53 protein-coding genes (2 of these 53 running past the window's edge) are annotated in these 56462 nt (G+C 63.8%); 25 read left to right on the top strand and 28 right to left on the bottom strand.

Annotation, left to right across the window (positions count from 1 at the left end):
• Positions 1 to 1027: the 3' portion of a bifunctional aconitate hydratase 2/2-methylisocitrate dehydratase gene (acnB, locus tag PIN31009_RS17235; RefSeq protein ID WP_150791086.1), read on the top strand. It extends 1559 nt beyond the left edge of the window; only the last 1027 of its 2586 coding nucleotides appear in the window; its start codon lies beyond the left edge, outside the window; it ends in the stop codon at positions 1025 to 1027.
• A 124-nt stretch (positions 1028 to 1151) separates the two neighbouring features.
• Here the strand turns inward: acnB and PIN31009_RS17230 are convergent, their stop codons facing one another.
• From PIN31009_RS17230 to PIN31009_RS17205, 6 genes are all read right to left on the bottom strand, one after another.
• Positions 1152 to 2054 (bottom strand): glutamate/aspartate ABC transporter substrate-binding protein, encoded by a 903-nt coding sequence (locus PIN31009_RS17230; protein WP_217426810.1) that lies wholly within the window; start codon positions 2052 to 2054, stop codon positions 1152 to 1154.
• Positions 2055 to 2147: 93 nt separating this feature from the next.
• Entirely contained in the window at positions 2148 to 3350 is a 1203-nt protein-coding gene (locus PIN31009_RS17225) for an aminotransferase class I/II-fold pyridoxal phosphate-dependent enzyme (RefSeq protein ID WP_150791085.1), read from the bottom strand.
• 63 nt (positions 3351 to 3413) lie between these two features.
• Complete coding sequence (locus PIN31009_RS17220) at positions 3414 to 4094, bottom strand: RraA family protein (RefSeq protein WP_150684634.1); 681 nt, start codon at positions 4092 to 4094, stop codon at positions 3414 to 3416.
• A gap of 40 nt (positions 4095 to 4134) precedes the next feature.
• Positions 4135 to 4638, bottom strand: coding sequence for a LeuD/DmdB family oxidoreductase small subunit (locus tag PIN31009_RS17215; RefSeq protein ID WP_150791084.1), 504 nt, complete (start codon positions 4636 to 4638; stop codon positions 4135 to 4137).
• Positions 4635 to 5915: a 3-isopropylmalate dehydratase large subunit gene (locus PIN31009_RS17210; RefSeq protein ID WP_150791083.1), complete on the bottom strand. Its 1281-nt coding sequence runs from the start codon at positions 5913 to 5915 to the stop codon at positions 4635 to 4637. Before PIN31009_RS17210 ends, PIN31009_RS17215 begins: the two co-directional genes overlap by 4 nt.
• 150 nt (positions 5916 to 6065) lie before the next feature.
• On the bottom strand, positions 6066 to 6989 hold the full coding sequence (locus PIN31009_RS17205) for a LysR family transcriptional regulator (RefSeq protein WP_150791082.1): 924 nt from the start codon (positions 6987 to 6989) through the stop codon (positions 6066 to 6068).
• A gap of 316 nt (positions 6990 to 7305) precedes the next feature.
• Between PIN31009_RS17205 and PIN31009_RS17200 the strand changes: the two genes are divergently transcribed.
• A complete protein-coding gene (locus PIN31009_RS17200) occupies positions 7306 to 7638 on the top strand; it encodes a hypothetical protein (protein ID WP_087686959.1) in 333 nt (110 codons plus the stop codon).
• Between the two features lie 53 nt (positions 7639 to 7691).
• Here PIN31009_RS17200 and PIN31009_RS17195 read toward each other — a convergent pair whose 3' ends face one another.
• Positions 7692 to 9263 (bottom strand): MFS transporter, encoded by a 1572-nt coding sequence (locus PIN31009_RS17195; protein ID WP_150791081.1) that lies wholly within the window; start codon positions 9261 to 9263, stop codon positions 7692 to 7694.
• Positions 9264 to 9364: 101 nt separating this feature from the next.
• On the opposite strand from PIN31009_RS17195, the gene PIN31009_RS17190 reads away from it, so the two are divergent.
• On the top strand, positions 9365 to 10270 hold the full coding sequence (locus PIN31009_RS17190) for a LysR family transcriptional regulator (protein ID WP_150684639.1): 906 nt from the start codon (positions 9365 to 9367) through the stop codon (positions 10268 to 10270).
• 240 nt (positions 10271 to 10510) lie between these two features.
• Complete coding sequence (locus PIN31009_RS17185; RefSeq protein ID WP_150791080.1) at positions 10511 to 11152, top strand: HD domain-containing protein; 642 nt, start codon at positions 10511 to 10513, stop codon at positions 11150 to 11152.
• Positions 11153 to 11163: 11 nt separating this feature from the next.
• Here the strand turns inward: PIN31009_RS17185 and PIN31009_RS17180 are convergent, their stop codons facing one another.
• Positions 11164 to 12012 carry a LysR substrate-binding domain-containing protein gene (locus PIN31009_RS17180; RefSeq protein ID WP_087686955.1) on the bottom strand — a complete coding sequence of 283 codons (849 nt, stop codon included), beginning with the start codon at positions 12010 to 12012 and terminating at the stop codon, positions 11164 to 11166.
• 105 nt (positions 12013 to 12117) lie between these two features.
• On the opposite strand from PIN31009_RS17180, the gene PIN31009_RS17175 reads away from it, so the two are divergent.
• Complete coding sequence (locus tag PIN31009_RS17175; RefSeq protein ID WP_150791079.1) at positions 12118 to 12759, top strand: LysE family translocator; 642 nt, start codon at positions 12118 to 12120, stop codon at positions 12757 to 12759.
• Here the strand turns inward: PIN31009_RS17175 and PIN31009_RS17170 are convergent.
• Together PIN31009_RS17170 and PIN31009_RS17165 are read right to left on the bottom strand one after the other, a co-directional pair.
• A complete protein-coding gene (locus tag PIN31009_RS17170) occupies positions 12745 to 13422 on the bottom strand; it encodes a TetR/AcrR family transcriptional regulator C-terminal domain-containing protein (RefSeq protein WP_150791078.1) in 678 nt (225 codons plus the stop codon). The two genes, PIN31009_RS17175 and PIN31009_RS17170, sit on opposite strands and share 15 nt — an antisense overlap.
• Before the next feature lie 114 nt (positions 13423 to 13536).
• The gene (locus PIN31009_RS17165; RefSeq protein WP_150791077.1) at positions 13537 to 14361 is read right to left on the bottom strand and encodes an SDR family NAD(P)-dependent oxidoreductase; all 825 of its coding nucleotides are present in this window, start codon (positions 14359 to 14361) and stop codon (positions 13537 to 13539) included.
• Between the two features lie 307 nt (positions 14362 to 14668).
• On the opposite strand from PIN31009_RS17165, the gene PIN31009_RS17160 reads away from it, so the two are divergent.
• From PIN31009_RS17160 to PIN31009_RS17150, 3 genes are all read left to right on the top strand, one after another.
• Positions 14669 to 15502 carry an AraC family transcriptional regulator gene (locus PIN31009_RS17160; RefSeq protein ID WP_150791076.1) on the top strand — a complete coding sequence of 278 codons (834 nt, stop codon included), beginning with the start codon at positions 14669 to 14671 and terminating at the stop codon, positions 15500 to 15502.
• Between the two features lie 486 nt (positions 15503 to 15988).
• Positions 15989 to 16285, top strand: a complete 297-nt coding sequence (locus PIN31009_RS17155) for a hypothetical protein (RefSeq protein WP_246185725.1) — start codon at positions 15989 to 15991, stop codon at positions 16283 to 16285.
• A gap of 2 nt (positions 16286 to 16287) precedes the next feature.
• A complete protein-coding gene (locus PIN31009_RS17150; RefSeq protein WP_058380189.1) occupies positions 16288 to 16746 on the top strand; it encodes a DUF2846 domain-containing protein in 459 nt (152 codons plus the stop codon).
• A 15-nt stretch (positions 16747 to 16761) separates the two neighbouring features.
• On the opposite strand, the gene mnmH is transcribed toward PIN31009_RS17150, so the two are convergent.
• The 4 genes from mnmH to PIN31009_RS17130 form a co-directional block, all read right to left on the bottom strand.
• Positions 16762 to 17868, bottom strand: a complete 1107-nt coding sequence (gene mnmH, locus PIN31009_RS17145; protein WP_150791074.1) for a tRNA 2-selenouridine(34) synthase MnmH — start codon at positions 17866 to 17868, stop codon at positions 16762 to 16764.
• Positions 17869 to 17982: 114 nt separating this feature from the next.
• Complete coding sequence (locus PIN31009_RS17140; protein WP_150791073.1) at positions 17983 to 18642, bottom strand: hypothetical protein; 660 nt, start codon at positions 18640 to 18642, stop codon at positions 17983 to 17985.
• Positions 18643 to 18691: 49 nt separating this feature from the next.
• A complete protein-coding gene (locus PIN31009_RS17135) occupies positions 18692 to 20203 on the bottom strand; it encodes a glycosyltransferase family 2 protein (protein ID WP_150791072.1) in 1512 nt (503 codons plus the stop codon).
• Complete coding sequence (locus PIN31009_RS17130) at positions 20200 to 20742, bottom strand: cytochrome b (protein WP_237172168.1); 543 nt, start codon at positions 20740 to 20742, stop codon at positions 20200 to 20202. Before PIN31009_RS17130 ends, PIN31009_RS17135 begins: the two co-directional genes overlap by 4 nt.
• Positions 20743 to 21308: 566 nt before the next feature.
• On the opposite strand from PIN31009_RS17130, the gene PIN31009_RS17125 reads away from it, so the two are divergent.
• A complete protein-coding gene (locus PIN31009_RS17125) occupies positions 21309 to 22127 on the top strand; it encodes an isocitrate lyase/PEP mutase family protein (RefSeq protein WP_150791070.1) in 819 nt (272 codons plus the stop codon).
• A 143-nt stretch (positions 22128 to 22270) separates the two neighbouring features.
• Entirely contained in the window at positions 22271 to 23125 is an 855-nt protein-coding gene (locus PIN31009_RS17120) for a class II aldolase/adducin family protein (protein WP_150791069.1), read from the top strand.
• Here the strand turns inward: PIN31009_RS17120 and PIN31009_RS17115 are convergent.
• The 3 genes from PIN31009_RS17115 to PIN31009_RS17105 form a co-directional block, all read right to left on the bottom strand.
• Positions 23080 to 24012 (bottom strand): LysR substrate-binding domain-containing protein, encoded by a 933-nt coding sequence (locus PIN31009_RS17115; RefSeq protein WP_150684648.1) that lies wholly within the window; start codon positions 24010 to 24012, stop codon positions 23080 to 23082. The genes PIN31009_RS17120 and PIN31009_RS17115 overlap by 46 nt on opposite strands.
• Before the next feature lie 126 nt (positions 24013 to 24138).
• Positions 24139 to 25527: an MFS transporter gene (locus PIN31009_RS17110; RefSeq protein ID WP_150684649.1), complete on the bottom strand. Its 1389-nt coding sequence runs from the start codon at positions 25525 to 25527 to the stop codon at positions 24139 to 24141.
• 392 nt (positions 25528 to 25919) lie between these two features.
• Positions 25920 to 26861 carry a hypothetical protein gene (locus PIN31009_RS17105; RefSeq protein WP_150791068.1) on the bottom strand — a complete coding sequence of 314 codons (942 nt, stop codon included), beginning with the start codon at positions 26859 to 26861 and terminating at the stop codon, positions 25920 to 25922.
• 1 nt (position 26862) lies between these two features.
• On the opposite strand from PIN31009_RS17105, the gene PIN31009_RS17100 reads away from it, so the two are divergent.
• The 7 genes from PIN31009_RS17100 (at position 26863) to PIN31009_RS17070 (ending at position 33210) form a co-directional block, all read left to right on the top strand.
• On the top strand, positions 26863 to 27072 hold the full coding sequence (locus PIN31009_RS17100; RefSeq protein ID WP_150791067.1) for a hypothetical protein: 210 nt from the start codon (positions 26863 to 26865) through the stop codon (positions 27070 to 27072).
• 50 nt (positions 27073 to 27122) lie between these two features.
• Complete coding sequence (locus tag PIN31009_RS17095; RefSeq protein WP_150791066.1) at positions 27123 to 28946, top strand: CPBP family intramembrane glutamic endopeptidase; 1824 nt, start codon at positions 27123 to 27125, stop codon at positions 28944 to 28946.
• Between the two features lie 130 nt (positions 28947 to 29076).
• Positions 29077 to 29736 (top strand): DUF1345 domain-containing protein, encoded by a 660-nt coding sequence (locus PIN31009_RS17090; protein WP_150684652.1) that lies wholly within the window; start codon positions 29077 to 29079, stop codon positions 29734 to 29736.
• A 229-nt stretch (positions 29737 to 29965) separates the two neighbouring features.
• Positions 29966 to 31360 carry a cytochrome ubiquinol oxidase subunit I gene (locus PIN31009_RS17085; RefSeq protein WP_150791065.1) on the top strand — a complete coding sequence of 465 codons (1395 nt, stop codon included), beginning with the start codon at positions 29966 to 29968 and terminating at the stop codon, positions 31358 to 31360.
• 30 nt (positions 31361 to 31390) lie between these two features.
• A complete protein-coding gene (gene cydB, locus PIN31009_RS17080; protein ID WP_150791064.1) occupies positions 31391 to 32389 on the top strand; it encodes a cytochrome d ubiquinol oxidase subunit II in 999 nt (332 codons plus the stop codon).
• On the top strand, positions 32373 to 32588 hold the full coding sequence (locus tag PIN31009_RS17075; RefSeq protein ID WP_087724889.1) for a hypothetical protein: 216 nt from the start codon (positions 32373 to 32375) through the stop codon (positions 32586 to 32588). The genes cydB and PIN31009_RS17075 overlap by 17 nt, the downstream gene beginning before the upstream one ends.
• 13 nt (positions 32589 to 32601) lie before the next feature.
• Positions 32602 to 33210, top strand: coding sequence for a YbhB/YbcL family Raf kinase inhibitor-like protein (locus tag PIN31009_RS17070; RefSeq protein ID WP_150791063.1), 609 nt, complete (start codon positions 32602 to 32604; stop codon positions 33208 to 33210).
• Positions 33211 to 33318: 108 nt separating this feature from the next.
• Here PIN31009_RS17070 and folE read toward each other — a convergent pair whose 3' ends face one another.
• Complete coding sequence (folE, locus tag PIN31009_RS17065; RefSeq protein WP_058378038.1) at positions 33319 to 33885, bottom strand: GTP cyclohydrolase I FolE; 567 nt, start codon at positions 33883 to 33885, stop codon at positions 33319 to 33321.
• 253 nt (positions 33886 to 34138) lie between these two features.
• On the opposite strand from folE, the gene PIN31009_RS17060 reads away from it, so the two are divergent.
• The 4 genes from PIN31009_RS17060 to PIN31009_RS17045 are packed head-to-tail and all read left to right on the top strand — an operon-like array spanning position 34139 to position 38751.
• Positions 34139 to 35095, top strand: a complete 957-nt coding sequence (locus tag PIN31009_RS17060; RefSeq protein ID WP_150791062.1) for an HlyD family secretion protein — start codon at positions 34139 to 34141, stop codon at positions 35093 to 35095.
• A complete protein-coding gene (locus tag PIN31009_RS17055) occupies positions 35092 to 36054 on the top strand; it encodes an ABC transporter ATP-binding protein (RefSeq protein WP_150791061.1) in 963 nt (320 codons plus the stop codon). The genes PIN31009_RS17060 and PIN31009_RS17055 overlap by 4 nt, the downstream gene beginning before the upstream one ends.
• Complete coding sequence (locus PIN31009_RS17050; RefSeq protein WP_150791060.1) at positions 36051 to 37193, top strand: ABC transporter permease; 1143 nt, start codon at positions 36051 to 36053, stop codon at positions 37191 to 37193. The genes PIN31009_RS17055 and PIN31009_RS17050 overlap by 4 nt, the downstream gene beginning before the upstream one ends.
• Positions 37194 to 37200: 7 nt before the next feature.
• The gene (locus tag PIN31009_RS17045) at positions 37201 to 38751 is read left to right on the top strand and encodes an efflux transporter outer membrane subunit (RefSeq protein WP_246185724.1); all 1551 of its coding nucleotides are present in this window, start codon (positions 37201 to 37203) and stop codon (positions 38749 to 38751) included.
• A gap of 16 nt (positions 38752 to 38767) precedes the next feature.
• Here PIN31009_RS17045 and PIN31009_RS17040 read toward each other — a convergent pair whose 3' ends face one another.
• A complete protein-coding gene (locus PIN31009_RS17040; protein ID WP_150791059.1) occupies positions 38768 to 39745 on the bottom strand; it encodes a LysR family transcriptional regulator in 978 nt (325 codons plus the stop codon).
• A 181-nt stretch (positions 39746 to 39926) separates the two neighbouring features.
• Between PIN31009_RS17040 and PIN31009_RS17035 the strand changes: the two genes are divergently transcribed.
• Entirely contained in the window at positions 39927 to 40346 is a 420-nt protein-coding gene (locus PIN31009_RS17035) for a VOC family protein (protein ID WP_087724897.1), read from the top strand.
• A gap of 56 nt (positions 40347 to 40402) precedes the next feature.
• Positions 40403 to 41107: a fumarylacetoacetate hydrolase family protein gene (locus PIN31009_RS17030; protein ID WP_150791058.1), complete on the top strand. Its 705-nt coding sequence runs from the start codon at positions 40403 to 40405 to the stop codon at positions 41105 to 41107.
• A 751-nt stretch (positions 41108 to 41858) separates the two neighbouring features.
• On the opposite strand, the gene glpK is transcribed toward PIN31009_RS17030, so the two are convergent.
• The 4 genes from glpK to PIN31009_RS17010 all read right to left on the bottom strand — a co-directional run bounded on the left by glpK (position 41859) and on the right by PIN31009_RS17010 (position 46693).
• Complete coding sequence (gene glpK / locus PIN31009_RS17025; protein ID WP_150791057.1) at positions 41859 to 43358, bottom strand: glycerol kinase GlpK; 1500 nt, start codon at positions 43356 to 43358, stop codon at positions 41859 to 41861.
• Positions 43359 to 43461: 103 nt separating this feature from the next.
• Entirely contained in the window at positions 43462 to 45012 is a 1551-nt protein-coding gene (gene glpD, locus PIN31009_RS17020) for a glycerol-3-phosphate dehydrogenase (RefSeq protein ID WP_150685077.1), read from the bottom strand.
• Between the two features lie 212 nt (positions 45013 to 45224).
• Complete coding sequence (locus tag PIN31009_RS17015; RefSeq protein WP_425495494.1) at positions 45225 to 46049, bottom strand: DeoR/GlpR family DNA-binding transcription regulator; 825 nt, start codon at positions 46047 to 46049, stop codon at positions 45225 to 45227.
• 122 nt (positions 46050 to 46171) lie between these two features.
• A complete protein-coding gene (locus tag PIN31009_RS17010) occupies positions 46172 to 46693 on the bottom strand; it encodes a hypothetical protein (RefSeq protein WP_150791056.1) in 522 nt (173 codons plus the stop codon).
• Between the two features lie 584 nt (positions 46694 to 47277).
• Here PIN31009_RS17010 and PIN31009_RS17005 point away from each other — a divergent pair.
• Positions 47278 to 48429 carry a glycerate kinase gene (locus PIN31009_RS17005; RefSeq protein ID WP_150791055.1) on the top strand — a complete coding sequence of 384 codons (1152 nt, stop codon included), beginning with the start codon at positions 47278 to 47280 and terminating at the stop codon, positions 48427 to 48429.
• Positions 48430 to 48443: 14 nt separating this feature from the next.
• On the opposite strand, the gene PIN31009_RS17000 is transcribed toward PIN31009_RS17005, so the two are convergent.
• Together PIN31009_RS17000 and PIN31009_RS16995 are read right to left on the bottom strand one after the other, a co-directional pair.
• A complete protein-coding gene (locus PIN31009_RS17000) occupies positions 48444 to 48830 on the bottom strand; it encodes a VOC family protein (protein ID WP_150791054.1) in 387 nt (128 codons plus the stop codon).
• Between the two features lie 42 nt (positions 48831 to 48872).
• The gene (locus PIN31009_RS16995) at positions 48873 to 49805 is read right to left on the bottom strand and encodes a LysR family transcriptional regulator (RefSeq protein ID WP_150791053.1); all 933 of its coding nucleotides are present in this window, start codon (positions 49803 to 49805) and stop codon (positions 48873 to 48875) included.
• 202 nt (positions 49806 to 50007) lie between these two features.
• Here PIN31009_RS16995 and PIN31009_RS16990 point away from each other — a divergent pair, with 202 nt between their 5' ends.
• Entirely contained in the window at positions 50008 to 51189 is a 1182-nt protein-coding gene (locus PIN31009_RS16990; protein ID WP_150791149.1) for an MFS transporter, read from the top strand.
• 14 nt (positions 51190 to 51203) lie between these two features.
• Here PIN31009_RS16990 and PIN31009_RS16985 read toward each other — a convergent pair whose 3' ends face one another.
• The 3 genes from PIN31009_RS16985 to acnD all read right to left on the bottom strand — a co-directional run.
• Positions 51204 to 52652 (bottom strand): bifunctional 2-methylcitrate dehydratase/aconitate hydratase, encoded by a 1449-nt coding sequence (locus tag PIN31009_RS16985; protein WP_150791052.1) that lies wholly within the window; start codon positions 52650 to 52652, stop codon positions 51204 to 51206.
• Between the two features lie 149 nt (positions 52653 to 52801).
• On the bottom strand, positions 52802 to 53995 hold the full coding sequence (gene prpF / locus PIN31009_RS16980; protein ID WP_150791051.1) for a 2-methylaconitate cis-trans isomerase PrpF: 1194 nt from the start codon (positions 53993 to 53995) through the stop codon (positions 52802 to 52804).
• Positions 53996 to 54023: 28 nt separating this feature from the next.
• A protein-coding gene (acnD, locus tag PIN31009_RS16975) for a Fe/S-dependent 2-methylisocitrate dehydratase AcnD (protein WP_174997256.1) crosses the window boundary here: on the bottom strand, positions 54024 to 56462 show its 3' portion. 174 nt of this gene lie beyond the right edge of the window; 2439 of the gene's 2613 nt are visible here — the last part of the coding sequence; its start codon lies beyond the right edge, outside the window; it ends in the stop codon at positions 54024 to 54026.

Below are 56462 nucleotides of genomic sequence, written 5' to 3'. Positions count from 1 at the left end.
TGCCACCGGCACGATGCCGCTGGACATGCCGGAATCGGTGCTGGTCCGCTTCAAGGGCAAGATGCAACCGGGCGTGACGCTGCGCGATCTGGTCAACGCCATTCCGCTGTACGCCATCAAGCAAGGCATGCTGACGGTCGCCAAGCAAGGCAAGAAGAACATCTTCTCGGGCCGCATTCTTGAAATCGAAGGCCTGCCCGATCTGAAGGTCGAGCAAGCGTTCGAACTGTCGGACGCCTCGGCAGAGCGCTCGGCCGCCGGTTGCACGGTTCACCTGAACAAGGCACCGATCATCGAGTACATCACCAGCAACATCACGCTGCTGAAGTGGATGATCGCCGAAGGCTACCAAGACCCGCGCAGCATCCAGCGCCGTATCTCGGCGATGGAGCAATGGCTGGCCGACCCGCAACTGCTGGGCCCGGACGCCGATGCCGAATACGCTGCGGTGATCGAGATCGATCTGGCCGACATTCACGAGCCGATCGTGGCCTGCCCGAACGATCCGGACGACGTGAAGACGCTGTCGGATGTGGCCGGCGCCAAGATCGACGAAGTGTTCATCGGCTCGTGCATGACCAACATCGGTCACTTCCGTGCGGCCTCGAAGCTGCTCGAAGGCAAGCGCGACATTCCGGTCAAGCTGTGGGTCGCCCCGCCGACCAAGATGGACCAGAAGCAGTTGACCGAAGAAGGCCATTACGGCGTTTTCGGCACTGCCGGTGCGCGTACCGAAGCGCCGGGCTGCTCGCTGTGCATGGGTAATCAGGCACAAGTGCGCGAAGGTGCGACGGTCATGTCGACCTCGACCCGCAACTTCCCGAACCGTCTGGGCAAGAACACGAACGTGTATCTTGGCTCGGCGGAACTGGCGGCAATCTGCTCGCGTCTGGGCAAGATTCCGAGCAAGGAAGAGTACATGGCCGACATGGGCGTGCTGAGCGCCAACAGCGACAAGATCTACAAGTACATGAACTTCGACCAGATCGAAGACTTCAAGGAAGTGGCCGACACCGTCAAGGCGTAAGCCTGCGGTCGGGTTACGGCGTGCAGGTGGCGCCGTAGCATCGAAAAAAGCGCCCCGAGTGAAAACTCGGGGCGCTTTTTATTTGCGCAGCGACGACGGAAAAGACCGGGGCGTCAGCTTCCTCTTAGTCGTCCAACGACACGTCGTTCGGTGTCTCGAACACCGACTTCAGCTTCTGGCTCAGCGGCAGATTCAGGTTGATGTTCTGCGGCGGAATCGGCGACATAAACCACTTCTGATACAGCTTGTAGGCTTCACCGCTCGTCTGGATGCGGGCAATCGTCTTGTCGACGATGGCCTTCAACGCCGGATCGTTCTTGGGCAGCATGCAGGCAATCGCTTCGAACGTCTGCGGCTCGCCGGTGATGATGTAGTCATCCGACTTGCTCGCCTTGGCCTTCTCCGCCGACAGCACGTCCGAGTCCATGAAGAACGCGGCCGCGCGGCCCTGCTGCACCATCATGAATCCCTGCGCGTGATCGGTGGCCGCCACGATCATCACATTCAGCTTCGCTTCGGCGATCTTCTTGCGCAAATAGCGCTCGGAGGTCGTCCCTGCGGTCACCGCAACGGTCTTGCCTTCGATATCGTTGAACGACCGGATGCCCGAGGTGCGCTTCGTCAGCAGGCGCGTTTCCGTAATCGAGATCGTGTTCGAAAACTCGACCTGCTTGCGGCGTTCCGCGTTGTTCGTCGTGCCGCCACACTCCAGATTGATCGTGCCGCTTTGCACCAGCGGAATGCGGTTCTGCGCGGTAATCGGCATCATGCGCACCTGCAAGCCGGGCGCGTCGATCTCCTTCTTGATCGCCTCCACGATCTGCAAGGCGATCTCTTGCGAGTAACCAATCACGTTCTGGCCGTTGTCGTAGTACGAATACGGCACCGACGACTCGCGATTGCCCAGCACGATGACATTGTTCTCTTTGATCTTCTTCAGAGACCCGGTGAGCGGCGTGGCAGCCTGGGTATTCGCCACACCGCTCATCAGCGCCAACAACACAACCCCGTAGCTCATGTACTTCATCTTGTCGTCTCCACCCGCCATCGAAAGCGGTTACTTATGGTTTTGCAGAAGGGAATGCAGATGCCCGGAACGCATGGAACGCTCGACGCGTCATCACGTCAGCGCAGCACACGCCCGCGCGATTCGCGCGCACGCTTCGCGCAGGTTTTCCATCGACGTGGCAAACGAGAGCCGAAATGCCGGCGAGATACCGAAGGCTTCGCCCTGAATCACCGCGACGTCCTGCGTGTCGAGCAAATAGAGAATGAAATCGGTGTCGTTGTTGATGACCTTCCCTTCCGGCGTCCTCTTGCCGATCACACCGGCGCACGACGGGTAGGCGTAGAACGCGCCGACCGGCTTCGCGCAGTGCAGCCCCTCAACCGCGTTGAGTTGCTCGACCACGAGATCGCGGCGCGCGGTGTACTGGGCTTTCCATTCCTCGAGAAAATCACGCGTGCCGGTGAGCGCGGCCAACGCGCCCGCCTGACTGATGGCGGACGGGCTGCTGGTGCTCTGCGACTGAAGCTTGGCAATCGCCTTGATCAAGTCGCGCGGGCCGCCCGCGAAACCGATGCGCCAGCCCGTCATGGCGTACGCCTTGGAAACGCCGTTCACCGTCAGCGTGCGCTCCAGCAGATGCGGGTTGACCTGCGCAAACGTGAAGAACGCCTCGCCGTCGTAAATCAGGTATTCGTAGATGTCGTCGGTGAGCACCATCACGTTCGGGTACTTCGTCACCACGTCGCCGAGGCTGCGCAACTCTTCGCGGGTGTAGGTCGCGCCCGTCGGGTTGCACGGCGAATTCAGAATCACCCACTTGGTGCGCGGCGTGATGGCGGCTTCGAGCTGCGCCGCCGTGAGCTTGTAGCCGTCTTCGGCGCGGCAATCGACGATTACCGGTGTACCGCCGTTGAGCAGCGTCATGTCCGGATACGACACCCAGTACGGCGCGGCGATGATGACCTCGTCACCTTCGTCGACGGTACTCGTCAGGGCATTGAAGATGATCTGCTTGCCGCCGTTGGCGACCGTCACCTGATCCATGCCGTAGTCGAGCCCGTTCTCGCGGCGGAATTTTTCGCAGATCGCCTGCTTGAGTTCCGGCGTGCCGTCGACCACCGTATAGCGGGTCTTGCCGGCCTTCATCGCGGCGTATGCGGCTTCGATGATGTGATCGGGCGTATCGAAGTCGGGTTCACCGGCGGTGAGCCCGATGATGTTTCTGCCCTGCGCGCGCAGTGTCTTGACGCGGCCGGTTGCCATGGAGCTGGGTGACGGTTTAATCCGGCCCATGCGGGTAGCCAACAAACTCATAATGTTTCGATTCCGTAGAAATGGGGGACGGGAAAGCAGGACGGCGGAGAAGCGTTCAGGCGCTCAGGCGATCACGCCGAGCTTGCGCAGACGCTCGTCGATCCAGTCGCGCTTGTCCTTGCCGGCGCGAATCGCCGTCTTGCGCTGCTCCTCGCGGGCGGCCTGCTCGCGCGCCTTGCCGAGCACGTAGGTCCATTGATCGGGCGGCACGGCGACCACACCGTCTTCATCGCCGACGATGAGGTCGCCGGCATTGATGACCAGACCGCCGATGCTCACCGGCACGTTGACTTCGCCCGGCCCTTCCTTGAACGGCCCACGGTGTGTGTTGCCGCGTGCATAGCAGGGGAAGTCGGCCGCGCGAAATGCGCCGATATCACGCACAGCACCATCGATCACGAAGCCGGCAATCCCCCGCACTTCCGCGTGAATCTGCATCAACTCGCCGATCAGGGCCTGCGTCACGTCGCCGCTCGCATCGACCACGATCACGTCGCCGGGCGCTGCCATATCCATCGCCTTGTGGATCATCATGTTGTCGCCGGGGCGCACCTTCACGGTGATCGCGCGGCCGACGAGGCGCTTGCCCGCGTGATACGGGCGCAGTCCCTGCACGCCGCAAATGCGCTGCATGCTGTCGCTGATGTGCGACGTGACGATGTTGGCGTAGGCGTCGAGAATGTCGGCAGGGATCGGCGCCGGCATCGGCAGCACGCGAAATCCCGCTTGGTTGTGTTCGTTCATGGTGTCCTCATTGAAGCGATGGAAGCTTTTGGGTGTGCCGTCAGAGCGTGCGGTGTTCGCGCAAATACGGCACCAGTCCGCCGGCATTCAGAATCTGAAGAATTTCCGGCGCAATGGGCGCGCCGTGCAGCGGTGTCGTCTCGTCGTTGATCCAGACTTGCGTCTGCTCGCCGAAGACGACACGCACCATGTCGCCCTCGCCGATGCGCGACGTATCGCACTCCACCGGATACAAGCCGTTGTTGATCGCGTTACGGAAGTAAGTGCGCGCAAAGGTCTGCGCCAGCACCACCCGCACGCCCGCGCCGACTACGGCGGTGACGGCAACTTCCATCGCCGACCCGCAGCCGAAGTTTTTGCCTGCGACGATCAAATCGCCCACACGCACGCTCTGAGCAAAGTCAGGATGCGTCGTCTCGAACAGGTACTGACGCAGCACTTGCGGATCGAGCGAGTCACGCTTGCGGCGCGACGAGATGATGTAATCGGTATTGACGTCGTCGCCGAAACAGCGCGCGCGTCCTTCAATGGTTTGTGCGTTCATGAACGATGGCCAAGCTGTGATGGCGCTACGAGATAACCGGCCACCGCACTGGCGGCGCAGACTTGCGGCGAGGCGAGATAGATGTTCGCGTCGGCGTTGCCCATCCGGCCCTTGAAGTTGCGATTGGCGGTCGACACGACGTTGACGCCGTCGCCGGGGATCGCACCACCGGTACCGCAACACGAACCGCATCCCGGTGTGACGACAATCGCACCGAAGGCGAGAAAATCGGCCAGTTCGCCGCCACGGACAAGGGCTTCCATGATTTCGCGCGACGCCGGGGTCACCACCAGTTGCACGCCCGGAGCGGGGCCGCCGTGTGCGCGCAATACCGCCAGCGCTTCCTGAAAGTCCTTCACACGCCCGCCGGTACACGTGCCGAGATACGCCATATGAATCGGCGTGTGTTCAAGCTCGGAAACCGTGACCACGTTATCGACCTGATGCGGGCGGGCGACGTTGGGCTCGACCGTCGCGAGATCGAGGGTGATGCGCTCGGCGTACTGCGCATCGTCGTCTGCCGTCAGTGCGTCTTCGCTGTCATCCACCCCCTGCATGGGGCGGCTTGCGAGGTATTCGCGCACGGTCGCATCGACGGGGAACAGGGCGTTCTTCGCCCCCATCTCGATCACCATGTTCGCGATCGTGAGGCGATCGTCGAAGTCGAGCCCGGCGATGCCGTCACCGTGGAATTCGAGCGTCTTGTAGGCCGCGCCGTCGGCACCGAGGATGCGCGCGAGCGCCAGCGCAATGTCCTTGCCACCGACGCCGGCAGCGAGTTTGCCGACCAGTTCCACGCGAATGCTCGCGGGCACCTTGAGCCAGACTTTGCCGGACATCATGACCGCCGCCAGATCGGACGAGCCGATGCCGGTGGCAAAACAACCCGCCGCGCCGTACATCACCGAGTGACTATCGGCACCGACGAGCAGACGCCCGGGGCGGGCGTAGCCCTGTTCCACCATGAGTTGGTGGCCGATACCGGCGCCGACGTCGAAAACCTTGACCGCGTGGGCCGAAGCGAACTTGCGGATACGCGCCTGTAACAGCGCCGACTTGGCCGACGGCGCGGGCGCGTAGTGATCGAAGGCGAACACCAGTTGCGCCGGATGCAGCGGCGCGGTGCCGCCCATGGCGTCGAAATAGTCGAGCGCCATCGGCACCGATGCGTCGGTGCCCAGCGCGAAATCGACCGTGCAAATGGCGATCTCGCCCGCACGTACGACCCTGCCCGCTTTACGGGACAGCAACTTTTCGGAAAGCGTCTGACCTGCCATTGCCCCCACTCCTTGAAACCTGAATTGCCGGATACCCAACGGGCATCCATGGCAAACAAGTATGGGGACGACGCCTTTTTGAAACTAGCGAAAAAAAGGCGTCTTCAAGCCGGAAAAAATTTCACGTTTCCCGTGGCAGGCGAGTCGACGTCAGGCGGCGGGGGACGCCGGGCGGGGTGTGAACTGCGGCTTGCGGAAGTCGCACAGGCGTTGCGCCAGCGCGGCTATGTCGGCACTGAACTCCACCGGCCCGTCGTTGCGATAGACGGCGTAGTAGCGCACGGTCGGCAATGGCTCGTCCACCGGCACTCGCTTGAGCAGCCCTTGCTCGACCAGATCGCCGAAGTAGAGATCGGGGAGGTAGCTCACGCCAAAACCGGCGACCGTCAACGCACTGAGGGCGCTCAGACTGTTGCCCGCGTACATCCGGCGGATCGACAGTCCCTTGGCCTGAAACCAGCGATCGAAAACGGCATCGACGCCCGAGGTGTCGATCTGCATCAGGATCGGATGCTGCGCGATTTCGCCAAGGGAAAGTGTCTTCGAGGTGTCGGTCAGCGACGGGCTGCACATCCACTGGAGCGCCATCGTGTCGAGCGGCACCGCGGTGAACCCGGGGCCGGTGGCGGTGAGCGGAATGATCGCCAGATCGATATCGGAGCGTTGCAGCTTGGTCATCAACGCGGTGCTGAGATCGATCTCGGGCTCGATGGAGACGAGCGGGTACTTCTCCCGCATTTCCTGCACCAGCTTCGGCAGCCACGTGAGGCCGATCAGCTCCGTGACCCCGATGCGATACCGGCGGACCACGTCCACCGGCTTGCCCATGCGCTCGAGCAGACGGTCGCGCAGTTGCAGAATTTCTTCGCCGACCTCCAGCACCTCGCGGCCTTTTGCCGTGAGTTGCATGGTGCGGCCACTGCGGTCGAACAGCGCGACGCCGAGGAACTCCTCGACTTCCGTAATCCGTTTGGACACGGCCGACTGCGTCGTGTGGAGTCGCTCGGCGGCGGCGGCATGGGTGCCGAGTTTGTTGGCCCAGTACAGCGCTTCGATTTGCTTGAAGGTGATCATGATGTCCCGTCGGCGGCAGTTACCGCGGCTTGCTTTGCCGCCATAAGATACCCCAACCCCTTCAAGCAGTCAGCGGCCCGAGGGCGGAGTCCAGCGCTGCCCATAACGTCGTTACGTGCACCCGCGATCGCATGGCGCCGTTCTTCGATAGTCTCTGATCGTCTTAGCGCCGCAGGCGAGAAGCAGATTCCGACGTTGCCTCGACCGTACGGGGGAATTGCGGGCGCGTCGGTGCGATAGCGAACCGACTTCCCACGCAAAAGCCACGAGGATCAGCCAAAGATCCGGTCATGCACGCATCAACGAGGAGTCGATCATGAGAAAGGAACGCATACTGCTTCATGTCTATGGCGAGCAACGAGATTCCGTCTGGACACTGACCTGTCTCGATCTCGCGTTCGCCTCCCGGGCTACCAGCCTGATGCAGGCCAAGGTGTACGTCAGGGCCAATGCCCACGCGTATCTCGACGGCAAGCTGGTCGGCGAGAACATCCAGTTCCCTGCCACACCGGTGAGCGCTGCCGTCGTCACCAAGCTCAGGATGAAATACTGGCTGGCCCGGCTCTGGCAACGCGTCGATGGTCGAACGCGTGACCACATCTATGACGAAGTCGTGGGTCTAGCCGACAAGAATCCTGTGTTTTCCTAGGCTTTCTGAAAACGCAAATCGACGCCGGAGGCAGCCTCCGGCGTCTGTCTTTCTTACAGGCTCGGCGGGCGCACGCCGTCGTCGAAGGCCGCTTCTTGACGCTGCGCTCGCGGGCCTGCCCCGAACGCCATAAAGCTCAGCGCTGCCAGTACCCACGCGCCGATCACACCGTACAACATCACCAGACCGAAGCCATGCACCAACGCGCCATGAACGATGACACCGTTGGGGTCGGCCGCCGACAATGCCGCATTGCCCTGCGTCAACTGATCGAGACTGCCCGCCGCCACCTTCTCCGCGAGCCAGCGCAGCGACAGTGCATCTGAAGACGCCGGCAGCGCGCGAGCGAGATAGGCGCTGACGCCTTCGAGCAGCACGAACCCCATCACCGCAATGTTGATCGCCAGACTAATCAGCCGTGCGCTCATGTCGATGCCCGACGCCATCCCCGCGCGGTTCGACGACACCGCCCCGGTCGCCGTGTTGGTCACCGGCGTGTTGGTCATCCCCAGCCCCGCGCCGCACAACACACATCCCGGCAACACGGTCAGCCAACTGGCATGCGCCATATCAATGCCGAAACGCATCAGCAGAAAGCCGAGGCCGATCGTGAACATGCCCAGCGGAATCACCTTGTGTGCGCCAATCCGAAGCGCAAGACGTTCGGCGAACGGCGGCACGATGAGTGTCGGCACGGTATAGGCGAGCAGCGCCAACCCGGCGTTCACGCTGCTATAGCCGAGCGCGCCCTGAAAGTAGATCGGCAGATACACGATGAACGGCCAGTAGCTGAAGTTCATCCCCATCGAGCCGAACATCGCCCCGGAAAACGCGCGGATACGGAACACCGAAAAGTCGAACATCGGCCGGGGACTGCGCTTCTCGACGACGAGATACGCGAGGAAGCTCAGGGCCGATGCGCCGATGATGCTCAACCCGATGGGGCTGTCGAAGCCGAGGTCAGGCCCCTGCGTGATGTAGTAGACGAGACCGAACGTCGACAGCGATAGTGTGACGATGCCCGGCAGGTCCAAATGCTCGGCGTGCGGGTCGCGAGACTCCTTCACGCCCGCAAAAACGAGGCTGAGGGCCACCATCGCAATCACCACGTGAATCAGGAAGACCCACTGCCAGTTGGACACGGCAACGATCAATCCGCCGACGATCGGCCCGAAGCCCAAACCGCTGCCGAACACGATGCCCCAAGCGCCAAACGCCCGGCTGCGCTCGCGTCCTTCGCGGAATTGATGCGACAGCACCGCCACCATGCAGATCAGCATCGCGCCGCCGCCCACGCCTTGCAAAAACCGGCTGACGATCAGCACCGCCGCGCTTTGCGCCAGCCCGCAGATGAGCGACGTCACCGCAAATATCACGATGCTGGCGACGTAGACGCGTCGGCGTCCGAACCGGTCAGCCAGCGTGCCTGTGGCCATCAGCACCGTCGTGCACGCCAGCGTGTAGGCATTCATGATCCATTGCAGGGCCTTGAAGTCGGCGTGCAGCACGCGCTCAAGGGTCGGGAGAATGGTCGGCACGCTGGAAATTTCAAGGCCGAACATCAACGATGTCAGGCAGATCGCCGCTAGTGCCAGCGCGTTTTTAGGGTCTCGGGAAAGCGTCATAGGTATCGCGGAGAAAAGTATTTGGCCGATGTACTATATCGGGAATTAGATTCCCCATTGACGACAGTTTTTCCCATAAACCGCGACCACAGGGACCGAATATGTCAATCAATCTGGACGGTGTGGCCGTCTTTGTGCAGGTGATCGAAGCCGGCAGTTTCACGCTGGCGGCCGAGCGCCTGAACCTGACGCGCTCGGCCGTCGGCAAAGTCATTACGCGGCTCGAAGACCGGTTGGGGGCACGTCTGCTCCATCGCACCACGCGCAGTCAGACGCTCACCGAAGCCGGGCAGGCTTATTACGATCGATGCGTGCGAGCGCTTGCCGAGCTAGAGGCAGGTGAGGCCGAGTTGGAAAGTGGACACAGCGCGCCACGGGGTCAGTTGCGGGTGAGCGCACCGATTGCGTTCGGGCACCACTGCGTCGCCCCAGTGTTGTTCGAACTCGCGCGCCAACACCCCGAACTTCAGATCGACATCTCGTTCACCGACCGGGCCGTGGATCTCGTTGAAGAGAACATCGATCTCGCGGTGCGCATCGGCGAGTTGCGCGACAGCACGAGTCTCGCGGCGAGGCGTCTGGGCATTCAGGACGTGAGCATCGGCGGCTCGCCGGCCTATTTGGCGAAACATGGCAGCCCCGTTGAGATCGACGACTTCACCGGGCATGCGGGCATCATGTATTCGCGCGGCGGCGTGGTGAGCACATGGCGCATGCACGATGCGCAGGGCGTGGAGCACGAGTTGCAGGTCAAGCCGCAAGTGAGCCTTGACGACGTGCAGGCGATTGCCGGCGCGGGCGTTGCCGGTCTCGGACTCGTGCAGTTGCCGTGCTGGCTGATGGCACGATATGTCGCCACCGGCGAGCTTGTCGCGCTAAGGGAGCGTTGTGGCGTGCGACCGCTGGCGATCCATGCGGTATGGCCGAAAACGCCTTATATGCCGCTGAAAACGCGGTGTGCCATCGATGCGCTCGTAGCGAATCTTCCACGAGTCGATCTCGATTAAACACGGTCGTCTCGCTGCTCAACCCCTACGCATGGGTCGACACCGTGGTCGTGGCATCTAATCACCGGCATTTTTAGCCTCTATTTCGCCGATAGTCTCCGTTGATGGCTGGCCGACATGAACACGTATCTGGCGGAAATGGGCCCCGCAAGCCGGTAGCGATCCGGGGCGGCGGTGCGCAGAATTGGAACTGTCCGCACAGTCCGAATTGTCCGGGCTGTCCCCTTCTGGAGGTTCCTCATGTCTGCCAATGTTGCCGGTATCGCTGTGCCCGATAGTCAGTTCGCGCGTGAAATCACGGAGATCGTGCGCGACACCGCGTCGCCCCTGCTGTTCCATCACTCAAGCCGCGTCTTCTATTTCGCCGCCCTCGCCGGCCAGCATCGCGGGCTCAAGTTCGACCCCGAGCTGCTCTATTGCGGCTGCATGTTTCATGACATGGGGCTCACCCATCAACACAGCAGCGCCTGCGAACGATTCGAAGTCGACGGCGCGAATGCGGCGAGTGATTTTCTGAAGAGCAAAGGCATCGCACAACAGGACATCGACGTAGTGTGGACGGCGATCGCGCTGCACACGACGCCCGGTATTCCGCAGCATATGCACCCGTTGATCGCGCTCGTCACGGCGGGCGTCGAAATGGATGTGCTGGGCCTGACCTATCCCGAGTACAGCGAGATCGAACGGGAGGCCGTCGTACGTGCCCACCCGCGCACGGCGCACTTCAAGGAAGACATCATTCAGGCGTTCTACGACGGCATCAAGCACAAGCCGGACACGACGTTCGGCAACGTCAAGGCCGATGTGCTGGCCGACAAAGATCCGCATTTCCATCGCGGTAATTTCTGTAGCGTGATTCGCAATTCCGCGTGGATCGGCTGATGCAGTAACGCTCAGGTGCGCAGTTCGGTGAGAATCTGCTCCGCCAGAAAGTCGCACGGCGGGCGGTTGGACGTTGCGCTGCGCGCCAGTACCACTTCGAGATCGTCCAGCGGGGGCAAGCCGTCGCTCTGCGACAACTGCACGAGATGCGCGGGCACGCTGCAACGTGCGAGCGGTGCGACCGCCAGCCCCGCCTCGACCATGCTGATGAGCCCAAGCAGGCTGGGGCTCTCGTAAGACATGCGGTACTTGATACCCGCACGCTGAAGTGCCGCGATGGCAGTCGCGCGCGCCGTGCTGCCGGGGGCGAATAACGCCACTGGCAGCGGGCGCTCTTTCCACACGGGCCGCGTTGGTGGGCCCACCCAAACGGACGGCTCGAACCGGATAAATTCTCCCGGCAGCCCCTTCACTTTGGTCAGGCAGGCCAAGTCCAGCGTGTTGTCTTTGAGCAAGGGAACCAGCGCATTGCTGGCCAGCCCGATCACGCGAATCTCGACACGTGGGTGCGCCACGGCAAACTTCCGGAGCACTTGCGGCAGCAGCGACGACGCATAGTCGTCGGGCACGCCGATGGTCACGCGGCCCTTGATCTCGGGCCGCACGATCGACGCCCATGCCTCGCTGCGCATCTCGAGCATTCGCCGCCCGTAATCCACCAGCGTCTGCCCTTCGGCCGTCACGGCCAATCGCCTGGTGTTCCGGATGAACAACGGCTTGCCCAGATCGTCTTCCAGCGCCTTGATCTGCATGCTGAGCGCCGACGGCGAGCGATGCACTGCCTCGGCGCCGCGCACGAACGAACCGGTCTCCGCAACGGCCACCACCATTTCCAGCACATCGAGATCGAGCTTTTTCATATTACTCAGAAAATCTGATGAATTGGCTCAGATTATATTGCTTTACCGAGGTCAGGCACGCTCCGATACTGAGCGCGACCACTGCCCCTCTTATCGAGCAAGACCATGCGTGATGCCGCCTCGTTTTACGCGTTTCTCACCATCTGTGGCCTGCTGGCGATTACGCCGGGCCCGAATATGATCTATGTGATGTCGCGCTCGATCGCGCAGGGCCGGGCGGCCGGACTGGTCTCGCTGGCGGGCGTGATCATCGGCTACCTCTTTTACATGTTGAGTGCGGCGTTCGGCATTACGGCGCTGTTCATGCACGTGCCGTACGGGATGAGTGCGCTAAGCGTGGCGGGCGCGGCCTACCTGCTCTATCTCGCATGGCAGGCCGTCAAGCCGGGCGGGCGCTCGCCGTTCGAAGCGCGTGAGCTCTCGTATGAGCCGCCGCGCCGGCTCTTCGTGATGGGCGCGACGACGAGTCTGCTGAACCCGAAACTCGCGATGATCTTTCTGACGCTGGTGCCGCAGTTCGTGCGTGATCAGGGCGGCAACCTGCTGAAGACTTCCATCACCATGGGCTCGGTCGTCATTCTGGCGTTTGTGCTGGTCAACGGCGCGGTCGCGATCGGCGCGGGAAGTACGGCGAAATTTCTCGCGCAGCGCCCGGCCCTGCTGACCCTGCAACGGTGGTTCATGGGCGCGGTGCTCACGGCGCTGGCCGCACGCATGTTGATCGACACGTTCTCAGCCAGCGTGTGAACGACGCGGGGCCTTTTTCTTGTTGCCGTCGGCCAGTTGCTGCGCAAACCCGCTGAGCAACAGGTCGATGCCCACCGAGAATCGTTTGTCGAAGTCGGGCGCGAACAGATGCTGACGGGCCTGCCAACTGAGTGGATATGTCTGCTTGGCGGCATTCAGGAAAGCCGTCTTGCGCGCCACGCTTTCCGCAGCCTTCTCGCTTGAGGCTTCCGCATTGAACGCCTGCTCTTCGATCACGAAACCCACGACGTAATAGACCACGCTGAACGCCGTTGTGGTCGCCAACTCGATGTCGGCCCCGGCGCGCACAAAGGCGGCGATCATCGCCTCGCCTGTGCGCAACACGTTTTCCGTCGTCTCATACGTCCCGGCGAACACCCGGGCACCATCCCGATAGGCGTTGAAGGCGTGTCGAATCTCGAGTGAAACGGCATCCAACACCGCTCGCCAGTCTGCATCCGGCGACACATCACGCGCGACATCCTGCAACATCGCATCAGCCATTGCATCGAGCAATGCCTGCTTGTTGGCGAAGTGCCAGTAGAGCGACGGCGCCTGAATGTCGAGCGCCTGCGCCACCTTGCGCAACGTCACGCCCTCCATTCCCCCGCCGTCGAGTAAAGCCAGCGCCGTCTGTACGACGTCGTCCCGTTGAATCGCCATGGTGTTTCCCGTCAAAACTAACGGCGTTAGCTTATCATCGCGCAGGCAGTGCGGGGGTATCGACGACGGCGGGCAATGGCAGGCGATCGCTCGGCGTGGATCGATCTACGTGGGTCAGCCAGCGCCACCGTGTGCGGCGGCCGAGACGTCGGCCCACTGTTGCCAGACGCCGATTCGCTCTTGATACGTCCGTGTTGCGATATCGACGGTGCCCGCGCCAAGCAAAAGCCGCAACGGGGGTTCATCGGCATCGACCACGGCAAGGATCGCGTTCGCGGTTGCCGCCGGGTCACCGAGCTTGCGGTTGCCCATCGCCGCCGCAAGCTGACCACGCAATTCCGCATAGGCGTCGAGCTTCGTCACGTGTTGCGCCGAACTGCCGCGCCAGTCCGTGTCATAGCCTCCCGGCTCGATGAGCGTGACCTTGATGCCGAAGCCGGCCACTTCTTTCGACAGCGCATCGCACATGCCGTCGAGCGCCCACTTCGATGCGACATACACCGAAGCGCTGGGAAACGTCACGACGCCCGCAAAACTCGATACGGCCAGAATGTGGCCGTATCCCTGCGCCCGCAAGATCGGCAGCGCCGCCTGCATCACCCATAGCGCGCCGAAGAAGTTGGTTTCCATCTGTGCGCGGGCTTGTGCTTCGCTCGTCTCTTCCAGCATGCCGAAGAGCCCATAGCCCGCGTTGTTGAGGACCACGTCGAGCCGTCCGAAATGCGCATGTGCCCGGTGAACTGCGCCGTACACGGCGTCGCCATTGGTCACGTCCAACGGCAGAAGTAGCACCGCATCGCCGTAAATGCCCAGATCCTCGATATCGGCGAGCGACCGGGCCGTCGCCACCACTTTGTCGCCGCGCCGTAGTGCCGCCTCGGCCCAGACACGCCCGAATCCTCGCGATGCACCGGTGATAAACCAGACCTTCTCTGACATGGCATTCGTCCTCAATGGATGCAATTGACAAGCAAACATGCCGGCCCGTCAAACAGCATCAAGGCGCCAGCAAGACTAACACCGTTAGTCTAATCTAACAGTGTTAGTTGTCAACATCAGATTTCGGTGGTGGATCGCAACTCGCGCGACACCATGAATTCACACTCGCCTATTACGGCCATGGAGGCGCGATACTACGGCTGCATCGCAACAAACCTTCGCAAACCATCGAGACAACGGTGCAAAACCGTGAAAATCGCAAAATCGGCAAACGGCCTCTGGCTACATTGCAGACCAAGGAGCGCACATGAAACCTGAGACCCACGTTCGGTATGCCCAGCGCATGGAGCCCGTGCTGCAATGGCTGGCCAGTCATCCCGACACCGCCCCCGATCTGTACCAACTGGCGGATCTGGCATGCCTGTCGCCGTATCACTTTCACCGCATCTATCGCGCCTTGATGGGCGAGACGGTGAACGGCACCGTGCAACGCATCCGGATGCACCGTGCTGCGGTGGCACTGGCAGGGTCTGAGGATTCCATGCGTGTTGTGGCGTCGCGTGCCGGCTATGCGTCGGACGCCGCTTTCAACCGGGCCTTCGGTGCGTACTTCGGCATGCCGCCGGGACGTTATCGTGACGCCCGCTCCGGACCCTTCAATCCTCTGGAGCTCACCATGTATCCCATCACCATCGAATCGGTTCCCGCCACGACGCTCGCCGTCCTCAAGCATCAAGGCGACTATCAGGAAATCGGCCCGGTCTTCGTGCGCGCGTTCATGCTTGCCGGCGCACTTGGGCTGGCCCAGCCGGAATCGACCGGCTTCGGCGTGTATTTCGACGACCCAGAGCAAGTCCCCGTCGATCAGTTGCGCTCGCTCGCTGGCATGTCGGTGGCCCCGGATGCGCAACTCGGCAACGATCTCGAACGCTTCGAGATCCCCGCCGGACGTTGTGCGATCCTGACCTACACCGGGCCCTACAACGAAATGAGCAAGCCGTACAACTGGCTCTTTTCAGAGTGGTTGCCGAGCAGCGGTCTTGAACCCGCCGATTTCCCCATGTTCGAGCAGTACCTCAATGACCCGCGCACCACGCCGCCGGCCGAGTTGCAAACGCGCATCTGCCTGCCGGTGAAGTAACGCGTCAATCGGGGCGAGCCGAGTTGTCCCGGGCTCGCCCGCCGCATCTGTCTCGAAAATACATCGCAACCCGAAGCACCCCTGTCACTCCCACTTCACGAGAATCGAATCCGGAAGTAATATCACGCCCGGGATTCGACATTACACCTGCAAGCCCGCGCATCAAGTCAATTCGGGGACGATGCGTTATCTGAAAAGAAGTCAAATTGAAGTCCAGTACCGGTTCCGCAGGTGCGTCTGAAGCCCATGCCATAAGTAGTCCTTGCAGTCTCCCGGCGCGATGCCGGGCACAACGATAACAACGACATCAGATAACGGCTTTATCTAAAAATGGCACACATTTCGTCAAGCAAGCGCGCCGGCGTACGGCGCGCTGCCTCGTCACGCCTACGCGCGCGCGCCGCACTCGCGGCCTTCTCTGTGGCAATGGGTCTCACGCTGGGAGGCTGCGCAAGTGTCTCGACAACACCCGCGACGCTCAGCCGCATGTCACTCGACAACGCGCGCCTGTTTGCTCTGCAAACGCCGGTCACGTTCAAGCTCGACACCGGTTATGAGCGCAATCTGCCCGAAGGCTCGGTCTGGAAAGAGGCCGGCAGCGTTGCACAAGGCAGCGTCTATCGCCCGGTCGGCCGCATTCTGACGGTCGAAGGCAGTCAGGTTCACGAAGCGTGGATCGTCGTCAAGGATCAGAAGCTCGTCGGCTTCTTCCTGCCCGGCGAAGCCACTTACTCGCCGCTTTCCACCGTTGTTTCTCTTAACTTGAAAGAAAAATCACAATGAACCTGAAACAAGTCTCGCGCCTGCTTCTCGCCGGCATGGCCGCCTCGTTCTTCCTCGCCGGTTGCGCGTCCGGCCCGAAGCGTGCCGAAATGGCCTCGGCAATTCCGACGATCAAGACCGGCGAAGGCCGCGTCTATTTCTATCGCTCGTCCTCGCCGTTCGGCGCGGCAGTGCAACCGGAAATTCGTCTGAATGACGAGATCGTCGGCTCGTCGAAGCCGGGCGGCTTCTTCTTCGTCGATCGTCCGGCAGGCCAGTACAAGGCATCGGCGTCGACCGAAACGGAAAAGACGCTCAGCTTCTCGCTCGACTCGGGCGAGACGAAGTACGTGCGCAGCTCGGTGTCGATGGGCCTGCTGATCGGCCACGTGGTGCTCGAACTTGAGCAACCGGAAGTGGGCGAAGCCGCGTTGGATTCGATGAGCTACACGGGCAAGGACGCCGTCGCTCAGTCGAAGTAAGTCATCAGGAAAACGTCAGCCGGCAGCGCCCGCTGACGTGAGGCGATCGGGGCCACGCGCACCGGTCGCCTCACCGCTTTCGACACACGCCAGCAAGGCCTGCGCCTGTGCGCGCAAATCGGGCACGAGCGGGTGGAATTCAAACGGCATGGCGGGCGGCGGACCGCTGAGCATCTTGCGCGAACTGCGCGAATACGCCGGGTCGTAGTGCTTGATCACCAGCGCCTCGAACAACTCGCGCTGGCGCTGCGCATCGAGCAGTTCAAGCCACTCGCCTACGACAGCACGCCCGTGCAACGGCACCAGCTTGAGCAACTGCGCGCGGAAATAGTCCGGCTGCGCAAAGAGGTGTCCGTAATCCTGCATCAGCAGATCGACCCGCTCGGTATGCGGCGCACGAACTTCCACGCACGTAGTGCCCCGTAGCGACGTCATCAGCGACTCGGGCAGCGAAATCAGCCCGATGCGGCGACTCTCCGCTTCCACAAATACCGGGCGTTGCGGATCAAACGCTCGCAAGGTGCCGACCAGTGCCGTATCGAACGATTTCTGCGACGGCTGCGGCGCGTCGGGCATTGCACCCAATAACGAGCCGCGATGCATCGCCAGCGCTTCCAGATCCAGCGTCTGCGCACCGGTGTCGGCCAGCGCATGCAACAACCGCGTCTTGCCGGTGCCCGTGTGCCCCGCCAGCACCACGTACTTCAGCGAGGGCGGCAACGTTTCCAACGACGCCACGACATCGCGCCGGTAGCTCTTGTACCCGCCATCGAGCTGCCGGGCACGCCAGCCGATCAGATTCATCCAGACCGTCATCGACCCCGAGCGCTTGCCGCCTCGCCAGCAATACACCAGCGGGCGCCAGTTGCGCGGCCGGTCGGCGAAGGTCGTCTCGAGATGCGCCGCGATATTGCGCGCGACCATGGCCGCCCCCACCCGGGTGGCTTCGAACGGCGACACCTGCCGGTACATCGTGCCGACGATCGCCCGCTCCTCGTTGCTCAGCACCGGCGCGTTGATCGCGCCGGGCATATGGTCTTCCGCGAACTCCAACGGCGAGCGCACGTCGATGATTTCGTCGAAATCACCGGCTTTTTCAAGAGAAACGAGGAGATTGTTCAAGGGGGCGGGACCGTATCGCGAAAAGCATCGCAACACGTGAAGGTCAAGGGATTGGGCGAATTATGGCATGCGCGCCACCCTATGCCGCGTGCCCGGCGCGATTGGCCCCCGGTGCTACTGCGCCCGGCGTGGCGCGACGGACTCGGCCGCGAACTTGCCGCATTGCGTGCCATAAGGCGTACGCGAGGTCGCTTGCGTGTACTGATTGGTCAATTCGGCGCGCACCTTGGCCGCCCGGTCGATGACGCGCGTCGCCGCTTCGGCCTCGCCCATGCCGCCCAACGCCAGCGCGTAATCGTCCAGCAGTTCGGCATAGGCAAACGGCGCATGGCGCACCGCTTGCGTCCGGTCTATGGAGCCGAGGGCCCGCGAGAAATCCTTGGCCGACTGCGCAAACTGACGCTGCGCCAGCGCCAGCCGACCCAGCTCGACGAGCGCCGGATAGCGGTACTGTCCGGTCAGAATATCGAGGTCGTAGGCCAGACTCAGTTCGCGCTCGGCTTCGGTGTAGTAACACGTCACGCCTAACGCCCGGCCGTAGTCGTAGTGCATCGCCGCGCGCTGTGCCGCCGGCCATCCCGTCTGATCGGCCACCAATACGGCTTGCCCGAAGTTGCGTCGCGCGGCGTCCCAATCGCCGCGCACTTCGGCCGCCCCGCCCAGCGCCGCGTAGTCCGGCCCAGCGGGCTTCACCACCGGCGCACTGCACCCGGCAGCCATCAACACGCTGCCCAGCGCACCTGCCATCGCCAGCCACGTCTGCGTTCGCATCATGAGGTCTCGGGTCAGGTCGCGCTTGGCGACGTTTAGGGAAATGAAGGAATCAACCGTCGCGAGGTACCGATGCCCCGCGCTCACCCGAGAGAATACCGCGTCGGACCTGTACTCCCCAATGTTGCCGCCCGGTGAGGAAGTGCCCCCAGCCCAGCGCTGCGCCCGCGTGACGCATCAACTGGAACGAGAACGGCTCGAGGACCGCAGCGACAAACGCCAGCCCCAGACTCGTGCCGGTGCGGTGCCCCGTCCATCGGCGGTAAGCATGCACCGACCACAGATGGAAACCCAGATCGATGACGATCTTGCCGAGAATGATGCCCGACACCGGCAGCACCACGCCGTAATGTCCCTCGCAGACAAACGTGACCAGCAACGCGAACGCGGTCAAACCATAAATCGGTTGCAGCGTATCGAACGCCTTCACCGGCAGCATCAACCGCCCAAGATTGCCGTAGCGGCCATTGCCCACCATATCGCGATACCAGTACTGCGTTTGCAGGAAACCGGCAAACCAGCGGCGCCGCTGACGCAGGAAACTTGTGAGCGTGCCCGGCGCATCGGTCAGTGCCTGTGCACCGCCGATCACGCGCACGTCCCAACCCAGCCCGTGCGTGACCGAATAGCGGCGCAGACGGTGAATCAGCTCGTAGTCTTCGACCAGACACGCCGGATCGAACCCGCCCACGGCAAGCACGGCTTCGCGGCGGAAACACGCAAACGCCCCCGAGATCAACAACAGCCCATCGGCGCGCATCCACGCAAAGCGCGAAATGAAATTGCGGATGTATTCGTACGTCTGGAAGAACTGCAACACCCGCGCGCCGACGGTATGGCCACACACGGGTGTTAACACGCCGGTCGCGGCAACGAGGTTCGGGCGACGCACAAACGCGTCGTGCATGGCGGCGCAGGCACCGGCATCGAGCAGCGTGTCCGCATCGACCGTCATCACGATATCGGTGTCCACACCGACCAGCGCCGCATTGAGCGCACGCGCCTTGCCGCCATGCGGCACGCGCAGCCAGCGCAGGTTCGGATACGTGCGGCTCGGCGCACTCAACGCCCCCTCGCCCGGATCGGTCAACCCATACTGTTCGACCAGCAGCGCCGCCGTGCCGTCACGCGAACCGTCGTCGGCAATCACGATCAGGTCAGGCACACGGTGCTGCGACATGAGGGCCTGCAACGTGACCGGCAGTGCTGCCGCTTCGTTGTGCGCGGCGACCACCACGCCCATCGTGAGCGCCGTGGCTTTCGCGCTCGCAGACTGACCGTCGGCAAGCACCAACGAGGTCGATGCGTCTTCGGGATCAGGCCGCATCAATCGCCACGCTTTCCAGAACACGAACGCCAGCAGCACGGTGTCATAAACCACGTAGGCCACGCCGGTGCCCCACGCAAACACGCCTTTCAGCAGAAACGCCTGCGCAAACAGCAGACACCAGAGCACAGCGACCGCGCCATGCACCAGCCAACTCGCCAACGGCGTCGCGGGCAATGTGAAGCGCGGCGAATGCAGCTCACGCGCGGCATCGAGCCGGGTCGTCGTCACGCTCATGGCAGCATCCGGTTCAGGACCGAATGGCGGTCGATCCATTGGTGCTTGAGCGCGCCACCGACGTGCAGCGCGAGCAAGACATACAGCGAATAGGCGCAGTAGGTATGCACGTTGCCAAGCACGCCGTGCCAGTAATCCTTGCTGGCGTCGCTCATCGCCATCAGAAAGCCCATGCGCGGGAACGGGAACGTACCGAACAGCACGAGCGGGTGGGTCGACGCAGCGACCCAAGCCGAATCGTGCGCCCAGCCCGAGAGCGGCAGCGCGAAGATCAGCACGTAGAGCAGCCAGTGCACCAGATGGGCGCTCGCACGCTCCCACGACGCGAAGACGTGCGAGAGCGCAGGCGGCCGGTGCGTCACACGCCACAGAATGCGCAGAATGGCCAAACCCAATACGGTGATGCCGATGGACTTGTGCAGATCGATCCAGAAGCGCACGTCGATCTTCTCGAGCGTGGCGTCGGAGAGCAACGCGATGGTCTGGCCAATGGCGACGTTGCCGAGCATCAGCAGCGCCACCGCCCAGTGCAGCAGCATGGCGACGCGTGTGTATTTGGCATCTTCATACAGCGCGACACCGCTGGCATGACGAGGCGAGGACGAAGATGACGAGGAAGCGGACGAAGCGGGTGATGGGGGTAGTGAATTCACGACGGGCATCCTGAGAAACTGGGGAAGATGATTGCATAACGCCCGTTGAAGCGCGCTTATTCCCGCATTGCCGCAAAAAAGCTTGTTACCGCGAATTACCGTTACTGATTCGACGTGCCTGCCGAAGTTTCGCCCGAACACAAATATCGCGCTTGCCACGGCCGCAAAGCCGCTGAAATCGCTGAAAACCGGCTATGAGTCGCGCATCCGCATCGACAGCTAAAACCAGCACACCGAAACACCCATCCAGTGACGATTATCCGGGTGACGGCGTCGTGCGAAGCCATCGCGCAAGAAACGCAAAGGCACGCTAAGGAAAGCCCCGTCGGCCGGTGCTTGCGGGCCTGCGGCAAAACCGCGATGATCGTGCATTCAGACGTGCGCATCAGACTCGACACCGGGCACCGGCGCGAGGCCTCAGATGCCACCGCCATCCGCCAGAGGAGACTGCCATGCCACGCAGCACCGCCGAAAAACGCGCCGCCTTCCGTGAACTGCATATTGCCGGATGCTTTGTGATCCCAAACCCGTGGGACGCCGGCAGCGCCCGCTATCTCGAACATGCCGGTTTTGAGGCCATCGCATCGACCAGCTCGGGCTTCGCATGGTCGACCGGCCACCCCGACAACGCCGTGACGCGCGACACCGTCCTCGCCCATTTGAAGTCCCTCGTGGCCGCCACCGATCTGCCGGTCAATGCCGACTTTGAAAGCGGCTTCGGCAACACGCCCGATGAGGTGGCCGAGAGCGTGAAGCTCGCCGTGGCGACCGGCGTCGCCGGCCTCTCCATCGAAGACTCGACCGGCGACATCAACGCGCCGCTTTTCCCGATCGACGAAGCCGTCAAGCGCATTAAGGCAGCCCGCCGTGCCATCGACGAGACCGGTGGCGACACCCTGCTCGTGGGCCGCGCGGAGAACTTCTTCGCCGGGGTGCCCGATCTCGACGATGCCATTGCCCGTCTCAAGGCTTACGCCGAAGCCGGGGCCGACTGCCTCTACGCCCCGGGCATCCAGACACCGGAGCAAATCCGCGCCGTGGTGGCCGCGGTCGCACCGAAGCCGGTCAACGTGCTGATCGGTGCCAATTCGCCGCTGACGCTGGAAGACATGCGCAGCCTCGGGGTACGACGCGTGAGCGTGGGCGGCGCACTGGCCCGCACGGCATGGGGCAGTTTCATGAGTGCGGCGACGGCGCTCGCCGAAGGCCGGTTCGACGGTTTCAACGGCGCGGCGAGCGGCGCCACGCTCAACGGGCTGTTCAGCAAGTAAAGTCGTATCTGAATACCGTATCTCCCCCATGACTTTTCGTCGATAGACGCGGCGCGGTCCCCTTCGGACAATGGGCGGCAAGCCGGCGTACCGTCAGCCATCTGGCGCGGTGCGACCGGCATCCCTACCCCACGGAGTGCCGTATGCCTTTGCCGCCCCCCTCGCCGCCCTTGCCGCCCTTGCCTCACGAGACGTCAGCCGCCCATGCGGCGCCCGATGCCTTCGCTATCCCCACGCCACTCGGCGCACCGCTGCCCAAACCCCGCGTCTTCGATAACGTTGCCGACGCGCGCGCCGATCGCAAACTGCGACTGGCGGTGGCGTTCCGGATCTTCGCGCGCTTCGGCCTCGCAGAAGGCATCGCCGGACACATCACTGTGCGCGATCCCGAGTTTCATGACCGCTTCTGGGTCAATCGCTACGCCCAGCACTTTTCATCGATTCATCCCGACGATCTGATTCTCGTGGACGAAGCGGGCCGGCTTCACGAAGGCGACGGTCCCGTGAACGCCGCGGCGATGGCAATTCACGCCGGCATTCACGCCACCCTGCCCCACGTCGAAGCGGCAGCGCACACGCACACCACGCATGGACGCGCGTTTTCTTCGCGCACGCGCCCGCTCGCACCGATCAATCAGGAGGCCTGTTTGTTCTACGACGACCACGTGCTCTTTCGCGGCGACGTGCTCGTGCTGGGCGCCGACGAGGGCCGCCGCATCGCCGAGACCATGGGACATAAACGTGCGGCGGTGTTGCTCAACCACGGGCTGCTCACGGTCGGTTCGTCGGTCGACGCGGCCGCCTACCGCTTTCTCGCCATGGAACGCTGCGCACAGGTGCAGTTGCTGGCGGAAGCCGCCGGGCCGCTGGAAGTGTTGTCCGAGACCGAAGCACGCGAAGTACATCGCCTGCTCGGTTCGGATTACGTTGCGTGGCTAGGGTTTCAGGGCCTTTACGAGCAGGTGCTGCGAGAAAGCCCCGATCTGGCCGCACGATAGTCGTCGACCGCACGGCGCAGCCATATATCGAACTGCTGCAACGGCGCCCAGTCGCGCCGTTGTGCGGGATACGAAAAATAGATGGTCTGCGGATTGGCGAGCGTGTGCGCATGCGCCTGCACCAGCGCACCGCTCGCGAGTTCGCGCTCGATCAGCACGCGCGGCAACAACGCCACACCGAGACCCGCCACGGCGGCGTTGATCGCCATGATGAACATGTCGTAGCGCTGTGCACTGCGCTGGGGCTTCAACTGCGCGGCGTCTTGCGTGGCCAGCCAGTCGTCCCATGCGCGCGGCAGATCGCGCACACAAATCCACGAAAGCGCCGCAATCTCGTCGTTCGATAACAACGGCCTCCCCGCCAGCAATCGAGGCGCGGCGACCAGCAGAAGTGTGTCGTCGGTAATGAGTGCCGTGCCGGGCATGCCCGGCCATAGACGCGTGCTGAAGTAGATCGTGGCGTCGAAGGCGGAGTCGTCGAAGAACACCGGCTGGTCGCGCCCGATGATATGCAGCCGCACATCGCGAGTACTCGCGTAAAAATCGTCCAGCCGGGGAATCAGCCACTGCGCGGCGAACGTCACGCCAACGGCAATTTCCAGCTCGGTTTCGCGGCCCTGCTGCACCACGTCGAGTGTATCGCGGCGAATCTGGTCGAGATGCACGCGAATGCGTTTCGCATACTCGGCCCCGGCCGGCGTGAGCACCAGACGCTGCTTCACGCGCTCGAACAGCGCCACGCCGAGGTGCCCTTCCAACTCATTCACACGTTTGCAAACCGCCCCGTGCGTGAGGGCGAGTTCCTGCGCGGCCTGCGCAAAATTCTGATGTCGGGCACTGGCCTCGAAAGCCTGCAACGCCGAGAGGCTGGGCACACCCAGACGCATGATGTCTCCTGCGGGATTCCATTCGTGCCCGACAGTCTATTCGATGCGCCGCTCACGCCGTGCAGCAAAACAAATCGGCCCGCCGCGCGTTGGCGCCGACGGGCCGTTCCAGCGTTGATGGAAACGTTATTCGACGTGCGCGACACCACCCGCCAACACCGCCCCGCCCGGCACTTCCTTGGGCAGAGCCCACGACATCCAGTGCGTGCGCAGGACGACCACCAGCACGAACGCCAAGCCCGCCAGCGCACCGAACGTAGCGAAGCCCATCTGATAGCTGCCCGTCGACTCCTTCGCCATGCCCATGATCACCGGCAGATAGAAGCCGCCGATACCGCCGGCCGCGCCGATGATGCCCGACATCAGGCCCGTCTTGCCTTGCCAGCGTTGCGGCACCAACTGGAACGTCGCACCGTTGCCCAGACCGAAGCACAGGTACATCACCACCAGCAACGTGATACCGGCACCTTGCGGCGGCATCCACGCGGCAAACACGAAGTCGCAGACCGAGATCGCGGCAAGCAGCAGCACCAGCGCACGCACGCCCGAAATCTTGTCGGCCACCAGCCCGCCGATCGGACGCACCAGTGCGCCGAGGAACGCGAGCAACGCCATAAACAAGCCGGCCTCGATGCGTTGCATGCCGTACAGCGCGATGAGCAACGTGCTCACGTACGACGACATACCGACGAAGCCACCGAACGTAATGCTGTAGACCAGCATGATGACCCACGTATCGCGCTCGCCCAGCACGCCACGATAGTGACGCGGCAACACGGCGATGGCGAGCAATGCACCGAGCACCGGCAGCAGCAGCACGCCCGCCTTGCCTTCGCCGAACGCACCAGCATGCACGCACAACACCAGCGCCACGAGACCGAACACCGTGATGAAGAAGCTTGTGAACGCGCGCGGCGCGCTGCCCGACTTCACACCCTGATCCTTCGCCCAGAACACGAGAGCCAACGCAGCAAGCGCCAGCAGCGGCAGGGCGGCGCCGGCGGCACGGGCCCAGCCGAATTGTTCGGCAAGCCCCGGGAACATGAAGCCGTCGAGCACCGCGCCGATATTGCCGGCCGCCGCCAGCCCGAGCACGAGGCCCTGCACCTTCGGCGGATAGTTGCTGCCCGCCATCGGCAATGCCACCGCGAAGCTCGCGCCGCCAATACCGAGGAACACGCCCAACACGAGCAGCAACGTGTACGACGGCGTCCCCGGCATGAGCAACAGCACCACCGACGGAATCGCCGACAGCGTGAGGCCCATCAACGCGATCTTGCGGCCGTCGAAGGCCTGATAGAGATTGCCCAGCGTCACGCGCAGAATCGCCGCGCCAAGCACCGGCACGGCCACGAGAAATCCGGTCTGCGCCGGGGTCATCGCAATGTCTTTGCCGATGAACGGGGCCAGCGGGCCGAGCATCACCCAGACGGTAAAGCCCGTGTCGAAGTAAAGAAAACACGCAACCAGCGCGCGCCAGTTGCCACTTTTCAACGATTGCGTGAGCGTGCTCATGGGAACCCTCGTGTTCGTGTGCCAAAAAAAAGGCGTCCCGAAGCGATATGCCTGTGAGCAGGCCTATTGCCTCGGGACGCCGTTGCCCCGAATGCCCCGCTCTCGCGAGGCCGTTCATGCGGTGCAGAAAATTCGCTTGTCTTCACTCAGCCGCCATTGGCCTTATGCAAGGATTAGCAATTGGCGTGCCATGGGGAGGTCAGCGACGCGAAGAATTTCCTGTCACGCCCGTGCATCGGGGCTTTCGGGGCATTACCGAAGACGAAGAAATGCGCGAGGTTACTGTTTTCAGCAGCGAAACACTGCGCCGGGCATGACATCGCAACGGGCACAATGCCGCATCGCGATGCGGCGGCGCACCATTGGCGTGCATTGCCGTGCAATCACGTGGCTTAACGTGCGGCGGCCTGATAGTCGAGGGCAATGGCGGGGCAATCGCCCAGCGACATGCGGGTGGCCGCGAATGGGCGCGGCCCCTCCGGCGACTCCATCACGAGCATCACATCGACGGAGCCCGCCGAGCGGCCGAGGGGCGGCACCGTCAGCGTGTACATCGCGCTTCTGACTTGGGCTGACGTCCAGAGATCACGATCGTAATAGCTGTCGCTCCGGGCGACGGCCTGCCATCGCACGTGCGCCGCCGGCTGCTGGAAAGTGTTCTGCATCGAGCGCAGTACGTCGTAGCGTCGCCGCTCGGCGACATGCACGGCGACGCCGACGATGCGCCCATCGCGTAGCGCAACGCAAACCGGCTGAACCACGCTGAAAACTTCGAATCGCGCCAGATCGAGCCGGTCCACGACGACGTTCTCGTCGGTGCCCAACGGGCTGCCGATGCGCTCACTGGTCAGATGACGAAAGCATGCCCCGCCGTCCGGCCCCTGATAGCTGCGCTGGAGACTCCCTGCTGCGCTCGGGCATTCGGGCACATCGAGACGTTCGCCCAACCGGTAGTCGACCAGTTCTGCGCCATCGGCATTCGGGTGCAGCAGCGACAACGCGGGGGGCAAGGTGCTGACACGGTCGTGATGCCGCGAGCTTAAATAGACAACGAGCAGCAAGAAAAGCACGGAGACGATCGCCACCGTCACCACAAACATCACCAGGGTGGCGAGCAGATTATCTCGAAACATCCGGGCCAGTATTGACCCGACAAGGGCGAACTTGGCGACCACGAGCATGGCCGGGACGACGGACATTTCGTGCTTCGAGATCACAAGAACCGCGAGCCCAAGCGCGATCAACATGATCGTGCTGTAGTACACACCGTCCGACGCCCCGTTCTCGCGCCGCCGCTGCCACCAGATCAGCAGGGCTTCCCATTTTGCGTTCATCGTGATCGACCTCGCTTGTCTCAACGATCTTGTCGGTCCCTCTTCTGCACCTGACATCGGCATTCAGGCGCTGCTTATCATGCGCCCCGCCGTACTCGGCGACAAGCGACGCCCGGCGGCGATTCCCGAGGACTTCCTCCAAGCAGTGAATCGCGAAACCGGGCGCACATTACAGTTCGCGCCCCATCGGTCGTTAAGCCAATCAGGCTGACGGTTCGCAATGCGGCGGTTGGCGACAACAACATTCTGGGGAAATCACGCGTGCATCGCTTGTCTCGCTTCCTTCTTTGCGTGGCATTGGCCACCCTCGGCTTCCCCTCGTTCACCCCGTTGCTTGCAGCGCCAGCCTCGGGCAATGCGCTGCCGGATCAGGACGCCATGACCCGGCAGGTCGACGCCGCCTCGCTCGCCAAGTATCGCGAGATCGTCGCCACGCTCGATGCTTCAGCCCGCGCCCGCCCCACCGACGCCGCCCTCGCGTTAGCGCGCTGCCAGTTCATCCAGAACTATGCGTGGTCCGAAGAGTCGCGTTGGAACGAGCAGGCGCAGGCCGGCCTGAAGACCTGCCGGCAAACGCTGAAAGACAAATTCAGCAACGTGCCGGAAGTGGCGCTGTATCTGCTGCAAGGCGTCTACGGCAAAGAGGCCGTCGAGCAAGGCGTGGCGCTTCTGCCCAACGCCAGACAATGGCCGCCGCAGGATCGCGCCCTCCTGCACGCCGCGCTCGCCAACGCCTACGAAGCCGTTCAGGACAAGATCAACGCGGGCATTCAGGCCGTCGACGCCGCCGAGTTGTCGACAGAGACGCCCGTGCTGTTGATCGCCGTGCGCCACCTCGCCACCACCGGCGAGAAGGCCGAGGCCAAGCGGTTGTTGATGAAGGCGCCGGTGCCGAATCTGCCTTGGATGGCCAGCGGGCGCATCAACACGGCCCACGATGTGCTGCCGGGCACGACCGCCCGTGACCTGCTGATTCGCATGCAGGACGCCGGCCTGAAAATCGATCCTTATACGAGCGCGCGTGCCTACCTTCAGGCGGGTGACGTCGCCAGCGCCCAACGTGCGCTGTCCGAATCCAAACCCGGCGGCCCCGAGACAACGCAACTCCGTGCGCTGCGCCTCTCGGTCGGCCTCGCCGCCCGAGACGGCCGTGCGGCAGCGGCGGCGATTCAGTCCTCGCTCGAACACGACACCGGCAACCGCTGGCAACTCGCGCGATCGTATGCCGTCCTGCTGACGATCGATCCGGGCGCCGCCATGCGTCTGGTCTTCGCGACGCTGCTGTTGACGCTGCTGGGCACCGGTGTTTGCATCGTGCTGGCGCCGGGCCTTCTGATGTTCCCGGCCCACTATGTCGGCACGGTCCGGGCGCGCAAAGGCCGTCCGCTCGCGGCGATCTTCGAGCGCATCGGCTTGCGCCACGCGTGGTACGCACTGGCCGTGTTTTGCCTCGCCTCGTGGGTCGTTCCCGCGCTCGTCATGGGACAGTTCGCGCCGACGCCTGCCGGTGCCAGCACCAGCACCGGCCTGCCGCCCGCGCAACCGAAGCTGGCCATTGCCCACTTCATCACCCTCGGCGTCATCGCGCTCGCACTGGCCCGCATGGTCTGGCGCTTCGGCTGGCGTCAGTGGCTCGGTTCCGGGCCATGGAAAGCCCGTTGGTTCATCTGGCCGGCCGTACTGCTTGTCTTCGCCGCGCTTAGCGCATGGTTGATCGCACGCCACGCGCTCCCCTCGGCGCCCCAAACCGTGAACGATTTCGTCGTGCGCAGTGCAACGCAGTTGGGCGGCCCCGGGCTCGCGTTGTTGCTAATCGCGGTGGCGGTGCCCTTCGTCGAAGAGTTCGTCTTCCGTGGATGCCTGCTCGGTGGCCTGACCCGCCATATGAGCTTCGTTGCGGCGAACCTCTGGCAGGCGGCTATTTTTGCGTCCGTTCACGCCGACGCGAAGCACTTCCTGTTCCTCTTCGCGTTCGGTCTCACCGCCGGATGGCTCGCGAAAAAGACCCACGGACTGGGCGCCTCCATTGCAATGCACGCCATCAACAACACGATCTTCGTCTTGATGGTGCTCGCGCGGGCATAGCGAAGGCGCCGGAAATATTGGGTGACAGTGGCGAATGCGTGGCGAATGAGTGGCGAGTGCATTCGAGAGGGTGCGTGGGCGATAATCGAAGCACTTGCGGCCCTTCCCGGCCGCCGTCCGGACTTCGCCAATGAACGCCAAGCTCTTCCCGCATCTGGTTCGATTCCATCCCCGGCTGCTCATCGCCATTGCCGTGGGCGTGCTGGTGGGCATCTTCGTGCAGGGGCATTTCAGCCCGGTCACGCGCACGCTGATCGGCTGGAACGCAGGCGCGTGGTCCTATCTGGCGATGATCTGGTTCATGATGGTCACCGCGCCCAAGCGCAGTATCGAGCGCTTTGCCGAGCAGGAAGACCAGAGCGCGGTGATCGTGCTCACGGTGGTCTGCCTGTCGGCGCTGGCGAGTGTGGTGGCGATCGTTCACGAACTGGCAAACGCCAAAAACGGAGTGCCGCATCAGGCATCGGAACACGTGCTGTTTGCCGCCGCGACACTCATCGCCGGCTGGTTTCTCGTGCCGACGATCTACACGCTGCACTACGCCCGCCTGTACTTCACCGATACCGAATCGCCCTACGCCTTGGTCTGGCCCGATCGCGACTGCGACCCGGACTACTGGGACTTCCTGTATTTCTCGTTCACCATCGCCGTCGCGTCGCAAACCGCCGACGTCGGCCTCTCCTCGCGCCGTATGCGTCGCGCCACGCTCGCGCAGGCCATCCTCTCGTTCTTCTTCAATCTGGCCGTACTGGGCCTGTCGATCAATATCGGGGCCAGCTTGCTCAGTTGAGCCCTGTCCCGTGTGACATGACGTCGCACGGGGTGCTGACATAAATCCCTTTTAAAACATACAAATAGCGAGCTATTAGAAGGATCGCTGTGGCGCGTCATTGCGCCACATGCGACGACTTGTCACGCGTGTTGCGACGCAGCAAGCCCTACTATGTACGCAAACAGATGGTGAAATACCATCAATAAATACATACAAGACAGGGCCATCTACTTACATAGAGCGCATCATGACAGTCGTTCCCGAAGCTCTCGACCTCGCACGCATTCAGTTTGCGTTCACGGTCTCGTTTCACATCGTGTTTCCCGCCGTCTCCATCGGGCTGGCCAGCTTCATCGCCGTACTTGAAGGGATGTGGCTCAAGACACGCCAGCAGCACTATCTCGACCTGTGCAAATTCTGGTCGAAGGCCTTCGCCGTATGTTTCGGCATGGGCGTGGTCTCCGGCGTGGTGATGGCGTATCAGTTCGGCACCAACTGGTCGGGCTTCTCGAGCTTTGCCGGCGCCGTGACCGGGCCGCTGCTGACTTATGAAGTGATGACCGCCTTCTTTCTCGAAGCCGGCTTCCTCGGCATCATGCTTTTCGGGTGGAACCGCGTCAGCCCGCGTGCGCACTTCGGCGCGACGTTGTGCGTGGCCATCGGCACGTTGATTTCGACCTTCTGGATTCTCGCGTCGAACAGCTGGATGCAGACCCCGCAGGGTTACGAAATCGTCGACGGGCGCGTGGTCGTGCTGTCGTGGTGGGACGTGATCTTCAACCCGTCGTTTCCGTATCGTCTCGCGCACATGAGCATTGCCGCGTTCGTGGTGGCCGCACTGGTCGTTGCGGGCACCGGCGCATGGCATCTGCTGCGCGGGCGCCGCGACCCGGCGGTGAAGACGATGTTCTCGATGGCGATGTGGCTGCTGTTGATCTTCGCGCCGCTGCAAGCGTTCGTGGGCGACCTGCACGGTCTGAACACGCGTGAGCATCAACCGGCCAAGCTCGCCGCCATGGAAGGCCTGTGGGAAACCAAGACCGGTGGCACCCCGCTCAACCTCTTCGGCTGGCCCGACATGAAGGCCGAGACCACGCGCTATGCCGTGGAAGTGCCGCACTTAGCCAGCCTGATCCTCACGCACAGCTGGGACGGCGAGATTCGCGGCCTGAAGGAATTCCCGAAGGATGAACGGCCCAACGTGCCGCTGGTGTTCTGGAGTTTTCGCGTGATGGTCGGCCTCGGCCTCGCGATGATCGCTGTCGCCATCGCCGCCGTGTGGCTGCGCCGGCGTGGCAAGTTGTTCACATCACGCGGATTCGCACGCGCCGTGCTGTGGCTCTCGCCGACCGGTTTTATCGCACTGCTTGCCGGCTGGGTCACGACCGAAGCGGGACGCCAGCCGTGGGTGGTGTACGGCGTGATGCGCACCGCCAACGCGCTCTCTCCCGTGAGCGCACAGCAGGTGCAGGTGTCGCTGCTGGTGCTGGTGATCGCGTACTTCCTCGTGTTCGGCACGGGCATCTACTACTTGCTGAAGATATTGCGCGGCGGCCCCGATTCGGCTGACGCCACGGATACGCCGGGCAAGCAGGATGAGCAGGGCAAGCAACCCGACACCCCGCTCGCCATTGCCTACTGACGATCGACACCCGCCAACTCGAGAATTCTCATGGATCTGACCTTAGCGTGGGCCGCCATCATCGCACTCGGCCTCTTTCTCTACGTCGTGCTCGACGGCTTCGACCTCGGCATCGGCATTCTCTTCCCGTTCTTTCCCGACGCCAGCGAACGCGACGTCATGATGCATTCGGTCGCCCCCGTGTGGGACGGCAACGAGACATGGCTCGTGCTGGGCGGCGCAGGCCTGCTCGCCGCGTTCCCAATGGTGTATTCGGTACTGCTCTCCGCGCTCTATCTGCCGCTGGTCTTCATGCTGGTCTGCCTGATCTTTCGCGGCGTGGCGTTCGAGATTCGCGGCAAGTCGCGCCGTACGCGGCAATGGTGGGATCTCGCCTTTATCGGCGGTTCGGCAGGCGCAACGTTTTTTCAGGGTGTGGCACTGGGCGCGTATCTGTCGGGCATTCCGGTGGAAAACGGTCAGTTCTCGGGCGATGCCTTCGCATGGCTGACCGCCTTCAACCTGTTCACGGGGCTGGGGCTGCTTGTCACCTATGCGCTGCTGGGCGCCTGCTGGCTCATCGGCAAGACGCAGGGCGATTTGCAGCGCCGTCTGCGCGCGCTCGCGTGGCCGCTCACGCTGGCACTGGTCGGCACGATGGTGATCGTCTCGTTCTGGACCCCGCTGCGCCTGCCGCTCGTGGCCGAGCGCTGGTTCGACGGCGAATGGTTCTGGCGCATGCTGCCGGTGCCGTTCCTCGTGGCCGGTGCCACGTTCGTGATGCGCCGTGTGCTCAGCCGCGCGCATGACGCCACGCCGTTCTGGCTCGCCATCGGTCTCGTGTTTCTCGGCTACAGCGGGCTGCTCATCAGCGCGTATCCGTACGCGATTCTGCCGGGCGTCACGCTGTGGGAGGCTGCCGCCCCGGCATCGAGCCTGTCGTTCACGCTGTGGGGCGCAGCGTTCATCATTCCTGTGATCCTCGCCTACACGATGCTGGCGTACTGGGTCTTTCGCGGCAAGGTGGCTCACGATGCGCACTATCACTGATCTCACGCGGCCCGCCGTGCGCCGCGATCGTGAACGTCAAGACGTCGCGGGGACGAGCGCACGCACGGCCGCCGTCGTCCCGGCATGGCGGCAAGCGCTGGTTCGCTGGGGGTGGTTCGTCGCCCTCTGGTGCGCGGGTGTAGCGGGCACGGCATTGCTTGCACTACCATTCAAGCTCATCATTGCTTCCGCCAAATGAGGAGGGAACGCCCATGAATCTGAAGTTTGAAGTCCCCGGACTGTCCGGCCGCAAGCCGCTCGTCACCCGCCGCCCCGCTAGCGCGACGGCGATGGCGCTAGCCTTGGGTGTGCTGACGGCAGGCGCGAGCGTCGCGCAAGCGGCCGAAGGCATGAGCGTGTCGTCCAGCGCATTCCCCGATAACGGCATGCTGCCCGCTGCGCACGCGGGGCTTGGCGAATGCGGTGGGCAAAACATCAGCCCGCCCGTCGAGTGGAAGCAGTTGCCGCAAGGCACGCGCAGCGTCGTCGTGACGATGAAAGACCCGGACGGCGCCAAGGGCGGCGGCGTCGTGCATTGGCTCGCCTACAACATCCCGGCCACCACTACCGGGCTGGCCGCCGGTGCAGGCAACGAAACGACCGCACAGGTCACCGTCGGCAAAAACATCAGCGGCGCGATGGCCTATCGCGGCGCCTGCCCGCCCGTCGGCGACTCGCCGCATCACTACATCATCAGCGTGACGGCCACCGATCTCGAACCGGGCCGCCTGCCGCCGGGCCTCGACGCCAACGGTCTGACGGCTGCGCTCGCCGGCCATACGCTCAACGGCTCGACTATCGTCGCCCGCTACGCGCGATAGCGGTTACGCCGAGCGGCGACGCAACGTCAACTCCACATGAAAAAAGCGCCGACCGGGTAATCCGGTCGGCGCTTTTTACTGTGGCGCCGGCTGACTTCGCGACGGGCCTTACTTGTCGCGTGCGAGCGCGAGAAATTCCGTGCGCAGTGCGAGGTTCGGCTGCAATTCGCCGAGCATCGACGACGTCACCGTTTCCTCGCCCGCCGTACGAATGCCACGGCTCTCCATGCACATGTGGCGGCACGACACCACCACGCCGACCGCCTTCGGTTGCAGGTGCGTCATCAACGCATCGGCGATCTGCACGGTCAGGCGTTCCTGCACCTGCAAGCGGCGTGCAAAACAATCGACCAGCCGCGTGAGCTTCGAGAGACCCACGATCTTGCCGTTCGGCAGATAGCCGATGGTGGCCTTGCCGAAGAACGGGGCAAGGTGGTGTTCGCAATGGCTGTACACCGGAATACCGCGCACGACGATCAATTCGTTGTATTGCTCTGCGCCGTCTTCGAAGACCTTGAGCACTTCGGCCGGGTCTTGCCCGTAGCCGGACGTCCATTGACGCCATGCCTTGCTCACGCGGGCAGGCGTTTCGTGCAGGCCGGGACGGTCCGGGTCTTCGCCGAGATGTTTGAGGAATCGCTTCCAGTCGTTTTCGTCGAACGTGTCGTGAGACATAAAAATCAAGCTCCTTGCATGAGGTCCGGCACGCTGCGCCCTGACGGCACGCGCCCCCGTGCGCAACCGGATATGTGCGCACAATAGCAGAGAGTCCCCGCACGCGCATGGACAGCCCTTCCGTCTCGCCCCGCAGCCCCGCTTGCCCGAATTGCCGCCGCATGCGCTTTTGCGCTAAGGTGGCAGCGGACAACCTCCTGGTCCAAGACGCGAGACCGGAGACACGAGACGCATCATGCCGGGAGAGACCCCCATGAGCACCAACGTGATGACCGTTGCCACACTGGCCGCCCTGCTGGCGCTGACCGGGTGCGGCGACAACGGCACCAAGCCGTGGCAGGGCTATGCCGAAGGCGAGTTCGTCAACGTGGCCTCGTCACAGGCCGGCACCTTGCAGAAGCTCTCGGTTGCGCGCGGCCAGCAGGTCAAGGCCGGTGACGCCCTCTTCGATCTCGAATCCACTTATGAACTGGCCGCACAGGCCCACGCGCGCGAAACGCTCGCCAGTGCGCAAGCCCAGTTGCGCGACCTCGACACCGGCAAGCGCCCTGACGAAATCGCCGTCTCGCAAGCGCAGATCACGCAAGCCATCGCCACGCGCGACAAGGCGGTCGCGCAGTTCGACCGCGATCAGGCGCAGTACGCCGCCGGTGGCATCTCACGTGAACAACTCGACGCCAGCCGCGCCGATGCCCGCAGCAGCGTGGCCCATGTGCAGGAATTGCAAAGCAGCCTCGCCGTAGCACGGCTGCCCGGACGCGAAGCGCAGCGTCAGGCACAAGCGGCACAGGTCGACGTGGCCCGCGCCTCGCTGGCGCAGGCCGACTGGCAGCTCGCGCAGAAGCACCCTGTGGCCGTGGCCGCCGGGCGCGTGTACGACACGATGTTCCGCGTCGGCGAGTGGGTAAATGCCGGCAGCCCGGTCGTGCGCCTGTTGCCGCCGCAGAACATCAAGGTGCGCTTCTTCGTCCCCGAGTCGGCACTGGGCAGTTTGCAGGCCGGCCAGACCGTCCATATCGCCTGTGACGGCTGCGGCGCCGGTGTCGACGCCCGCATCACGTACGTCGCCAGCGAAGCGGAATACACACCGCCCGTGATCTACAGCAACGATACGCGCGACAAGCTCGTGTACATGGTCGAGGCGCATCCGGCGCCGGCAGATGCCATCAAGCTCAACCCGGGTCAGCCGGTACAGGTGAGCCGGCCATGAGCGCCGCCACGGCACCGCACGCGCGTGACGATTCGCTCGCCATCGATGTGAATGGCCTGAACAAGCATTTCGGCGACAAACACGTCGTCAAGGACGTGTCGCTGCAAGTGCGGCGTGGCGAGATCTTCGGTTTTCTCGGCCCGAACGGCAGCGGCAAGACCACGTGCATCCGCATGATGTGCGGGCTGCTCACGCCCGACTCGGGCAGCGGCACCTGTCTGGGCTACGACATCGTGCGCGAGAGCGCGCAGATCAAGCGCGAGGTCGGCTACATGACGCAGCGCTTCTCTTACTGGGAAGACCTGACGATTCGCGAAAATCTCGATTTCGTCGCCCGCGTGTACGGCATGCCGAATCGCCGTGAAGCCGTCGACCGCGCCATCGAGAGTCTGGGCTTGAAAGGCCGCGCAAAACAACTCACCGGTTCGCTCTCCGGTGGCTGGAAACAACGGCTCGCGCTGGCCGCCTGCATGCTGCACGAACCGCGCGTGTTGCTGCTCGACGAACCGACCGCCGGGGTCGACCCGACCGCCCGGCGCGACTTCTGGGAAGAACTGCACGAGTTGGCCGCGAAAGGCATATCAGTCCTCGTGAGCACGCATTACATGGATGAAGCCGAGCGCTGCCACAAGCTCGCCTATATCTCGTACGGCGAGTTGCTCGCGCAAGGCACGGCGGCCGAAGTGATCGAAAGCCAGCACCTGTCCACGTGGACCGTGCACGGCGACAACCTCGTCGATCTGGCGCGTGAGCTGCGCGAACAACCGGGCGTAGCGCAAACCGTCGCGTTCGGCAGCGCGCTGCACGTCAGCGGTCAGGACGCTGCCGCACTGGAGAAAACGCTGCGCGCGCAGGCCGACGCCAAGGGCCTCACCGTCACGCCCATCGACACCAGCCTCGAAGACGTGTTCATCTATCTGATGAGCCACGCGAAAGACAACTTCGGAGACGACGCATGAACGCGACGTTCGGGTTCTCGCTCTCGCGCTGGTGGAGCATCGTGTGCAAAGAGTTTTTGCAACTGCGGCGCGACCGGGTGACGTTTGCCATGATCATCGGCGTGCCGCTCGTGCAACTCACGCTCTTCGGCTTCGCGATCAATACCGATCCGAAGCACATGCCTACTGCGGCGCTGATTCACGACCACAGCGAGTTCACGCGGAGCTTCGTGGCCGCGATGGAGCATTCCGAATACTTTCGCTTTACCGAAACGCTCGACAGCGAAGAAGCCGGCCGCACCGCGCTCGCGCAGGGACGCGTGCAGTTCGTGGTGAACATTCCCGCCGATTTCACACGTCGTTTGCTGCGCGGTGAGCGCCCTGCGCTACTCGTGGAAGCCGACGCCACCGACCCGATGGCCATGGCCTCGGCACTGGGTGCCCTGCCGGCGATCGCGCAGTCGGTCGCACAGAAGGACCTGACGGGCGGGCTCGCCTCGGTCGCAGGCGGACAAAGCGCATTCGACGTGCAGGTTCACCGGCTCTATAACGCCGAAGGCATCACGCAATACAACATCATTCCCGGGCTCATGGGCGTCATTCTGACCATGACGCTCGCGATGATGACCGGCCTCGCCATCGTGCGCGAACGCGAGCGCGGCACCATGGAGAACTTGCTCGCCACGCCCGTGCTGCCCATCGAAGTGATGCTGGGCAAGATCGTGCCGTACATCGCCATCGGCCTGATTCAGGCGACCATCATCCTGCTCGCCGCGCGGTTCGTGTTTCACGTGCCGTTCGTGGGCAGCGTGATCGCCATCTATCTGTCGGCGCTGGTGTTCATCGCGGCAAATCTGACCGTCGGCATCACGGTGTCGTCGTTCGCACAGAACCAGTTGCAGGCGATGCAACTCACGGTCTTCTACTTCTTGCCGAACATGCTGCTGTCGGGTTTCATGTTCCCGTTTCGGGGCATGCCTGAGTGGGCGCAAGCCATCGGCAACGTGCTGCCGCTCACGTACTTCAACCGGCTGATTCGCGGCATTCTGCTCAAGGGCAATGGCTGGGGCGACGCGTGGCACGATCTGTGGCCGCTGCTGGTCTTCTCCGCCGTGTTGATGACCGTGGCGGTGAAGTTCTACAAACGCACGCTCGACTGAGGCCACCATGCGCGCAATTCGAGTGAGCCCAATTGGCCGAATTCAACCCCGTACCGCTGCCGCCATGCTGGCCGGCGCCGTATTGCTGAGCGCCGTGTTATTGAGCGCCTGCGCCGTCGGCCCCGACTTCAAGACGCCCGCGCCGCCAGACGTTGCGCAGTACACGACCGGCACCGCCCCGCTGACGACGGCCAGCGCCGACAGCCTACAGGGCGAGCCACAGACCCTCACGCCCGATGCGAACTTGCCGCTCGACTGGTGGACCCGCTTCGGCTCACCCACGCTCGATGCCCTCGTGGCGCAGGCGTTTGCCGACAGCCCCACGCTGAAGCAGGCCGAAGCGAAGTTGCGTCAGGCGCAGGAAGACTATCGCGGGCAGGCAGGTGCACGGTTGCTGCCGTCGGCGGACCTCAAGCTCTCCGCCACGCGTGAACAGGTCGATCTGCAATCGTTCGGCATCACCAGCGTACCGAACCCGGGGCCGTTCACGCTCTACAACGCGAGCATCGACATCTCGTACACGCTCGACGTGTTCGGTGGCACGCGCCGCGCGCTCGAAGGCCTGGCCGCACAAGTCGACTACCAGCGCTTCGAGCTTGAAGCCGCCCGGCTGACGTTGGCGGGCAATGTGGTCACGGCGGCATTGCGCCAAGCCACGCTGCGCGCGCAGCTCTCAGCATTGGACGGCATGTTGAGCGCGCAACAGGCGCAACTCGACATCACACAGGCTCGCCAGCGCGCAGGCGGCGTCGCCGTGCTCGACGTGCAGAATCAGGCCGCGCTCGTCGCGCAAACACAAGCGCAGTTGCCCCCGCTGCGTTTGCAGATTGCCCAGTACGATCACCAATTGGCACGATGGCTCGGCAAGCCGCCGGGCGCATTCACGTCGCCGGCGATCGATCTCGCTTCGCTGCGTTTGCCCCAGACCGTGCCGGTGGCACTGCCCTCGACGCTCGCGCAGCGCCGCCCCGATGTTCGCGCTGCCGAAGCGATGCTGCACAAGGCGAGCGCCGACGTGGGCGTGGCCACAGCTAACCTGTTTCCGCAGTTCACGCTCTCGGGCAGCTTCGGCACGCAGCGCATGCGCACGGCCGATCTCGGCGACGGCATCAATATCTGGAATATCGGCATGAACCTGTTGCAGCCGATCTTTCGGGGCGGGGAATTGCGTGCGCAACGGCGCTCGGCCGTGGCCGCCTACGACGCGGCACTGGCGTCGTATCAAGACACGGTGCTGCTCGGCCTTGCCCAAGTGGCCGATACGATGCGCGCGCTTGAAGCCGATGCCAATACGCTCTCGGCAAGGGCCGACGCCGCGAAGCGCACCGAGACGGCTTACCGGATTGCCAGCGAGCGGTATCGCGCGGGAGGCATCAGTCATCTCTCGTTGCTCGACGTGCAGCGTCAAGCGCTGGATGCCACGCGCGCCCAACTCGAAGCGCAAGGCGCACGTCTGGCGGACACTGCGGCGCTCTGGCAGGCATTGGGAGGTGGTGCGGCCGATGCCGCGAGTCCAAAGAGTCCAACGAGTGCAGCGGCCACACCCGATCAGAAATGACGCCGTCGATGCCCCGTTATCCGCGCGACTGCGCCTCGTCGGTCAGACACTTCACCAGCGCCGCCACCGGTTCGCGCTTGAGCGCCGACTGACGCGCCAGCACCCCCAGCTCCCGGGTCAACGGCACACCGCTGAGCGGCAAGACCTGCACACCGGCCGCGGCCGTCTTTCCCGTGGCCACCCCGTCGCCCGGCAAGCCGATCAACGTCGCAGGCACCATCGCCCAGCCAAGCCGGGCGCGCACCATGCGCAGGATGACTTCGGGTTCGTCCAGCTCAACGCCCTCGCGCACCCACAGCCGATGACGGCGCAGATATCGCTCGACCAGATCGCCGCCGTACGAGCGCCGGTTGTAGCGCACGAACGGCAGCGCAGCCGCCCAATCGGCGACGGTGCCGCGTGTGCCCTTGGGCGCGATGGCGACGTACGGCTCGTGCATCAACGTGATCCATTTCATGTCGGCCGGCACGCCGATGCGTGGGCGGATCATCACGGCGAGATCGAGTTCGCGAGCATCGATCTGCGCGAGCAACTGCACCGACATGCCCGGCACGATGTTCAGATGCGGCAACGCGGGGGACGATGTCGACGACGCGATTGACGCCAATGAGGCAGCGCCGGCCGATGCTCCGGCCGATCTGGCGGGCGCCGCTGACCAGCGCTGAATCGCACCGGGTAACAAGCCCAATTGCACGGTCAGAATGGCGCCGATATGGATGGGGGCTAGCGCCGCCTGCGCGCCCTGCGACCCGGCTTCCCCGCGCATCGACTGATAGGCCGACACGACGCCCTGCGCCTGCGCAAGCAGACGCCGTCCGTCGTCGGAGAGCGACACCGCGCGCCCGGTACGCTCGAAGAGCAGGACACCGAGATCGTCCTCCAGCCGCTGGATCTGCGCACTGACCGCGGACTGCGTCAAACCGAGACGCGCGCCCGCCGCCGAGAACGACGCGGTTTCGGCTGCCGTGACAAAGGTTTTGAGGTATCGGATCATAAATCGAAATTTTTGATGCTGAGTCGCCGAATTATTCGTTTCTTATTATTTTTATCGATGGATAGAATTTACCGCAAATAGGCCCACCCCGTCCGGCGGGCCGATTTCGACGCACGGCGCCGCCTTTTTGATGCCCCGCCGCCGGAGCGCCGTTCAACCCCACATTGCACCGGAGACCTCTATGGCCACGCCCCTGTTCCATCTCGCCTTCCCCGTCGACAACCTCGAAGCCGCCCGCCGCTTCTACGGCGGCGTGATGGGCTGCCCCGAAGGCCGCAGTTCAGATCACTGGATCGACTTCGATTTCTTCGGCCATCAACTGGTCGCGCATCTCTCGCCGGAAGAAGCCGGCAAGCGCATCACGAACCCGGTCGACGGCGATGAAGTTCCCGTTCCGCATTTCGGCGTTATCCTTGACATGCCCGCGTGGCATGCGCTCGCCGAGCGTCTGCGCGCGGCAGGCACCCGTTTCGTGATCGAGCCGCATGTGCGCTTTGCCGGGCAGGTGGGCGAGCAAGCCACGCTGTTCTTCTACGACCCGGCCGGCAACGCACTGGAGTTCAAGGCGTTTGCCGATCTGTCGCAGGTGTTTGCCAAGTAATCGGCGGGTGTCGTTTCAAACGTTTCCGAAGTTTTAATCACGCCACGAGTTTTCTCATGAGCCAATTCGTCATTTCGCCGGCGCCGCAGGCGTCGGTTGCAGTTGCCGGCAGCGATGCCCGTTTCCCCGTGCGCCGCGTGTTCTGCGTGGGCCGTAACTACGCCGCCCACGCGCGTGAAATGGGCAGCAACCCGGATCGCGAACCGCCGTTCTTCTTCATGAAGCCCGCCGACGCTGTGGTAGCTGCCGAGGGCACGCTGCCCTACCCGCCGCTCACCAACGAGCTGCACCACGAGATCGAGCTGGTCGTGGCCATTGGCGCCGACGGCGAGAACGTGGACGCATCACAAGCCCTCTCGCTCGTGTGGGGCTATGGCGTGGGTGTCGACCTGACGCGCCGCGACCTGCAACAACAGGCAAAGGACACGCGCCGTCCGTGGGACTGGGGCAAGGCGTTCGACGCGTCGGCCCCGTGCGGTCCGCTGCATGCCGTGGCCGAAGTGGGTCATCCGAAGGAAGGCCGTGTGTGGCTCGACGTGAACGGTGACAACCGTCAGGTCGGCGATCTGAACGAGCTGATCTGGTCGGTGCCCGATCTCATCGCCGAAATCTCGCGCAGCGTGAAGCTGGTGGCGGGCGACCTGATCTTCACCGGCACCCCCGCCGGCGTCGGTGCGCTCGAACCGGGCGACAAGGTCACTGCCGGTGTGGCCGGTGTAGGCGAGATCGCCTTCACCGTCGGCCAAAAGCCGGCCGCCTGACGTCAAGTCCGTGATCCGCAGGTGGCTTTCGCCTGCGGATCATTACGCCAAGGATATCCACAACTACTGTTGATAACCCTTTGCATAACTATGCATGTACCGGCGCAAACGCCCGCCGGCATTGAGTGTCAAGTGCATTGCCTAATTTGCCGTCACCCACACGAACAATCGTGACGCGCGCCCTGCCGCAGCACCCGGCTACCGCTGCCGATCCAAACGCCCCTGCCGCTGCCACATTTATCTTTCATTCCTGAAACGTTTTTCACCGAAGCCGTCGGGATACCCCGTTTCGTTCGGTGAATTCGCCCGTAGATTCATGGGGTTGCAGAAGATGGCACGCTTCTCGCATCGTCAAGGGGGCAAGCCGTCCGCCTCCGGAGAAGTCTCTTCGCCAGGGTTTCACGCTTCGGGAACATCGCCATGCACGCCACATGGCCCCGGCACGCCCGACGCAGCACCCTCGCCGGGAGCGCCCCGGACGCGGGCGGATTGCACCAGTGAATCAGTGAGATGGGTCGCGACATGCGACGGTAACTGTCGGGGAGGGGATCATGCAAATGCGCCGAACCGGGCCTTGCGCCCTAAGTCCCTGTGCCCGGTCGCTCGCGCCCGCGAGCCCGGCCAAATCAGCCCGCAGCCACCCGCGCGAGCGTTGCGCCAGTTGGCGGCATCGCCGTCACGAAGCGGCCGGCGACCGTCGCCAAGTCGCCCCCGGTCGGGCGATGCGTTGATGGGGGAGAGAGGCTGAAGTTCAGCCTTCCTCCGCCCACACTTTTGCCGCCCTCACCGCGCGCTGCCAGCCTTTGACGGCGCGATTCACTTCCTCTTCCGAAAGCTTGCGCGAGAAGCGCCGTTGCAACTGCCATTGGCGTTGCAGCGTATCGATATCCGGCCAGAAGCCTACCGCAAGCCCCGCGAGGTAGGCGGCCCCGGCGGCGGTTGTCTCGATCACGTTCGGGCGCACGACGTCGGCCCCCAGCAGGTCGGCCTGCCACTGCATCAGCAGATCGTTGGCCGCCGCCCCGCCGTCGACGCGCAACTCGGCGACATGCAGCCCCGCGTCCGCTTCCATGGCGCGCAACACGTCGAGTGTCTGGAACGCAATGCTGTCGAGCGCCGCCCGCGCAACGTGTGCCGCCGTCGTGCCGCGTGTCGCGCCGAACAGCGTGCCGCGCGCATGCGGCTGCCAGTGCGGCGCGCCGAGCCCGGCAAACGCGGGCACGAGCACGACACCGTCGGCATCGGGCACGCTGGTCGCCAGCGCCTCGACGTCGCGCGAGTGACGAATGATGCCCAGCCCGTCGCGCAGCCATTGCACGACGGCGCCACCGATAAAGATGCTGCCTTCGAGCGCATAGTCGACGCGGTCGCCGATCTTCCATGCCACCGTCGTGAGCAGGTTGTGACTCGATGCCTGCGGCTTGTCGCCGGTGTTCATCACCATGAAACAGCCGGTGCCGTAGGTGTTCTTCACCATGCCCGGGCGCAGACACATCTGCCCGAAGAGTGCCGCCTGCTGATCGCCCGCGATGCCCGCAATCGGTACTGGCTTCGAGAGCAGCGACGTGGTGGTATGGCCGTACACCTCGCTCGACGAGCGCACCTCGGGCAGCATCTGACGCGGCACGCCGAGCAGCGCGAGCAACTCGTCGTCCCATTCGAGACGGTGGATGTTGAAGAGCATGGTGCGCGACGCGTTGGACACGTCGGTCACGTGCAGTTTGCCGCCGGTCAGATGCCAGACGAGCCAGCTATCGACTGTGCCGAACGCCAGATGCCCGGCTTCGGCCGCCTCGCGCGCGCCGGCCACGTTGTCGAGAATCCAGCGAATCTTGCTGCCGGAGAAGTACGCATCGATGCGCAGGCCCGTGCGGCTCGCGACCAGATCCTGCGCGCCGTCGGCCCGCAACCGCTCGCAGAAGTCGGCCGTGCGGCGGTCCTGCCAAACGATGGCGTTGTACACCGGCTCGCCCGTGCGGCGATCCCAGACGATGGTCGTCTCGCGCTGATTGGTGATGCCGATGGCCGCAATGTCGACGCCGCCCACACCGGCATGCGTCAGGGCTTCAGCGGCGACACCGGCTTGCGTCGACCAGATTTCGCGCGGGTCGTGTTCGACCCAGCCCGGATGCGGATAGATCTGACGGAATTCCTTTTGCGCCGTGGCTACGACATGCCCGTCGCGATCGAACAACAACGCACGCGAACTGGTCGTGCCCTGATCGAACGCGAGGATATAGGGTCCTGACATGTAGGTCGTCTCCTGAATACAGCCCGCCTGTGCGGCGGTAGGTTGGCTTACCTCCCGCGCGATGAGGCAAGGCGCGGGGGCAATCCTATCGTTCTAATCGACTTCAGCGGGTCGCCAGTTCCGGCGTGTTTTCCGTTTGGCGTTCGAACCAACGCACGACGCTGGCTTCGCCCTCTTTGCCGACGTGCAGGCCCAGCTTAGTGCGGCGCCAGAGGACGTCCTGCGCGGTGCGCGCCCACTCGTATTGCACAAGGTAGCGCAACTCGGCTTCGAAGAGATCGCCACACACGCGCTCACCGAGATCGTCGAGCGAACGGGCATCGGCCAGCAGCACATGCGTGCGTGTGCCGTAGGTGCGGGCGTAGCGATATGCGAGGGCTTCCGGCAGCCATGGCACCTGCGCACGCAGCGACACCTCGAACGCGCCGGCATCGGGCTCGGGCATGTCGCCACCCGGCAGCGGTGCGCCTGCGGTCCAGTCGCCCTGCTTGATACCCAGCGGGGCATGCAATCGCGACAGCGCTTCTTCTGCGAGGCGACGGTACGTGGTGATCTTGCCGCCGAACACCGACAGCAGCGGCGCACGGGTGGCCGGGGCGTCCAGCTCGAGCGTGTAGTCGCGCGTGACGGCCGAAGGGTTCGACACTTCCTCTTCGAGCAGTGGACGCACGCCTGCGTAAGTCCACACGACATCCGTCGGCACGACGGGCTTGGTGAAGTAATCGCTGGCCGATTTGCACAGATACGCGATCTCGTCGTCGTTGATCGCTACCTTGGCGGGGTCGCCGTGATATTCGATATCGGTCGTGCCGATCAGCGTGAAATCGCGCTCGTACGGAATCGCGAAAATGATGCGCTTGTCGGGGTTCTGGAAGATGTAGGCGTGGTCGTGATCGAACAGCTTACGCGTGACGATGTGGCTGCCCTTGACCATGCGAACGCTGTGCGTCGCGGGCTGGCGCAGCACGTCGCCCAGCAGGTGGCCGACCCACGGGCCGGCGGCGTTCACGATGGCGCGCGCGCGCACGGTCTGACGCGCCGTTTCCGTGCCATCCGCCGTCAGCGACGCCAGCTCAGCAGTCCACATATGCTCGCCGCGCTCGGCGCCTACCAGACGCGTGCGCGTGAGCACCGTCGCGCCACGCTCGGCGGCATCTTGTGCGTTGAGCACGACCAGCCGTGCGTCCTGCACCCAGCCATCGGAATAGACGAAGCCGCGCGTGATATCGCGGCGCAACGGCGCACCGGCCGCATGCTGACGCAGGTCGATACCGCGCGAGCCCGGCAGAATTTCACGCCGGGCCAGATGATCGTAAAGGAACAGCCCCGCACGAATCAGCCACGCCGGACGCAGGTTCGGCATATGCGGCATAACGAAACGCAACGGCCACATGATGTGCGGCGCGGCGCGCAGCAACACTTCGCGCTCCTGCAACGCTTTGCGCACCAGCCCGAACTCGTAGTACTCCAGATAGCGCAGCCCGCCATGAATGAGCTTGGTGCTGGCAGACGAGGTATGCGACGCCAGATCGTCCTGCTCGACGAGCATCACGCGCAGGCCGCGGCCGGCCGCGTCGCGTGCAATCCCCGCGCCGTTGATGCCACCGCCCACGACCAACAGGTCGTAGGGGGCTAGCGTTGGGTCCGATGGCATGGGGGCGGATGGTTGCACGTCGTCACTCCGGGGCGTTGGCGTCATGTTGACTGGGGAATCACAAAATGTTCGTTTTCGAACATTGATATTCGAATTTTAACATATGGCGTCTCATGACGTTCGAAATCGCACATTTCACGGTTGACTTGTTGGATTTCGCGCATGGTTGACTATCCGGGGGCGTCAGACGTCGTCTTTGGACCCCATCGCGCTCAATCGGCGATGTGGATCTGCGTGCCGGCGTCGGCGATCACCTGCGCCATCGCGGGGGGCACCGCACGGTCGGTGAACAGCGCATCGATCTGCGACAGATGGCCGAGCCGCACCAGCGCGGGACGGCCGAACTTGCTGTGATCGGCGGCCAAAAACACCGTGCGCGAGTGCGCGATGATGGCCTCGGCCACGCGCACTTCCCGGTAATCGAAGTCGCGCAGCGTGCCGTCGGCATCGATGGCGGAGATGCCGATGATGCCGAAGTCGACCTTGAACTGGCGGATGAAGTCGAGCGTGGCTTCCCCCGTCACCCCCTGATCGCGGGCGCGCACCACGCCGCCGGCAATGATGACTTCTGCATCGGGATAACCGCTCATCATCGCGGCGACATGCAGGTTGTTGGTAATCACGCGCAGCCCGCGATGACGCGACAACGCGCGCGCCACGGCTTCGGTGGTAGTGCCCAGATTGATGAACAGCGAGGCGTGATCGGGAATCTGCTCGGCGAGACGCGCGGCGATGCGATGCTTTTCGTCGGCCAGTTGGGTCTGACGCGCATCGTACGCGTCATTCTCGGCACCGCCCGGCAGGCCCACGCCGCCGTGGTAGCGGCGCACCCACTTCAGTTCGGCCAGAAAGTTGATGTCGCGCCGGATCGTCTGCGGCGTGACGTCAAAGCGTACGGCGAGTTCGTCGACCGTGAGAAAGCCGTCGCGGCGCACGGCATCGAAGAGCGACTGCTGACGCGGGTTCAGCGACGCCTGTCCGGCGTCCTGCGCCACGGTCGCAACATCGGAAACATCGACGGATTCGGTAGGAGACATCGGCACGCGCGAAGAGAAAGCCATCGTGCGCCCGGAGCGGGCGCACGTTTGCCGCCATCATACCGCGCAGTACTGTGACACCACAGTGACAGCCGCAAGACGTTTGGTAGGTGCGCCGTGAATCAGAGGCACTGCCGCACGGCGTCGGCCAGCGATTGCGAGCCGGTCGAGCCCAGATAGAGCGACCCTTCGCTGCCGGGTTTGTGCGGTGCAAGATCGAGAATCGCGAGCACGCCCTCGTCTTTCGACGACAGTTGCAGCGTCTGCCCGGTGCCGGCCTTCGTGCGATCGATACGCGCGTAAGGCAATTGCTTCTTCCAGAGCCTGGCCGTGCAGGCACTCACGCGGGTGAGGGTCTTTTTGGACGACCCTTGCCAGACGGCACCGTTGTTTCTGGCGTCGGCGATGGTGTCGCGGTAGGCGGGTAACGTCTCGACTTTTACATTTTCCGGTGCAACGTCGGCGACGCTGCCCACGGGCGGATCGTCGTGCGCCTGTATCGGAGCGGTCTGTGCACAGGCGGCGAGCAGTGCTGCCGCGAGCCACGCCGAGCCCACTGCCAGAGCACCCCGCCCTGACGCGCGCACCCCGCGACGAGGCGCGACGAGCGTCGCGCCGGTATTGGTTTTAGTGCCCCACTTCATGCCCCGCTCCACGCTGGCCATGCCACCGCACACGTTGCGCCGGGCCTGCAAATACAGGCAACACCGAGGGCGGGCGTGGCGACAGCTTCGTATCTGGTCTCGGCGCCGATGGCCGACGCTCACGTGATGCTGGGCATCCGTGACGGGCCGTGGCTCGCGCCGTTATGTTCGTTGAATTAACTTCGGTATTGCTTCGGTATTGCTTAGATACTGCTTTGGAATGCCCGGTATCGGTACGTGCACGTCCGGAATCTTCGGCAATGTAACGCATAGGACGACGCACCGCCGGCTGGCGCTCATCTTACTCGTGTTATTCATAGCATGGCAATTCGCGCAATGCGCGGTGGCCCGAATCGCGTATATTGCTGGTTTCTGTCACACTGCGCCGCGCCGCCTCGGGGCTGACAACACCCCCCGAGAAAACGCAAGATCCAGCACGTGAGACCCCGCCTCGCCGGTCTCCGGACAAACCGTCCGGCCGGTCGGTCCGCCATAAGCGGACGCCTTGGCGGGCCACGCTCCGGCCCAGCGCTGCGGCATCAGCCCGTGACTCCGTCCAACCTATTCCGACCATCCCGATTGCCATGTCCAGCAATGCGCAAGCCCCGATCATCGTCATCGCCCCCGATTCGTTCAAAGGTTCGCTGAGCGCGCCCGAAGTTGCGCGCGCGATCGCGGCCGGCATTGCCCGCGTGCTACCGCAGGCCGAGATCCGGTTGCGGCCGATGGCCGACGGCGGCGAAGGCACGCTCGAGGCGCTGCTCTCCGCAGGCGGGCGTCGCGTGCCGCTGTCGGTGCGCGGTGCCGGTCAGGCATCGGTCACCGCCGAGTACGGCGTCATGCCGGACGGCACGGGCGTGCTCGAGAGTGCGAATGTCGTGAGCATCACCGATCCGGTGGGCATGCAAACGCCCGTGGCCGAGCGCTCGACCGTAGGGCTGGGGGAACTGTTGCGTGCGCTGCTCGATACCGGCGCACGCCGCGTGCTGATCGGTCTGGGTGGCAGCAGCACCAATGATGGTGGCGCGGGCTTGCTGGTAGGCCTCGGCGCCCGTCTGCTCGACGAAGCGGGTGAAGCGGTGCCGCCGGTGCCGGCCGCGCTGCACCGTGTGGCATCGATCGATCTGAACGGACTCGATGGCCGTCTGAAGGACTGCGAACTGATTGCGATGTCCGACGTGAATAACCCGTTGAACGGATCGCAAGGTGCGACGGCGATTTTCGGGCCGCAGAAAGGTGTGAGCGAGTCGCAAGTCGAACCGCTCGACCGCGCGATTGCGCACTTCGCCGGTCATGCGCACCGCGCGTTCAACGCCAATGAGGCAGCGAGCCGTGCCGGTGCCGGTGCCGCCGGTGGTCTGGGCTTTGCGCTGCATCTGTTGGGTGCGCAGTTCCGCTCCGGTGCCGAAGTGGTCGCCGAACGTGTTGGCCTGCCGCAAGCGGTGGAAGGCGCCGACTGGCTGATTACCGGCGAAGGCCGCAGCGATGGTCAGACGCTCTCGGGCAAGACGCCGATGATCGCCGCACAAGTCGCAATCAAGGCCGGTGCTACCGCCTCGTTGCTCTCGGGTGCCATCGACCGCACCGCACTGGAGAGCCTCTCGCGCGTGTTCTCGGGATGCTTCTCGCTGACCTTCGGGCCGACCACGCTGGAAAAGGCGATCGCCGATGCTGCCGGTCTGCTGACCGACAGCGCCGAGCAGATGGCGCGCTTGCGCTATACGCACAAGGGCTAAGTCCGGCGACGCGCTCAACTGGGCGCGTAGCAGACGGCTTCGATGTTGTGCCCGTCCGGGTCGATCACAAACGCGGCGTAGTAGTTAGGGCCGTATCGCTCGCGCAGACCGGGGCCACCGTTATCGGTGCCCCCTGCTGCGACGGCGGCCCGATGGAAGGCGTCGACGATACGCCGCGCCGGCACACGAAACGCCACGTGCAACGCGGGCCGGTTCGGTGTGCCGCGACTGATCCAAAAATCGGGGTGGCCGTTCTCGCCATACCCCGCGATATCGGTGTTTCCCGTCACCTCCGCCGACTTCTCGGCAATCAGCGAATAGCCAATCGCCGCCAGTGCGTCGCGATAGAACGCGCGGCTCCTCGCGAAATCGCTAACCATCACTTCCATGTGATCGATCATCCGAACGCTCCTTGTCAGTCAGAAATTTGCTGAACGGCAGTGTTAACGCGCATCGGGCACATCAGGCGCATCGGGCGCAATACGCGCAATACGCGCACGAAGTCGCGGCGTCACAAAATCGAGAAATGCGCGCAGCTTGAGCGGGAGCGGTGTCTGCCCCTTGTGCACAAGACTGACCGGCAGCGGCGCCGATTCGAAGTCATCCAGTACCACGCGCAACGTATCGTCCTGCAACGCCTGAGCGACCTGATACGACAGCACCCGCACAAGCCCGACACCGAGCACGGCCGCCGAGATGGCCGCCTCCGCCGTGTTGACGGCCAAGCGCGAATGAATGGGAATCGACTGCTCACGTCTGCCCGCACGGAACACCCACGCCCGTCGTGACGCCAGCACCTCGAATGTGATGCAGGCATGGCCCGCAAGTTCACGCGGCTTTGTCGGTATGCCGTGGCTCGCCAAATACGCCGGACTCGCGCAGATCACCCGCCGCACCGAGCCGATCCCTGCCGCCACCAGTGAACTGTCGGGCAACTCGCCGATACGCAACGCGACATCGGTGTGCTCGTCCATCAGATGCACGACGCGGTCGGTCAGCACCAGACTCACATCGATCTCCGGATATTGCGCGAGAAACTCGGCCAGCACCGGCAACACATGCAGGCGCCCGAAAACCACCGGTGCGGTAACCACCAGTTCGCCTTTCGGCGTGGCGTATTCCCCGGTGGCAGCGCGCTCGGCCTCACCAAGGTCTTCAAGAATCCGGCGGCACGCGGCCACATAAGAAGCGCCCGCTTCCGTCAGCGACAACTGGCGCGTCGTGCGGTGCAACAGCCGCGTTTTCAGATGCGCTTCCAGTTCCCCGACCTTGCGGCTGACGGTTGCCAGCGGCATGTCGAGCTGGCGCGCCGCCGCCGACAGGCTGCCCGCGTCGACCACGGCAATCAGGATGGACATCGACTCAAGCCGGTTCATGGACTCTACCGAATTTTGGAAAGATGATTCCCGATCGTGATGGATTCTCTCTCTGGATGCAAGCGCGTAGTGTTGCGGATAAGGGTTTAGGGCGTGCAACGGCGGAAGCAATAGCGTCGGCGCCGAGACCCATCCACCGATATCTCAGGAGCCCGCCGTGCGCGAACCTACTCTCCCAACACCGCCGCATTCCGCGCCCGAAATGGCGTCTCGCGGCAAGATCGTCATGATGGCAATCATCGCAGGCGCTGTCGTCACCAACATCTATTGCACGCAGCCGATCCTGCCGCTGATCGCCAAGAACCTACGGGTCGACCTGACGACGGTTGACCTCATCGCCGCTGCGGCGTTACTCGGTTTCTCGACGGGGCTCGCGCTGCTGTTGCCGCTCGGCGACCGTTACGACCGCCGCAAACTCGTGCTGACGCAGATTGCCCTCGCCTTCGTGTTTGCCGCAACGGCCGCCGTCGCGCCGGGCATCTGGGCGCTGATTGCTGCCTCGTTCGGGTTGGGCATCGTGAGTTGCGTGCCACAACAACTGGTGCCGTTCGCCGCAGTGATGTCGCCGCCGAGTCAGCGCGGACGTTCGGTCGGCACCGTCGTGAGCGGCATCATGGTCGGCATTCTGCTGGGCCGCACGATTGCGGGCGCAGTCGGAGAAGCGTACGGCTGGCGAGCGGTGTATGCGCTTGAAGCGGCGTTCATGATTCCGGTCTTCATCGCGGCGGCATCGTTGCTGCCGAAGGGCGTGCCGAGCACGAACCTGTCGTACGGCAAGTTGCTGGCGTCGCTCTGGCCGTTGATGCGCGATAACCGGCCGATTCGCGAATCGATGATCATCCAGTCGCTGCTGTGGGCCTGTTTCAATGCCTTCTGGGTGAATCTGGCGGCCTTGCTTGCGGACGGGCCGTGGCACCTTGGCAGCGCATGGGCCGGTGGCTTCGGCATCATCGGTGCGGCGGGCGCGTTCGCTGCCTCGTTCGGCGGCCGTGCGACCGACAAGATCGGGCCGCGTGGTGTGATCGCCGCCAGCATCGGCATCGTGACGCTGGCGTACGTGTTGCTGGGTGGCGCGCAGACCTCGCTGGCCTTGCTGGTGATTGGCGTGGTGGTGCTCGACATCGGCGTGCAGGCCGGGTTGGTGTCGAATCAGACACGCGCATTCGCCGTCGACCCGAAGGCACAAGGCCGCATCAACAGTCTCTACATGACGGCCACGTTCTTTGGCGGTGCCGTTGGCGCCACGGTCAGCGGCTGGTTGATGACGCGTTACGGCTGGACCGGCATCGTCTGGTTCGGTATCGCGCTGGGGGTGACGGCACTCGTCATCCACTGGCTCGGCACACCGCGCCGCACGGTGCGGGCGGGCGCGAGCGCGGAATGAACTGATTCACCGCGTCACACCATCAGATCCACAAACTTGTGCACGGGCATCGCTTCGAGTCGCTGTTGATCCAGCGCCACTTCGAGAATGCGAGCCTGTGCACGTGCCGCAAATCGGCGCGCCAGATTCGTCCTGAATTTTTCCACCAGCAGCGGAATCCCTTCGTCGCGCCGGCGCTTGTGACCGATCGGGTATTCGACGAGCACTTCAGGCAGCGTGGTGCCATCGTTGAACGTCACCGTCAGACCATTGGCAATCGAACGCTTGTCCGGGTCGTGATAGTCGCGCGTGAATTGTGGATCTTCGACGCAAACAATTTTGGCGCGCAGGGCATCGATGCGCGGATCAGCGGCCACGGCGTCTTCGTAATCGTTTGCCGTAAGCCGGCCGAACAGCAGCGGCACAGCCACCATGTACTGAATGCAGTGATCGCGATCCGCCGGATTCGCCAACGGCCCCTGCTTGTCGATGATCCGGATCGCCGCCGCATGCGTGCGGATGGTCACCGATTGAATCTCATCCGCGCTACGCCCCGCGTCGTGCAACTGCCGGTGCAGCGTCATCGCCGCTTCGGCCGCCGTCTGCGCGTGAAACTCTGCCGGGAAAGAGATTTTGAACAGCACGTTCTCCATCACGTACGACGCATAGGGCCGCTGAAACGTGAACGGCTTGCCCTTGAACAGCACGTCGTAGAAGCCCCACGTTTTCGCCGTCAACACCGACGGATAGCCCATCTCACCCGCGCGCGCCATCAACGCAAGACGCACCGCGCGACTCGTGGCATCGCCCGCCGCCCACGACTTGCGGCTGCCGGTGTTCGGCGCGTGCCGGTAGGTGCGCAGACTTTGACCGTCGACAAACGCCAGCGACAACGCGTTGATCAACTCGTCACGCGTAAGGCCGAGCATCTCACCGACCACCGCCGTCGACGCCACTTTCACCAGCACCACGTGATCGAGCCCGACCTGATTGAAGGAATTTTCAAGCGCCAGACAGCCCTGTATTTCGTGAGCTTTGATCATCGCCACGAGCACATGACGCATCGTCAGCGGGTTGCCGCCTTCCGCGACGGCCGTGCGCGAAAGCCAGTCGGCGGTCATGAGAATGCCGCCGAGATTGTCGGACGGGTGCCCCCATTCCGCAGCGAGCCATGTGTCGTTGAAGTCGAGCCACCGGATCATCGCGCCCAGACTGAACGCGGCCTGCACCGGATCGAGCTGATAGGGCGTGCCCGGCACCTTCGCGCCGTTCGGCACCACCGTGCCCGGTACGATCGGCCCAAGTAATTTAGTGCAGGCGGGGTATGACAGCGCTTCAAAGCCGCAGCCCAACGTGTCGATCAGGCAGTTGCGGGCGGTGTCGAAGGCGAGATCGCTGCGAATCTCGTAGGTGAGGACGTAGTCGACAATGTCGGTAATGACCTTGTCCGGCGCGGGACGCACATTCGAAATGCCAGCGGACATCGGCTGCCTCCTGTGGCTCGTGTGACGTTAGATCAACACCGCCCGGCACTGAAACCTCCGCAGCGGCGTTTCGTGATTCCCAATGATAAGCGGCTGACAAGCGCAACGCTTGCCAGCCGCCGAAACCCGCTACCGTCGTGGCGTTGCCGTCAGAACGCGTCGCCCGGAATCCGCACCCAGCCTTCCATTAACACGCGTGCGCTGCGGCTCATGATCGCCTTGGTGACCGTCCACTCGCCATCGACCTGACCGGCCTCGGCGCCCACGCGCAGCGTGCCGGACGGATGCCCGAACCGCACCGCGTTGCGCTCGCCGCCGCCTGCTGCGAGATTGACCAGCGTGCCCGGAATCGATGCCGCCGCGCCGATGCACACGGCCGCCGTGCCCATCATCGCGTGGTGCAGCTTGCCCATCGACAGCGCGCGCACCAGCAGATCCACGTCGCCCGCCTTCACCGCCTTGCCGCTGGACGCCGTGTAATCGGCTGGCTTCGCCACAAACGCCACCTTCGGCGTGTGCTGACGTTTGGCCGCCTCCGACACGTCCTTGATCAGGCCCATGCGAATCGCCCCATGGGCACGAATCGTCTCGAACATGGCGAGCGCCTTCGGGTCGCTGTTGATCGCGTCCTGCAACTCGGTGCCCCGGTAACCGATGTCCTCGGCATTGAGGAAAATCGTCGGGATGCCCGCGTTGATCATCGTGGCCTTGAAGGTGCCGACACCCGGCACTTCGAGATCGTCGATGAGATGCCCCGTCGGGAACATCGCCCCGCCGCCGTCACCCTCTTCTTCCGCGGCCGGGTCGAGGAATTCGAGTTGCACTTCGGCGGCCGGGAACGTCACGCCGTCGAGTTCGAAGTCGCCCGTCTCCTGCACCGCACCGGCCGTCATCGGCACGTGCGCCACGATCGTCTTGCCGATGTTCGCCTGCCAGATGCGCACGACGGCCACGCCATCGTGCGGCACGCGCGACGCATCGATCAGCCCGGCGCTGATGGCGAACGGCCCCACGGCGGCCGACAGGTTGCCGCAGTTGCCGCTCCAGTCGACAAACTGCTGATCGATCGACACTTGCCCGAACAGATAGTCCACATCGTGACCGGGCCGCTCGCTCTTCGCGATAATCACCGTCTTGCTGGTGCTCGACGTGGCCCCGCCCATGCCGTCGATCTGCTTGCCATACGGATCGGGGCTGCCGATCACACGCATGAGCAACGCGTCGCGCGCGGCGCCCGGCACTTGCGCCGCGGCGGGCAGGTCTTGCAGGCGAAAGAACACGCCCTTGCTGGTGCCGCCACGCATATACGTGGCGGGAATGCGAATTTGCGGCTGATGCGCCATCTCGTTTCTCCTCGGTGCTTCGCTTGATTCAGGCCGAAGCGCCCGCTTGCGACGATTCCAGAAAGTCCTGCGCAAAGCGTTGCAGCACGCCGCCCGCTTCATAGATCGAGACTTCTTCCGCAGTATCGAGACGGCAGGTCACCGGCACTTCCACGCGCTCGTCACGGCCGTTCTTATGGCGATGAATCACCAGCGTGAGATCGGCGCGCGGCGTGCGCTCACCAATGACGTCGAAGGTTTCCGTACCGTCGATGCCCAGCGTCTTGCGATCGGTGCCCGGCTTGAACTCCAGCGGCAGCACGCCCATCCCGACCAGGTTGGTACGGTGAATGCGCTCGAAGCCCTCGGCCACAATCGCCTCGGTGCCCGCCAGACGCACGCCCTTGGCCGCCCAGTCACGCGACGACCCCTGACCGTAGTCGGCCCCGGCAATCACGATCAACGGCTGCTTGCGCGCCATATACGTCTCGATGGCTTCCCACATGCGCGTGACCTTGCCTTCCGGCTCGATGCGCGCGAGCGAGCCCGCCTTGACCTGTCCGTCGACCACGACCATCTCGTTCTTGAGCGTCGGGTTGGCGAACGTCGCACGCTGTGCCGTCAGGTGGTCGCCACGGTGCGTTGCGTACGAGTTGAAGTCCTCTTCCGGCAAGCCCATCTTCGTCAGATACTCGCCTGCCGCGCTATCGGCCATGATGGCGTTCGACGGCGAGAGGTGATCGGTGGTGATGTTGTCGCCCAGCACGGCCAGCGCACGCATGCCCTTGAGCGAGCGCTCGCCGGCCAACGCGCCTTCCCAATACGGCGGACGGCGAATGTACGTGCTCATCTCGCGCCAGTCGTACAACGGGTCGGCACGCTCGCCGTTATCCACCGACGCGGCGAACATCGGCTCGTACACGCGGCGGAACTGCTCGGGCTTCACGCTTTGCGAAATGATGCTGTCGATCTCTTCGTCGCTCGGCCACAGGTCGGCCAACTTCACCGGGCGGCCGTTGCCGTCGACACCGAGCACATCCTTCTCGATATCGAAACGGATCGTGCCCGCAATCGCATAAGCCACGACCAGCGGCGGCGATGCCAGAAACGCCTGCTTGGCATACGGGTGAATGCGGCCGTCGAAGTTGCGGTTGCCCGACAGCACAGCCGTGGCGTACAGATCGCGCGCAATGATTTCTTTCTGAATCACCGGATCGAGCGCCCCCGACATGCCGTTGCACGACGTGCAGGCATAGGCGACGACGCCGAAGCCGAGTTGCTCCAGTTCCGGCAGCAGACCGGCGGCTTCCAGATACAGCGTGACGGCTTTCGAACCGGGCGCGAGCGAGCTCTTCACCCACGGCTTGCGCGCAAGGCCTGCGCGGTTGGCGTTGCGGGCGAACAAGCCGGCCGCAATCATGTTGCGCGGGTTGTTGGTGTTCGTGCAGCTGGTGATGGCCGCGATGATGACCGCGCCGTCAGGCATCAGGCCCGGCTCGTTCTCGACCTTGCCGCTGATGCCGCGCTCGGCCAGCTCGCTCGTCGGTACACGCTTGTGCGGGTTCGACGGCCCGGCGATGTTGCGCACGACGCTCGACAGATCGAACGTCAGCACGCGCTCGTACTGCGCACCGGTCAGCGTGTCGGCCCAGAGGCCCGTCTGCTTGGCGTAGGTCTCGACCAGTTCGACCAGCGCATCGTCGCGGCCCGTCAGCTTCAGGTACTTGATGGTTTGCGCGTCGATGTAGAACATCGCCGCCGTGGCGCCAAATTCAGGCGCCATGTTCGAGATCGTGGCGCGGTCGCCCAACGTCAGGTTAGCGGCACCCTCGCCGTAGAACTCCAGATACGCCGACACCACCTTCGACTTGCGCAGGAATTCGGTCAGCGCGAGCACGATGTCGGTGGCCGTAATGCCCGGCTGCGGCCTGCCCGTCAGTTCCACACCGACGATATCCGGCAGGCGCATCCACGACGCACGGCCCAGCATCACGCTCTCGGCTTCAAGACCGCCGACGCCAATGGCGATCACACCCAGCGCATCGACCATCGGCGTGTGCGAGTCGGTGCCCACGAGCGTGTCGGGATACGCCACGCCCTGACTCACCTGAACCACCGGGCTCATGCGCTCCAGATTGATCTGGTGCAGGATACCGTTGCCCGGCGGAATCACGTCGACGTTCTTGAACGCCTTCTTGGTCCAGTTGATGAAGTCGAAACGGTCTTCGTTGCGACGATCTTCAATGGCACGGTTTTTCGCGAACGCGTCCGGATCGAAACCGCCGCATTCCACTGCCAGCGAGTGATCGACCACGAGTTGTGTCGGCACGACAGGATTGACCAATGCCGGATCGCCGCCTTGCGCCGCGATAGCATCGCGCAGGCCTGCGAGGTCGACGAGGGCCGTCTGGCCGAGAATGTCGTGGCAGACCACGCGGGCGGGGAACCACGGAAAGTCCAGATCGCGGCGTCGCTCGATCAGTTGTTT

The organism is Pandoraea iniqua (genome assembly GCF_902459685.1).
Classification (GTDB): Bacteria; Pseudomonadota; Gammaproteobacteria; order Burkholderiales; family Burkholderiaceae; genus Pandoraea; species Pandoraea iniqua.
This window is presented reverse-complemented; position numbering and strand designations above follow the sequence as displayed.

Excerpts from the sequence above, each read along its gene's own strand:
- PIN31009_RS17035 (WP_087724897.1), top strand. The coding sequence starts at position 39,927 with ATGGCCACGCCCCTGTTCCATCTCGCCTTCCCCGTCGACAACCTCGAA.
- PIN31009_RS17215 (WP_150791084.1), bottom strand. The coding sequence starts at position 4,638 with ATGAACGCACAAACCATTGAAGGACGCGCGCGCTGTTTCGGCGACGAC.
- PIN31009_RS17195 (WP_150791081.1), bottom strand. The coding sequence starts at position 9,263 with ATGACGCTTTCCCGAGACCCTAAAAACGCGCTGGCACTAGCGGCGATC.
- PIN31009_RS16990 (WP_150791149.1), top strand. The coding sequence starts at position 50,008 with ATGGCGTCTCGCGGCAAGATCGTCATGATGGCAATCATCGCAGGCGCT.
- PIN31009_RS17140 (WP_150791073.1), bottom strand. The coding sequence starts at position 18,642 with ATGATGCGAACGCAGACGTGGCTGGCGATGGCAGGTGCGCTGGGCAGC.
- PIN31009_RS17050 (WP_150791060.1), top strand. The coding sequence starts at position 36,051 with ATGAACGCGACGTTCGGGTTCTCGCTCTCGCGCTGGTGGAGCATCGTG.
- PIN31009_RS17000 (WP_150791054.1), bottom strand. The coding sequence starts at position 48,830 with ATGATCGATCACATGGAAGTGATGGTTAGCGATTTCGCGAGGAGCCGC.
- PIN31009_RS17125 (WP_150791070.1), top strand. The coding sequence starts at position 21,309 with ATGCCACGCAGCACCGCCGAAAAACGCGCCGCCTTCCGTGAACTGCAT.
- PIN31009_RS17200 (WP_087686959.1), top strand. The coding sequence starts at position 7,306 with ATGAGAAAGGAACGCATACTGCTTCATGTCTATGGCGAGCAACGAGAT.
- PIN31009_RS17165 (WP_150791077.1), bottom strand. The coding sequence starts at position 14,361 with ATGTCAGAGAAGGTCTGGTTTATCACCGGTGCATCGCGAGGATTCGGG.
- PIN31009_RS17060 (WP_150791062.1), top strand. The coding sequence starts at position 34,139 with ATGAGCACCAACGTGATGACCGTTGCCACACTGGCCGCCCTGCTGGCG.
- glpK (WP_150791057.1), bottom strand. The coding sequence starts at position 43,358 with ATGTCAGGACCCTATATCCTCGCGTTCGATCAGGGCACGACCAGTTCG.
- PIN31009_RS17180 (WP_087686955.1), bottom strand. The coding sequence starts at position 12,012 with ATGAAAAAGCTCGATCTCGATGTGCTGGAAATGGTGGTGGCCGTTGCG.
- PIN31009_RS17160 (WP_150791076.1), top strand. The coding sequence starts at position 14,669 with ATGAAACCTGAGACCCACGTTCGGTATGCCCAGCGCATGGAGCCCGTG.
- PIN31009_RS16995 (WP_150791053.1), bottom strand. The coding sequence starts at position 49,805 with ATGAACCGGCTTGAGTCGATGTCCATCCTGATTGCCGTGGTCGACGCG.
- PIN31009_RS17075 (WP_087724889.1), top strand. The coding sequence starts at position 32,373 with ATGCGCACTATCACTGATCTCACGCGGCCCGCCGTGCGCCGCGATCGT.
- PIN31009_RS17005 (WP_150791055.1), top strand. The coding sequence starts at position 47,278 with ATGTCCAGCAATGCGCAAGCCCCGATCATCGTCATCGCCCCCGATTCG.
- PIN31009_RS17220 (WP_150684634.1), bottom strand. The coding sequence starts at position 4,094 with ATGAACGAACACAACCAAGCGGGATTTCGCGTGCTGCCGATGCCGGCG.
- PIN31009_RS17015 (WP_425495494.1), bottom strand. The coding sequence starts at position 46,049 with ATGTCTCCTACCGAATCCGTCGATGTTTCCGATGTTGCGACCGTGGCG.
- PIN31009_RS17205 (WP_150791082.1), bottom strand. The coding sequence starts at position 6,989 with ATGATCACCTTCAAGCAAATCGAAGCGCTGTACTGGGCCAACAAACTC.
- PIN31009_RS17070 (WP_150791063.1), top strand. The coding sequence starts at position 32,602 with ATGAATCTGAAGTTTGAAGTCCCCGGACTGTCCGGCCGCAAGCCGCTC.
- PIN31009_RS17120 (WP_150791069.1), top strand. The coding sequence starts at position 22,271 with ATGCCTTTGCCGCCCCCCTCGCCGCCCTTGCCGCCCTTGCCTCACGAG.
- PIN31009_RS17105 (WP_150791068.1), bottom strand. The coding sequence starts at position 26,861 with ATGAACGCAAAATGGGAAGCCCTGCTGATCTGGTGGCAGCGGCGGCGC.
- PIN31009_RS17115 (WP_150684648.1), bottom strand. The coding sequence starts at position 24,012 with ATGCGTCTGGGTGTGCCCAGCCTCTCGGCGTTGCAGGCTTTCGAGGCC.
- PIN31009_RS17045 (WP_246185724.1), top strand. The coding sequence starts at position 37,201 with ATGCGCGCAATTCGAGTGAGCCCAATTGGCCGAATTCAACCCCGTACC.
- PIN31009_RS17155 (WP_246185725.1), top strand. The coding sequence starts at position 15,989 with ATGTCACTCGACAACGCGCGCCTGTTTGCTCTGCAAACGCCGGTCACG.
- PIN31009_RS17230 (WP_217426810.1), bottom strand. The coding sequence starts at position 2,054 with ATGAAGTACATGAGCTACGGGGTTGTGTTGTTGGCGCTGATGAGCGGT.
- PIN31009_RS17175 (WP_150791079.1), top strand. The coding sequence starts at position 12,118 with ATGCGTGATGCCGCCTCGTTTTACGCGTTTCTCACCATCTGTGGCCTG.
- PIN31009_RS17110 (WP_150684649.1), bottom strand. The coding sequence starts at position 25,527 with ATGAGCACGCTCACGCAATCGTTGAAAAGTGGCAACTGGCGCGCGCTG.
- PIN31009_RS17170 (WP_150791078.1), bottom strand. The coding sequence starts at position 13,422 with ATGGCGATTCAACGGGACGACGTCGTACAGACGGCGCTGGCTTTACTC.
- cydB (WP_150791064.1), top strand. The coding sequence starts at position 31,391 with ATGGATCTGACCTTAGCGTGGGCCGCCATCATCGCACTCGGCCTCTTT.
- PIN31009_RS17210 (WP_150791083.1), bottom strand. The coding sequence starts at position 5,915 with ATGGCAGGTCAGACGCTTTCCGAAAAGTTGCTGTCCCGTAAAGCGGGC.
- PIN31009_RS16985 (WP_150791052.1), bottom strand. The coding sequence starts at position 52,652 with ATGTCCGCTGGCATTTCGAATGTGCGTCCCGCGCCGGACAAGGTCATT.
- PIN31009_RS17130 (WP_237172168.1), bottom strand. The coding sequence starts at position 20,742 with ATGCTGCTGCACTGGGCGGTGGCGCTGCTGATGCTCGGCAACGTCGCC.
- PIN31009_RS17190 (WP_150684639.1), top strand. The coding sequence starts at position 9,365 with ATGTCAATCAATCTGGACGGTGTGGCCGTCTTTGTGCAGGTGATCGAA.
- PIN31009_RS17030 (WP_150791058.1), top strand. The coding sequence starts at position 40,403 with ATGAGCCAATTCGTCATTTCGCCGGCGCCGCAGGCGTCGGTTGCAGTT.
- PIN31009_RS17090 (WP_150684652.1), top strand. The coding sequence starts at position 29,077 with ATGAACGCCAAGCTCTTCCCGCATCTGGTTCGATTCCATCCCCGGCTG.
- PIN31009_RS17040 (WP_150791059.1), bottom strand. The coding sequence starts at position 39,745 with ATGATCCGATACCTCAAAACCTTTGTCACGGCAGCCGAAACCGCGTCG.
- PIN31009_RS17185 (WP_150791080.1), top strand. The coding sequence starts at position 10,511 with ATGTCTGCCAATGTTGCCGGTATCGCTGTGCCCGATAGTCAGTTCGCG.
- PIN31009_RS17225 (WP_150791085.1), bottom strand. The coding sequence starts at position 3,350 with ATGAGTTTGTTGGCTACCCGCATGGGCCGGATTAAACCGTCACCCAGC.
- PIN31009_RS17010 (WP_150791056.1), bottom strand. The coding sequence starts at position 46,693 with ATGAAGTGGGGCACTAAAACCAATACCGGCGCGACGCTCGTCGCGCCT.
- folE (WP_058378038.1), bottom strand. The coding sequence starts at position 33,885 with ATGTCTCACGACACGTTCGACGAAAACGACTGGAAGCGATTCCTCAAA.
- PIN31009_RS17055 (WP_150791061.1), top strand. The coding sequence starts at position 35,092 with ATGAGCGCCGCCACGGCACCGCACGCGCGTGACGATTCGCTCGCCATC.
- prpF (WP_150791051.1), bottom strand. The coding sequence starts at position 53,995 with ATGGCGCATCAGCCGCAAATTCGCATTCCCGCCACGTATATGCGTGGC.
- PIN31009_RS17135 (WP_150791072.1), bottom strand. The coding sequence starts at position 20,203 with ATGAGCGTGACGACGACCCGGCTCGATGCCGCGCGTGAGCTGCATTCG.
- PIN31009_RS17085 (WP_150791065.1), top strand. The coding sequence starts at position 29,966 with ATGACAGTCGTTCCCGAAGCTCTCGACCTCGCACGCATTCAGTTTGCG.
- glpD (WP_150685077.1), bottom strand. The coding sequence starts at position 45,012 with ATGCCATCGGACCCAACGCTAGCCCCCTACGACCTGTTGGTCGTGGGC.